Raw genomic sequence first — 54217 nt, 5'->3', positions numbered from 1 at the left:
TGCGTCCGAGAGGATTCCGCGGGTGCACCGTCTTCGACTGCTTCGGCGCGGGCCAACTCGTCTCGCAGGAGCTCTTCGGCGGCACGAGCTGGCGGGAACGCCCCGACACGAGCGCCGAGATGTTCGCCACGTTCTCCGTGGTGCGCCAGCTGCAGGAGATGCGCTGGTACCTCGTCGGAGCCGCCGAGCGGACGACCGCGTCAGACCTGATGGCGCACATCAGCCGGCTCCGTACCGGGATCCAGCGGACGCTCGACGGTGGCACCTCCGAGGTGCTCGCCTGCGACGTCGATTCCCTCCGCGCCGAGGTCCGGCACCTGCTGATCGACGTCAGCGAGGAGGCGCGGGGCGGGTACCTGGCCGACACCGCGCCGGACGACGACCTCCGCTCCTCGGCGGACCTCGCCGGCCGCGACCTGCGCGCTCGTCGACTGTGCGGAGCCGACCTGCGCGGTGCGGTCCTGATCGGCGCAGACCTCCGCGGAGCGGACCTGGCAGGCGTGGACCTGCTCGGTGCCGATCTCCGCGGCGCACGATTCGACGGGGCCGACCTCTCGGACGCCCTGTTCCTCACCCAGATGCAGCTCAACGCGGCCCGAGGTGACGAAGTGGCTCTGCTCCCCACCACCCTCGACCGACCGGGTCACTGGACTGGCCCCTTGCCCGCCTTCCCGACGGATGGGGAGTTGTCCCCGTGGGCCTCGAGCACCCATCCCCGATACCGTCGATGACATGATCCGGAAGAACCGCACCCTCGCACTCGCCGCACTCGTCTCCGCAACCGTCGGGATCGCCCTGACGGGCTGCTCGAGTCCGCAGCAGGCACCCGACGACGCCCTGGCTCTCGGCACGGGCGTGGCGGTCGAGGTCGGGACGGGCGTCGAGATGTCGTTCGCCATCGACGACGTCCGGGAGGGGAAGCTCAGCGACCTCGCCGACATGGGTGTCCAGTCGAGCCCGTCGGATGAGGGGAAGACTCCGTACTTCGTCACCTATTCGGTCACGCTGACGGACGGCGACATCAAGGACGCCGACCGATCCGCCCTCCCGGTGCCGACGACGGACGAGTGGAAGCTCAGCGGCACGGGCAGCTACCAGCCCATCAAGGTCCTGGGCCAGTTCGACTGCACCCCGGACGGCAACGCGACGGCCGGGGTGTCCCCCGACGCCCCGCTCGTCGCCTGCCAAGCCTTCCTCGGCGACGAGGACGCCCTGCCCACGGTCATCGAGGTCAAGGACCTCGGCACCTGGGCGACGAAGGACTGAGCTTCCGCGACTCGAGCTGCACCTGCACCGGCGAACGGTCTTCCACCGTGCGCCGGTGCAGGGTAGTGTCTGCCGTGCGATAAGCGAACAGCCTGTTCCATTATCGAATTCTTGACGATGAAGTGAGGAATCGATGCAGTTCCACCACCACGGCTATGTCTCCGGTGATCCGCGGGTCCTGCCTGCAGCGGGCGTCGGGGTCGATCGACCCGACGAGCTCCCGGACGAGGTCGACGTCCTCATCGTGGGCAGCGGGCCGGCGGGCATGATCGCGGCCGCGCAACTGTCTCGATTCCCCTCCATCATCACGCGTATCGTCGAGCGCCGACCGGGACGCCTCGCGATCGGCCAGGCGGACGGCATCCAGGCGCGCAGCGTCGAGACCTTCGACGCCTTCGGCTTCGCCGAGCGCATCACCGCCGAGGCCTATCGCATCACCGAGATGGCGTTCTGGCAGCCCGACGCCGACGACCCGGGTCGGATCGTCCGCGGCGCCCGACCACTCGATGACACCACCGGCGTCAGCGAGTACCCGCACCTCATCGTGAACCAGGCCCGCGTGCTCGACTACTTCGCCGAGTACATGGCGAACGCCCCGACCCGGATGCGCCCCGACTACGGGTGGGCGTTCCAGCGACTCGAGATCGACGATGCGGAGCACCCCGTCGCGGTCACGCTGCTGGACACGAGCGACGAGTCCTCCGGCGCGACCAGGACCGTCCGCGCGAAGTACGTCATCGGAGCCGACGGCGCCCGGAGTGCCGTCCGCCAGGCGATCGGGTGCACCTTGGCCGGTGACCAGGCGAACCACGCGTGGGGCGTCATGGACGCCCTCGCCGTCACCGATTTCCCCGACATCCGGACGAAGTGCGCCATCCAGTCGGGTTCCGGCGGCAGCATCCTGCTCATCCCCCGCGAGGGCGGGCACCTGTTCCGCATGTACGTCGATCTCGGCGAGGTGCCGTCCGGCGGAAGCGAAGCCGTGCGGTCGACCTCGATCGAGCAGATCATCGACCACGCGAACACCATCCTGAGCCCCTACCGGCTCGACGTGAAACACGTCGCCTGGCACAGCGTCTACGAGGTCGGCCATCGCCTGACGGACCGCTTCGACGACGTCCCGATCGACGAACTCGGCTCGCGCACACCGCGTGTCTTCATCACCGGCGACGCCTGCCACACCCACAGCGCGAAGGCCGGGCAGGGGATGAACGTGTCGATGCAGGACGGCTTCAACCTGGCGTGGAAGCTCGGCCACGTGCTCGAGGGTCGGAGTCCCGAGAGCCTGCTGGCGACGTATTCGGCCGAGCGTCAGGTCGTGGCCCGGGAGCTCATCGAATTCGACCGCGAGTGGTCGAGCCTCATGGCCAAGCGGCCGGAGGAGTTCGCCGACCCCTCCGAGCTCGCCGACTTCTACGTGCGGACGGCGGAGTTCCCGGCCGGCTTCATGACGGAGTACGGCCCGTCGGCGATCGTCGGCGAAGCGACCCACCAGCACCTCGCGAGCGGCTTCCCGATCGGCAAGCGGTTCAAGTCCGCCCTCTCCTCCCGTGTCGCGGACGCGAACCACATCCATCTCGGACACCACGCGACGGCCGACGGACGCTGGCGGATCTACGTCTTCGCGGATGCCGCCTCGCCAGCGTCTGGCCGATCGGCGGAGCTCGCCGTCTGGCTGCAGGACGCACCGGAGTCACCGCTCCGCGCGGTGCCCGACGGCGTGCGGGCCGACGACTGGTTCGACGTGAAGATCGTCTACCAGCAGCGCCACACCGACATCGACCTCGGCACCGTTCCGCAGGTGTTCCTGCCGCGCGTCGGCCCCTTCGACCTCGTCGACTACGAGAAGGTCTACGCCCGCCATCCCGACGTCGACATCTTCGCCGAGCGCGGCGTCGACCGAGCGGGTGCCGTCGTCGTCGTGCGGCCGGACCAGTACGTCGCCCATGTGCTCCCGCTCACGGCCACCGCGGAGCTCGCGGCGTTCTTCGACGGCGTGATGGGACGGCAGACGACGCACTCCTGATCGTCAGGCGAGCGCGGCGTCGATGCCACAGCGCCGGCCGCGACGACGCCGCCGTCACCAGCTGTCGGGCGTCTGCTGGTGGTTCGTCGAGCCCGGCTTGGCGACGCGACCGCGCTGCGACCGACGTCCCCCGGCGTGCCGCGCAGCCGCGTCGCCGTACTGTTCCTGTCGGCGACGGGCGTCGCGTTGCTGCCGAAGATGGTTCAGCACGAGCGCGAGCACGGACAGCACCACGAATGCGACACCGACGACGAGCGCCACGGTCCAGAACTCCATGGCCCAACCCTATGCGCCGGACGCTCCGACGACCTCTGCACCTGTCACATCGGAGCGGAGCAGACGGATCGTCGGTCGCTCCGATCGCGAGGACGACCGCGATACGCGCAGCGCGGTGAGGACCGCCAGCACGGCGAGCGTTGCCGTGGTCATTGACGTGCCGGCCACGAGGAGGAGCACCACAGCAGCCAGCCCGAGGAGGACGGCGACCGTGATCCGGCCGCGCGAGTGCGTAGCCATCGGCGTCGGAACCGCCTCGACGCGGGCGAACACCATCGCGACCAGCGCGGTCAGTGTCAGTGCCGCCCCCAGCCAGAGGGGTCGCCCGAGCCACCACCCGAGGCTGTCCGGCGCGGGGAGGGCGACGCCGGCCGTCAGCGCGAACACGGCGGACGCACCGGCCATGGCGAGGAGCACCGGCATGTGCCAGAGGTAGATCGTCATGGCGCGACGGGTGACGAAGTCGGTGACGAACGCGACCCGGCGATGCGCGCTCAGCCGAGCGAGTCGCTCGCGGACGAGCGACAGCAGTGCCGTGTGGGCGACGCCGACGAGGAGCAGCGCCGCGGTGGGCGGGTTGATGTTCGCGATGAGGTCACTCGAGTAGACGCCGGTCCACCAGGTGACGACGAGGACGACGGCCGCCCCGACACCGGCGAGCGACCGGACACGTCGGCTGAGCGCGCTGATCGAGCCGTCGGCCAGGAAGAACCCGAGTTGCTGGAGCGCGGTCCAGACGAGGACGAGGTTGAGGAACCCGAGCGCGTCGACACCAGTGGCCGCACGCAGGACGTCGACCAGCACGGCCGCAGAGGCGAGCGACGCGATCGACTGGAGCGGTGCGCGCTCGTGGGCGGCGGCGAGCGCAGGCAGCAGTGCCTGGCAGAGCAGGAAGACGCCGAGGAACCAGAGTGGCTGGCCGAACCGGAAGCCGGCCATGGCGACGAGGTCGGCGGGGACACCGGCCAGGGTCAGCATCGCGAGGGCTACTCCCACACAGCCGATGGTGACGACCGCGGGGAGCAACAGGCGATGGAGGCGCGCGGCGATGAACGCCGAGGCCGGTGCACCGTGCGACCGGTGGCGTCGGTACGCGAGCAGGCCGGCGAATCCACCGATGACGAAGAAGAGCGGCATGACCTGCAGAGCCCAACTGAGCGGGGCGATCCAGGCGGTGCCGTCACTCGCGTTCTCGAACACGGGACCGGTGGCGGTCACCGTCACGCCGACCATCATCGCGTGCAGGACGACGACCCCGACGATGCAGCAGGCACGCACGAGGTCGATGCCGCGGTCGCGTTCGCCCCGGGTGCGATCGAGCCCGGTGCGGACCGGTCTGGCGCGATCCGTTCCGGCGTCGATCCGTACTGCGTGGGTGATGGCCATGTCGGTCCTCCTCGGTGGTGTCCGAGGAGGTTACGAACGCGGTACCCGAGGGCACATCACCCGGCGGTGTCGTCGCGCCCCGTACCCAGGGGTGAGGTGTCGACGCGCGGAGTCCGGGTCAGGACGGGGCGACGAGTCCGGTGTCGTAGGCGAAGATCACGGCCTGCACGCGGTCGCGCGCGCCGACCTTGGCGAGCACTTTGCCGACGTGGGTCTTCACGGTCTGCTCCGCGATGAACAGGGTCGCGGCGATCTCGCTGTTCGACCGCCCCTGGCCGATGAGGACGAGCACCTCGCGCTCGCGCTCGGTGAGCTCCGCCAGCCGCGCGGCACCATGCGAGGCACGGGGCTTCTGCGCGGCGAACTGGGCGATCATCCGCCGGGTGACGCTGGGTGCCAGCAGTGCGTCGCCGGCCGCCACCACCCGGACGGCGTGCACAAGGTCCTCGGGCAGCGCGTCCTTGAGGAGGAAGCCGCTCGCCCCGGCCTGCAAGGCGTCGTAGACGTAGTCGTCGATGTCGAAGGTGGTGAGCATGATGATGCGAGGCACCTTCGCCGCCGGGTAGCCCGGGCCGAGGATGCGCTTCGCCGCCTCGATGCCGTCGAGCTCGGGCATGCGGACGTCCATGAGGATGACGTCAGGGTCGAGTCGCGCCGACAGCGTGACCGCTTCGGCACCGTTCGCGGCCTGCCCTGTCACCCGGATCCCGTCGTGGGCGTCGAGGAGCGCGGCGAACCCGGCTCGGACCATGGCCTGGTCGTCGGCGATGAGGACGTCGATGGTCACTGGCGTTCCTTCGTCGAGCTGGATCGGGGGCGGGATGGCATCGAGGTCGGTTCCCCGGTGGGCAGCACGGCCGTCACGAGCCAACCGCCTGCGCCGTCGGGGCCGGCGTCGAGGGTGCCGTCGAGGAGGGCGGCGCGTTCGAGCATGCCGCGGAGGCCGTGTCCGGCGCCGTGCTCCCCCGTACTCTGCGCACGACCGTTGTGGACGCGCAGCTGTACCGCGGTCGTATCGACTCGGACATCGACGACGATGGGCGCGCCCGGCGCGTGTCGGACGGCGTTGCTCATCGCCTCCTGCACGATGCGGAACGCGGCGATCTGCACGGTCGGAGGGACGGGCAGCGCGCCCTCGTCGCCGCGGTCCATCGAGAGGGTGATGTCGGCACCCACGCGGCGCAGGCCGTCGGCGAGTGCCGGAAGGTCGTCCAGGCCCTGTTGCGGCGCGAGTTCCGCGATCTGGTCCTCGGTGCGCAGCACCCCGAGCAGACGCCGCATCTCGACGAGCGAGCCCCGAGCGGTGGCGGCGATGTCGTCGAACTCCGCTGCGGCATCCTCGGCGAGGCCGGGCACGCGGTACTTCGCCGTCGAGGCCTGCACCTGGATCACGGACATGCTGTGCGCGACCACGTCGTGGAGCTCGCGGGCGATCCGGGTGCGCTCCTCGACGAGCACGCGCCGGGACTGCTCAGCGGCAGAGGTCTCGCGCTCACGAGTCAGCTCCTCTCCCAACCGCACCCGCCCGGAGATGAGCAGAGCCACGAGGTACGCCACCCCCGCGACGGAGGACGCGACGATGAGGTCCGCGGCCATGGCGGTCGCGTCGGCGGCGGACGGGACGAGGAGTGCCGCGACGAGCGAGCCCGCGATGCCGACGAGCAGCGGGATGAGTCCCAGCAGCCAGCCGTGGAGGAAGGTGACGACGCCGACGAACACGGCGAAGGCGATGAGCGCGGGCACCGACCACGGCCACGGCCAGACCGGGTCGTGGTCGGGCGAGGCGACCAGCGGGAGCACGAAGGCAGCAGCGGAGAACAGCACGATCGCGACGCGCGGGAGCACGACGGACAGGAGCGGCGCGCCGCAGACCGCGGCTCCGAGGAGGAACGACGCCGGGAGCACGGTGCCGTAGAGGAGGCTCTGGATCGGAACGAGGACGCTCAGCAGGACGACGCCGACGCCCGCGAGGACGAAGCGTCCGACGGTGCGGCGGGAGGTGCCGCGCGCCGTCCGATCCATGAGGGTCATTGTCCCATCAGCGCCAGGGCCGGCGGGTGTTCCTCGGTGTCTGACCCGGCCGGCGTCCCGTCGCTGGCCGCATCGGACCGCTCACGGCGACGACGACGGACGGCTGCGACCCGGTCGACGACCAGACCGAGGACGAGCGCGACGCCCACACCGAGCACGGAGCTGAGGAACGGCTGGTCCTCGAAGAGCTTGCCGGCGACGACGCCGATGATCGCGCTGTAGGCGGCCCAGGTCACTCCCCCGATGACACTGAGCGGCAGGAACCGTCGCCACGGGTATCGGAGGGCACCGGCGGACATGTTGACGACGACGCGGCCGACCGGGATGTACCGCGCCCCGAGGATCAGCGGGGCGCCTCGACGCCCGAGCGTCCGCCCTGCCCGATCGAAAGCCGCCGCGATCCGGGGACGCCGCATCCACGCGAAGCGCGTCGTGCCGACCCCGCGGCCGATGAGGTAGGCGATGTTGTCGCCGATCGCCGCGCCCACGGCCGCGACGGCGCAGAGGAGCAGGAGGTTCGATCCGCCGGTCGAGACCGCGACGGCCGCCGCGGCGACGAGCACCGTCTCGCTCGGGATCGGCGGGAAGAACCCGTCGATGACGGCGGTCGCGAACATCACCACGTACAGCCACGGTGAGGTCACTGCGTTGAGGATGAGCTCGTTGATGACGTCCATGCTCCGACGCTACGAAGCGGACGGCACCGCAGCATCACCCTGGGGTATCGCGGACCCCCTACCCCGGTGGTGTTCTGCGGCGCCGTCAGTGCCGTTCCCCCTCGGTGCCGGTCCTAGTCGACGACGGCCGGGACCGTCGGTTCGGCGTGCCCACGCGGGGCGAGCGCTTCGTGCGTGCTGATCTCGTAGGCGTTCTCGGCGTGGAGGACGACGTCGAGGCCCTGCGCCTCCGTCTCGGCCGGGACACGGATGCGCATCGTCTTGTCGAGCACCTTCGCGAGCACCCAGGTGATGGAGAAGGTGTAGACGAAGACGGCGACGATCGCGAGCGCCTGCTTGCCCAGGAGCAGGAAGCCACCGCCCGCGAGGAGCCCCTCTCCACCGCTCGGCGCGAGCGGCACGGCGAGGACACCGATGAGGAGGCCGCCGACGACACCGCCGACGAAGTGCAGCGCGGTGACGTCGAGGGCGTCGTCGAAGCCGAGGCGGACCTTGAGGCTCACCGCGAAGTAGCAGACGACCGCCGCGGCGGCACCGATCGCGAGGGAGCCGAGCGGGGTGACCGCACCGCAGGATGGCGTGATGGCGACGAGTGCGGCGATCGCGCCCGAGCAGGCACCGAGGGTGGTGGGGTGACCGTCGCGCAGCTTCTCGACGACGAGCCAGACGATGACGCCCGCGCAGGTCGCGGCGACGGTGTTGAACACGGCGACGGCGGCGTTGTTGTCGGCGGCACCGAGGGCGCTGCCGTCGAAGCCGATCCAGCCGACGAAGAGCAGGCCGGCGCCGAGGAGCGTGAGCGGGAGGCTGTGCGCCTTGGGCTGCGACGGGAAGCCGTTCCGCTTACCGAGGACGATGGCGAGGGCGAGGGCGGCGACCCCGGAGTTGACGTGGATCGCGGTGCTGCCGGCGTAGTCGATCGAGCCGATCGTGTTGGCGAGCCACCCGCCCTGCACGCTGCCGTCGGCGGAGTCGAAGGCGAAGACCCAGTGCGCGACCGGGAAGTAGACGAGCGTCGACCAGACACCGGCGAAGACCATCCACGCGCTGAACTTCATCCGACCGGCGGCCGCTCCGGCGACGATCCCGATCGTGAGACCGGCGAACATCAGGTGGAGCGCGGCGAGCGCCAGCGGCGGCAGCGCGCTCCCCTCAGGGGCGACGAGCAACTGACCGAGGCCCGGGTACTCGGTGGGGTCGCCGACGAGCCCGAGGCCGCCGAGGCTGTCGCCGAAGACCATCGAGTAGCCGAACGCGACCCAGAGGATCCCGACGAGACAGAACGACGCGAAGATCATCATCATCATGTTCATGGTGATGCGACGACTGACCATGCCGCCATAGAACATCGCCAGGCCGGGCAGCATGAGCGCCACGGCCACCACCGCCGTCAGGAGCCATGCCGTGTTGCCCGCGATTGCAGCCGTGTCCATCCGGACCTCCAGGGTTCGCGCGGGATCCGAAACGGACGACCGCATTTTCAATAGGTCATCCAATTGTCGTGACGGTCGGTTTCAATGCAGTATCGAATCCGTTTCGTGTTCGTTACGTCGCGTGTCCATAGACTTCCGAACACATTCCGAATACCATGAGTGGATGAGCGCTTCGACCTACCTCCCGACACTCAGCCGCCGTTCTTCCGATCTGAGCAAGCACTCGGCCGAGGTCTTCGCCGAGGCCGACGATCACCCAGTCACGGTGACCCGACGTGACGGCGAGCCACTGGTCCTCATGTCACAGCGTGAGGCCGAAGCCCGCGCGCACCTCCTGGACTTCGCTGCACAGCTCATCACCGTGACCCTCGACGACACCGGCACACTCGCTGAGCGGATGTCCCGGGCGTTCCCCTGGATGCTCGCGCTCTCGAACGCGGACCGGGCTACGTGCGCGCAAGACCTGGTCGACGCAGCCCGCGCGTCGATCGCGACCGATCAGCCGCACCTGGCGATCACTCGGCTGACCTCCTGGAAGGAGACGGCCACGGCCTTGGCTGCGGGCCTCGGCGCGGTCGATCTCGTGTGGCTCGAGACCGACGAGGTCGGGCCGGTGGAGCGCCCCTGACCGTGGCGGCATCCAAGAGAGGAGCGCTGGTTCCGCGCCCGCCGAAGAAGATCCAGTACGAGATACGCTTCGCGACCGCCGAGGCCAGCCGCGGGTGGCAAGACCTCGTCGCCACCATTCGGAACTCCATGGCCGACACCTGGGACTTCCTCACCTCGACACCGTTGGACACCACGCTCACGAATTACCGACTCATGGGCGATCTCGGCGTCATCACCCGAGCTGGGCAGACGCACGAACGCTGGCAACACAAGCCGACCGCGAAGGGGACGGCGCGTATCTGGTACTACGTCGACGGACGCACCGTCTACCTGGAGCAGGTGCACACGAGCCACCCGAACGAGACGAAGTAGCGGCTCACTCCCCGGCGAGGTCGAGGTGGAGCGCAGCCCGCTCGACGTCGGCGAGCGCTGCGCGGTCGACCAACAGGCTGTGGAGGGTGGCGGAGGCGGTGCGCCGCGCGAAGGCCCTGATGCGGTCCGTCTCACTTGCACCCTCGGCGGCCTCGACCGGCGGGTACTGCGCGGCGATGTCGCCGGAGCCGTAGCGGTAGGCCTTCTGCATGCCCTCGTTGGCGTGGAGTGCGGCCGCTGCGGCCCACTCCGGGGTCTCGCTGCCGCCGAGGACGAGGGACCCCTGCTCGACGCCGTCTCGGATGAGTCCGGCGATGAACGTGAACAGCGTGCGGTAGTCGTCCCAGAACGACGCGAGGTCGTCGGGATGCTCCGCCGCGAGCCGCTCGATCTCGTTGTAGTCGAAGGGCGCCTCGCAGATCGCGACACCGTCCTCGTAGAGGACGCGGTAGAGCTTCGCGGGGACGTCGGCCTCGATCGGACCGAGGGCCTCCGCGGCGCCGACCGACTGGCGGTTCGAGGCGGCGGTCGCCCGCAGCACCTCGCGCTTGTTCGCGAACCAGTAGTAGAGCGAGGACTGCTTCATCCCGCACGCCTCGGCCAGCATCGTCATGCTCGTGCGCTCGTACCCGCGCTCCGCGAACAGTCTGGTCGCGACCTGGATGATCTCCTCACGAGGATCCTCGGCGGCGACCCCGCTGGCGCGGGGACGACCGGGCGATGCTCCTGTGCGGCCGGCCATCGATCACCACTCCCTGCTCGCGGACACCTCCGCCAATCCTACGGGCGGGCACAGCGCCTCAGCCCTCGGCCAGCAGCTCCCGCATGGCCGCCTCGATCACGGCCGTCTCGGCCGCACGCACGCCGGGCCGCCCCGCGACATGGCCGAGGTCGGACTCGATGATCCGCACCTCGCTCCGACGCATCACCGCCGACTCCAGGACGTTGTCCTCGACGGTGAAGTAGAGGTCGGTCGACGACGGCATGACGATGCTCCGCGCACGCACTCCCCCGAGTGCCGCGGCCAACCCGCCCTCGACCCCTCGCCCGGGATCCGCCCGCCGCCAGGTGCGCAGCATCGCGAGCAGGTCGTTCGCGTCCCACCGCTCGTGGTCGGCCGCCCAGTCCTCGAGGAGGTCTGCGACGTCGGCGTACCCGAGCTCGCGGTAGGTGCCGTCCCGGAAGAACGCCTGCGAGTAGGCCCACCCCGCATAGACCGTCCCGAATGCGCGGAGTCCGGCCCGCGGCGGTGTCGTGTATCGGCCGCCGTCGAAGGCCGGATCCGCCCGGAGCGCCGCCTCGACGCCCGCCAGGAAGACGGCGTTGTGGGGCGAACACCGCGCGGCACCGGCGACGGGGAGGAACGCGTCGACGAACTCCGGATACCGCACCGCCCACTCGTAGGCCTGCAGCGCGCCCATCGACCAGCCGGCGATCAACCGCCAGCGGCGGACACCGAGGTGGTCGGCGAGCTGCCGTTGCGCACGGACGTCGTCACCGATCGAGACCTCGGGGAACGCGGCACCGCGCACCTCCTCAGCCGCGTTCGACGGCGACGTCGAGACGCCGTTGCCGAACAGGTTCACCGAGACGATGAACCAACGGGCCGGGTCGAGCGCGCGGCCCGGCCCGATCCACGGCTCGTAGCTCGCGTGCGTCCCGGTGTAGTAGCTCGGGAGCAGGACGGCGTTGTCACCGTCGGCGTTCAGCGCGCCCTGCGTCGTGTACGCGAGTCGCGCCTCCGGGAGGTCCGCGCCGGACTCCAGCGCGAACCTCCCGAGGTCGAGGACCTGGTGCATCGGGATCAGAAGAACTTCAGGTAGCGGGCGGTCTCCCAGTCCGACACGTGCGCCTGGTACTCGTTCCACTCCTGGCGCTTGTAGTCGATGAACGCGTCGTACATCGCCTCGCCGAACACGGCACGCGACAGCGAGTCGGTGGCGAACTCGTCGACCGCCTCACCGAGGCTGCGCGGCAGCATGCCGATGCCGAGCTGCGCGACCTGCGCCTCGGTGTAGTCGTACATGTTCTCGGTGTGCGGCGCTCCCGGGTCGAGGTCCTCACGGATGCCCTCGAGGCCCGCGGCGAGGATGAGCGCCGCCCCGAGGTACGGGTTGCAGCTGATGTCCGCAGCCCGGCACTCCACGCGCCCACCCTGGAGCGGCACGCGCAGCATGTTCGTCCGGTTGTTGTTGCCGTAGCTCACGAAGACCGGAGCCCAGGTGGAACCCGACATGCTGCCCTGACGCACGAGCCGCTTGTAACTGTTGACCGTCGGCGCGATGACCGCCGAGAGCGCGGGCGCGTGCTTGAGGACACCGGCGATGAACTTGTAGCCGAGCTCCGAGATGCCGCAACCACGTGGGTCGTCGTCGGTCTCGAACAGGTTCTCGCCGGTCTCGATGTCGGCGAGCGACATGTTGAAGTGCGCACCCGAACCGCTTCGGTCGGCGAAGGGCTTCGGCATGAAGGTCGCGAAGTAACCGTGCTTGCGGACGATCTCGTTGGCCATGAGCCGGAAGAAGACGGCGCGGTCGGCCATGGTGAGGGCGTCGGAGTAGTTGAAGTCGATCTCGAACTGCCCCGGGGCGTCCTCGTGGTCGAACGAGTACACGCCCCAGCCCATCTCGGTCATCGCCTCGACCAGCTCGGTGAGCCAATCGAGGTTGTCGAGCGCCGCGGTCGCCGTGTAGCAGGGCTTCGCGAGGTCGTCGCGGTCGCTGACCTCGGTCACACCCTCGGGGGTGTCCTTGAGGACGAAGAACTCGGTCTCGATCCCGAGGTTGAAGGTGAAGCCCATCTCGGCTGCCGCATCGAGCTGGCGCTTGAGGATGTTGCGCGACGCCGCCTCGAACGGCTCGCCCTTCGTGTAGAGGTCGCTCGCGAAGAAGGCGACGTCCTTCCGCCACGGCAACTGCACGGCGCTGTCGAGGTCGGGACGGGCGGAGAGCTCCTCGTCACTGATCGCCTGCGGGAGGCCGTCGAGCGCAGCCCCCGTGAAGAGCTCCGATCCCCCGGCCATGCGCTCGAGGTGGGACAGCGGGACGAACTTGGTCTTGATGCTGCCGTGCATGTCCACGAAGCTCGCCATCGCGTACTTGACGCCGGCCTCCTGCAGGCGGGCGCGGACGGACTCCACGGTGGTAACGGTCTCGACGACGGTCATGGGATGCTCCTCCGGTTGCGTCGCCACCCTCGCAGCGACTCATTTCGATACTGTATTGAAAGTATGCGCGGGTGGAGTTTCGATGCAGTGTCGAAAGTGTTTCGAGGGTGTGAACGCTGCGCCGAGGTGCGCTGGAACACAGAACCGGCGCCCGCCGCGAGTGCGACGGACGCCGGTTCCGGGCGTCGTGGTTACGGGACGATGACCGCACGCCCGCGGATCGTTCCCGCGTGCAGGTCCTCGTAGGCCTTCGGGGCGTCGTCGAGCGAGTACGGCTGCACCTCGACATCGACCTTGCCCGCCTTCGCGAGCTCGAAGACCTCGATGAGCTCGCTCCGCGAACCCCAGTACGGCACGCGCACGGCGGCGTCGTAGGCGATCGACCCGAAGCCGACGGTCGCCGAACCGCCGCCGATGCCCACGATCGTCACGTCGGCCTCCATGGCGGCGACCGCGGTGGCCGTGGCGATGGTCGGGCCTGCGCCGACGAAGTCGAACACGGCGTCGACCCCGATGCCGCCGGTCAGCTCGCGGATCTTGCCTGCAGCCGATTCGTCGCTGATGAGCGTGACGTCGGCACCGACGTGCTTGGCCAGCTCGAGCTTCTCGTCGCTCACGTCGAGGACGATGACCGTCGCACCGGAGAGCGCCTTGAGCATCTGGATGCCGACGTGACCGAGGCCACCGGATCCGATGACGACGGCGAAGGTGCCGGCACCGAGCTTCGGCAGGCTGCGCTTGATCGCGTGGTACGGCGTGAGGCCCGCGTCGGTGAGCGACACGTTCCTCACGGGGTCGAGGTCGCCGATCGGCACCAGGTGACGCACGTCGTCGACGATCATGTACTCGGCCATCGAGCCCTGGCTGCCGAGCCCGGGAGGACGGATCCCCTCGGCGACGGCGTTCGTGCAGTAGTTCTCCTTGCCCTGCGAACAGTTCAGGCAGTGGCCGCAGCCCCACGGCCCGTAGACGGCGACCGCGTCACCGATCTGCAGGCCCGTCTCGACACCCTCACCGAACGACTCGATGACGCCGGCACCCTCGTGTCCGAGCGTGAGCGGCAGCGGGTACTGCTGCGCGAGGTAGTCCTCCTCGGGGAGGCTCATGACGTAGTCGTCGGAGTGGCAGACACCGGCGGCGGTGACCTTCAGCAGGATCTCACCCGGCCCCGGTGTCGGCTTCTCGATCTCGACAACCTCGGGGGCCGAGCCGATCTTCGTGTACCGCAGTGCCTTCATGGTGAGACATCCTCCTCGAGCGTCGGAACCGCACGCCGCAGTCGCTCACTAAGCGACGTGTGTCAGATAAGTCTGACCGTTCCAGTATGCGCCTCGATCCGTCGGCCGGCACCCCGTTGACAGGCCGGGCCGTCGACACCCGTCAGGACGGTTCCCAGGCCAGGACGACGTCGAGGAGCTCAGCACGCGACAACCCGCTGTCGACCCGGAGGATCGGTTGCGGCAGCGTCGCGAGCCAGGCCTCGTGCGACGCCCGACTCCGGCCGTCGAACGCCGGGTCGTCGTAGCCACTCGCCCAGGCTCGGAACTCCCGCCACGCACGGTCGTCGTGCGATTCACCGGCCCGCCGCTCGATCTCTCGGGCCTCCAGACGCCGCAGCCGTTCCGCCGGGTCGAGGGTCACGAAGACGATCGCGTCGCACTCGGCGACGATCTCATCACCCCAGCCGGGCATGGAGCCCGACAGGACCCACGCCTCGCGTGGCACGAACAGCTCGCGCATGAGCCGCACCCGGTCCGCGTCCGAACGCTTGGTCACGTAGGGCGGGTCCGTCGGGACCCAGAAGTAGTCGTCGGCGTCGGCGTGCGGGACGGACCAGTGGTCGGCGAGCGCCCGCCCGAGCGTCGTCACGCCACTCCCGCTCGCCCCCAGCACGTGCACTCTCGATCGTCGCATCCGTCCATTCTGACGCGTCGGGCGCCGAACAGCTCAGGCGCGGTCGTGGAGGGTCAGCTGGTAGCCGTCCGGGTCGGCGAAGGTGAAGGTGCGACCGAACGGGCCGTCGATCGGCGCCGAGACGATCGTGTGCCCGTCGGCGACGAGGGCGTCGTGGATCTCCTGGACGTCCGTGGCGTGCAGCCAGATCGCCGCGCCGATCCCAGGCTGGGGCGCGGAGGCGAGATCGGTTCCGGGGACGATGTCGCGCAGGGCGAAGGCGGTCGGCGTCGTCTCGAAGACGACCGCGTGCGGCGGGCCGGCCTGCGAGCGGACGAGGCCGAGGTACTGCTCGTAGAAGGCCTGCGAGGCGTCGAGGTCGGTGACCTGAAGGGAGATGAAGTCCGGTCCGGTGACGGGCATGATGTGCATCCAATCGTATTGTGTCAGTTATCTGACACGCATCACTCTATGTCAGAATACTGACATGGGTCAAGATCGGATCGAACTGGACACGTCGCTCGGCTACCTCCTGAAGGAGGCGGCGAGCGCGCTCCGCTCGGCGATGGAGGCGGTCTTGCGGCCACTCGGCATGACGATCACGCACTACTCCTGCCTCGAACTCCTCGCCCAGCGACCTGGGCTGTCGAACTCCGAGCTCGCCCGCGGGGCCTTCGTGACCCGCCAGTCGATGAACGTCCTCTTGCAGGCCCTCGAGCGCGACGGCTTCGTCAGCCGCCCCGAACAGGCCCCCGTCGGCAAGGCGCTACCGACGCGACTCACCCCGCTCGGCCGCGAGCAGCTCGCGCAGGCGTCCGCCGCCGTGCGATCGGTCGAAGTCCGGATGCTGGGTGGCATGACCCCCGATCAGCAGCGGGAGGCGCTCGTCGTCCTGCGCAGCATGATCCGATCACTTCGCGATGACGAGGACTGAGGAGCCGATCAGTCGGTGACGGGAAGCGTCTCGACGAAGGCCTGGATCCGGTCCGCCACAGCGACCGGCACCTGCCAGGCCGTGAAGTGCGCCCCGCGATCCAGTTCCGTCCAGCTCCGGATGTCGCTGTACGCCCGCGCCGCGTAGGAGCGCGGGAGTCCGCGTTCGCCCGTCTGCACGGCGACGGTCACGGGCACCTCGATCAGCGGGAGTTCGGGCTGCTTCGGGTGGTCGCGATACGGCCGGAACGATGATCCGATGCTCTGCGTGAACCAGTACAGCGAGACCGTGGTCAGCAGCTCGTCGTCGGTCCACCAGGTGCCGTCACCCGCCCACGCGAGGAGCTTCTCCGCGATCCATGCGGCGAGGCCCACCGGTGAGTCGTTCAGGGCCGTCGCGAGGATCTCGGGCCTGGTGGCCTGCACCCGGGCGTAGGCGAGACCACGAGCCCACTCCTGGTCGTGTCGATCGAGCCAGTCCTGCTCCTCGGCGGTGAGGTCGCGGGCTCGGGACGCAGACGGGAAGGCGGCGTGCGTCGCGAACTGGCCGATGACCGATTCGGGATACAGCGCCGCGAGCCAGTCGCTCGTCGTCGAACCGACGTCCTCGCCGTAGGTGAGGTAGCTCACGTGCCCCAACACCTCGGTCATGAGCGCGTGCATCAGTTCGGCGACCACCGGACCGGTGAACGGCCGGTCCGAGAGCGGCTCCGAGAACCCGTACCCGGGCAGGGAGGGGACGACGACCTCGAAGCCGAGTGTCCGGCCGCCTCCGAGGTCGACCGTGCGTCCTGCGAGTTCCCTCGCCAGCGGCAGCATCTCGACGAAGGAGTACGGCCAACCGTGGAACGCGATCACCGGGACCGTCACCGTGACACCGCCCGGTGCCGGTAGCCGCGCGACATGCAGCCGCTGCCCGTCGACCTCCACCTCGAACTGCGGCACATCCTGAAGCTCGCGCTCGATGCGCCGCCAGTCGAAGCCGTCCTGCCAGCGGGCGACGAGTGCCCGCAACCGGTCGAGCGAGAGGGCGCTCTCCTCGCCGGCGTCACCGATCGCGGCGGGGAGGCGAACCGCGTCGAGTCGCCGCCGCAGGTCTTCGAGGTCGGCATCGGGCACCTGGATCCGGAACGAACGCATGCGCTCGACGCTAGAGCAGACGTCCGACAGGAAGGGACCATGCGCAGCGCAGGCGATTGATCAGCATGCCTTGATAGAATTTAGCTGTAGCTAACGATAGGGGGAGTCGGTGAGTACGCTGATTCGGGACACGATGAGCGCTGCGGGGACGAGCGGGGCCGAACTGGCTCGGCGCCTGCACGTCACCCCTGGGGCGATCTCACAGCTCCTGAAGTCCGAGGAGGACGCGACGATCAAGCTCGCATCGCTCGAGCGGGCACTGCGCGCACTGGGCAAGGACATCGTCATCGATGCGGTCGACTCGTCATCACCCGCCGCTCGGTTCTCGCCCGCCGGCGTCTCGAAGGCCATGAGCGACGCACTCATCGAGGGAGATCGCACGTTCGCCCTCCGTCTGCTGACGCAAGCGGTGCAGAAGGTCACGGTCGAGCCCGGCCTTGCGGCTGACCCGCTGTTCGGCAGGCCTCCACAGGAACTCCCGGACACCGGGTGGGACACCCTGTTCAGAGCCCATTACGGTCGAGCACTGCCTGATGCGCTCACATCACGATGGCCCGAGCCGACGCCGCTGCCCGAGCCATGGTTCGTCTCCCAGTTCGACAGCCTGCGGGAGCGTGCGCGCACCCGCTCGCCGGAGCACTTGCGGCGCCTCAACATCTTCATCGACGAACAGAGCCTGAGCCGCGCGTGAGCCATGAACAGCAGTTGGATCCAGGTTTCATCCGCCAGCTGATGGGGGAGCTCGAGGGCGCTTTGACCGAGCGGGAGGTGAACGGACGTATGTACGTGGTCGGAGGGGCGGCACTGGCTTTGCAGTACCCGGACGATCACGACATACGTGTGACGACCGATGTCGACGCGGTCTTCTGGCCGGACACTGAAGTACGGGAAGAAGCAGCGAGGCTGGCGGAGCGTCATTCGCTTTCGCCGACATGGTTGAACTCGAATGCGAGGCCGTTCATCCCCGACGGCCGAGGAGACGTCAGAGCACACGCTGAAGGCTTCGTCGTCGCTCTTGCAGATCCGAAGGTGCTCGTCGCGATGAAGCTCATGACCGCGGCAACGCGTGCGGCAGGCAGATCGACGCCGCCAGACCGGACCTCCTAACGAATCGGAAGAAGCAGATCGCCGTCAGGCGCCGGGTCCGTCGCCAAGCGGGCGTGCAGCTCGACATCGAAACGATCGGCGCCGTAGGCGAGCTTCTGCCGTTCGATGCCCTCAGGGAGGAAGCCGGCCCGTGTCGCGACCCCGCAGGACGCAGGGTTGTTCACCCGATGACCCAGTTCCAAGCGGAACAGCCCCTCGCGGAATGCGTGATCGGCGACCGTCCTGACCGCTCGCGTCGCGAGACCGCCGCCGCGCGCACTCGTGATCAGCCAGGAGGACAGCCACCCGGTGCCGTGTCGCCGAATTGCGGAGGCAGGTCGACGGCAGCAGCCACACCGCCGGGAGTCGACGCGGATCCACTGATGACACCGCCCGGCCTGGCGCGTACCATCGTCCGTACCGGGACTTCCCTCCCCGGTCGTGGCCCAGACCCCGCCGCCGCTCGAGCCGGCACCCGAATGTCTGGATCGCCGCGGCGGGGCTGGGTCGACGCACCGGGAGCGGGATGGCCATCTTGCGAACGGATGGGCCCTTCCGACGACACAGACCAGGCCCAGCACGTACCATGATGCGTTCCGGGCTCCCTCGCCCGGGTGTGGCCCAGACCCCGCCGCCGCTTGAGCCGGCACTCGGGTGCCTGGACCGCGGCGGCGGGGCTGGGACTGCGCATCGGTGACCGCCCCCAGGCCGCACCGGCCGGCCGGGGTCAGCCGCGGTAGTGGGCCGCCAGGCGCTCGAGACCCTCATCGATCGAGACCGCCGGCGTCCAGTGCAAGGCCGCGCGGGTCTGTCGCTGGTCGAACCAGTGCGCGGTCGACAGCTGCTCCGCGAGGAAGCGCGTCATCGGCGGCTCATCGGCGCCGGGGCGGATGCTCCACAGGCGCTCGACGAGCCCACCGGCAGCTCGGGCGACGCCGGCGGGGACACTGAAGGCGGGCGGCTTCACGCCGGCGGCACGGCAAATGCCCGCGAGCAGCTCGCCGACCGGACGCGGCTCCCCGTTCGTCACCACGAACGCCCGACCGTGTGCCGTCTCCGCGTGTTCGAGTGCCGCGGCGATGGCCGACGCCGCGTTCGCGACGTACGTGCTGTCGATGAGGGCGGTGCCGTCGTCGAGCAGGGGCAGGCGGCCGCGGCGCGCGCGATCCACGATGCGCTCGACGAGCTGCGGGTCACCCGGACCCCAGACGAGGTGCGGCCGCACGACGACGACCGCGAAGCCGCGGCGGTCCCGCGCGAGGGCGAGCAGCTCGCCCTGCGCCTTCGTGCGCGCGTACTCACCGCGAGCCGCGCCCGGATCGGCCGGTTCCGCACCCACACCCACGAGCGCCGAGCCACCGTGCGCGACGGACGGCGAGGAGATGTGGACGAACCGCGAGACACCCGCGGTCTCGGCCGCGTCGAGGACGACCTCGGCCCCGGCGACGTTGACGCGCTCGAACTCCGCCGGATCACCTGCCAACGAGACCTTCGCGGCCAGATGCACGACCGCGTCGACGCCGTCCATCGCCGACTCGACGACGGCTGCGTCGGTGATGGATCCGCGCACCTCCTCGACGTCGGTGAGTGCCGACGGTCCACGCTGCAGCACCCGGACGCGATGTCCGCCACGGAGCAGCTCGAGGGCGACCTCGCGGCCGAGCATGCCGCTCGCACCGGTGACGAGGACGGTCACGGGTTGCTCAGCCGTTCACCGGCCAGGATGCCTTCCGCCCACACCGACAGGCGCGTGCGGTCGATCTTGGAGTTGTGGCGGATGTCCGTCGGCAGCTCAGGTACGACGAACACCGCGACGAGCGGCTGCGTCGAAGCGTCCCGCACCTGCGCGGCGAGCTCCGCATCAGCGAGCCGGACCCGCTTCGTGCCCGTGGTCGTCTCGACGATCGCGACGCACTGACGGAGACCCTCGGGACCGACGCCCACGACGGCGGCGCGGCGGACGAGCGGCACCGTCTCGATCGCCTGCTCCGGTCCGACCGGGGCGATCGGTCCGTCCTGGGTCGCGATCACGTGCGGCAGACGGCCCTCGATCCAGAGGCGGCCATCGGCGTCGAGATGCCCGACGTCGCCGGTGCGGTGCCAGCGTCCGTCCTCGGCGACGTCGCGGACGGCGGCCCGGTCGGTCAGCCAGAGCCGGTCGTACTGCGACTTGAGGTGCTCGGCCGAGATGATGACCTCGCCGAGGCGGTCCGCGTCCTGCGTCGGCGCACCGGTGGCGCGTCCGGCCTCGTCGAGCGGGCTGATGCGCACGTCGACCCCGCCGATGGGAGTCCCGACGCACACCCCCGTGTGCTCGGTGTCCTCGTCGGGCAGCGTGTCGAGGGTGATGTCAGAGACGAGCAGACACTCGGTCATGCCGTACACCGCGTGTGCGGACGCGTTGGGCAGGACACCCACGAGTGCCGTGAGGAGCTGGCGGCTGACGGGTGCGCCCGTCGAGAGCACGGTCCTGACACCCTGGAGCGCCTGTCGGTCCCCTGCGTCGAGCGCATCGGCGGTCGCGACCACGTTCAGGATGGCGGCCGGCGAGAGGAAGACGATGTCGGCGTCCGTCTCGGCCACGGCGGCAGCGACCGCTCGAGCGGTGAGTGTCCGGGGCGCCGAGATGTCCATCTCCGGCGTCGAGGAACGGGCTCCGAGCGCCGGGCCGAGCAGCGCGAACGGCGCGAACCCGGTGACGAGCCCCGAGTCGGCGGTGATCGAGAAGTGCTCCGAGAGGACGTCGCGCAACGACGACAGCTGAGCATGGGTGTACTTCACGCCCTTCGCCGGGCCGGTCGATCCCGAGGTGTAGAGGATCGCCGCGAGGTCGGTCGGGCCGGGTTCGCCGGGCAGCTCAGGCGTTGCACGGGCGTCGAGCAGGTCCTTGAGGCTGTGCGAGACGCCGAGGGCCGTCGCGGTCGCGCCGGGGAGGCGGGCCGCGGAGATCTTCACACCCGGCCAGCCGAGCGCACGAGCGGCGGCGAGGCCCTTGGTCTCGCCGATGACGTAGGCGGGCCACGCGCCTCGGACCGCACGGTGGAGGCCCTTGACGCCGAGACCGGCGTCGGCGACGACCACGACCGCGCCGATGCGCAGGCAGGCGTAGATCACGGCGGTGAGCGTTGCGCCGGGCGTGACGAGCAGGGACACGCGGTCGCCGCGCCGGACGCCGATGCGGTGCAAGCCGGCGGCCAATCGCGTCACGCGGTCGTCGAGCTGCTTCCAGCTGACGCGACGGGCCGCACCCGAACCGCGCTGTTCGACGATCGCATCGCTGTCGTCGGTGCGTCGCTCCTCCAACCGCCGCCAGAGCGGTTCGACGTCGGGCTGCTCGGTCGCAGCGGCAGCGGACTCCACAGGCGTCGCTTCGACCGGCGCGCCCTGCGGCAGCCGGTCGTCGAGCCAGGCGAGCAACGACTCGGCGACCGGGGCGTCCTCGATGACGAGGTGACCCGCGCCGGCGAAACGGTGGACCTCGGCGTGCGGGAGGCGGTCGGCGAGGTCGTCGAGGTAGCGGTCGCTGAAGATCGGGTCTCGCGGACCCCACAGCATGAGCGCAGGGACGCGGAGCTGGGCGACGTCGTCGGCGAGGCGCTCGAGGCGCGGGAAGCTGACATGCTCCGGGGTCGCCGGGATGTCGGCGACGAACGCACCGATGCCGCGGCGTCGCGCAGGAGCGGAGTAGGGGCTGCGGTACGCGTCGCGGACGTCGCGATCGAGCGGCGGGGACGCGAGCGACAGCGTCGTGTCGAGGAAGGCGGTCGTCTGCACCGAACCTGCGCCGAGCATGCCGCGAGCGCCGGCGAGCCGCAGTGGCGCGGGGATCGGGGTGCCCTCCGGGTGGTGCACGGCCGTGTTGAGCAGCATCGACCCGACGAGGAGCTCAGGATGCTCGGTGGCCCAGCCGAGGGAGATGACGCCGCCCCAGTCGTGGCCGAGGGTGACGACGGGACCGGTGAGGCCGAGCGCGTCGGAGAAGGCTGCGAGGTCGGCGATCCGCTGTTCGAGGGTGCGGGTGACCTCGGTCCGCTCGGACCAGCCCATCTCGAGCTGGTCGACGGCGACGACGCGCCAGGCGGTCCCGCCGGCGTCGGCCTGCTCGACGGACCGGGTGATGAGCGAGCGCCAGAGGTACGACCAGGTCGGGTTGCCGTGGACGGCGAGGACGGTGCCGACCGGCTCGACACCGGCTTCGCTGAGCGCCTCGGCGGTGTCGAGGTAGTGCCAGTTCCTCGTCACGCCGTCGTCCGCCAGCCGACCGGGGACGTCGATGCGGCGCGAGTACCGCGCGGGGAGGCCGGGCAGACCGGCGGCGCGCACACCCATGGTCCGCAGGCCGACGTTCGCGGCGACCGTACCCGCTACCACGCGAGTTCCATGAGGCCGGTGTTCAACCCCGAGCCGACGCCCATGAGGAGGACGCGGTCGCCCTTGTTCAGGGTCGACTGCTGGTCGGCGAGGGTGATCGGGATGGAGGCCGGTCCGACGTTGCCGAGGTAGGGATAGGTGACCGGTACGCGACTGCGGTCGAGCGAGGCGGCCTTCACCATGGAGTCCGTGTGGATGGACGACACCTGGTGGGTGATGTAGCGGTCCATCTTCGACCACCGCCACGAGTCGCCGGCGGCTTCCTTCCACGCGGAGACGACGAGGTCGAGCCCGCCCTTGAGGAGTGCTCGGGCATCGGTGAACATGCCGTCGACGCTGCCGACGCAGAGGTGGTTGAACTCCGTCGCCGCGCGGGTGACGCCGCCGAGGATGCGGTGCCCCTCGGGGTGGCGGTCGGCCGGCCCGATGACGGCGGCGGCGGCCCCGGAGCCGAGGGTGAGCGAGGCGAACTCGCTCATGAAGTCGTCGCGGTCGATGGTGCTGCCACTGAGGCGCTCGATGGTGTTGGCGTGCACCTCGCTCGCGTCCTCGCCGTTGACGATGAGTGCGTACTCGATCTGGCCGGACTCGATCATCGCGGCCGCCATGGTCATGCCGGTCACGAAGCCGAGACAGGCGTTGGCGATGTCGAAGTTGATGGCCGAGCTCGGCAGGCCGAGGCCGTCGTGGATGCGGACGGCGACGGAGGGCTCGAGGTGCTGCCGCGTCACCGAGGTGTTGATCATGAGCCCGATCTGCGAGGGCGAGATGCCGGCCTCGGCGAGCGCACGGCGACCGGCCGACACCGTGGCGTCGTCCGAGTTCTCGCCGGGCCCCCAGTGGCGTCGCTCGACGACACCGGCGACGCGTCGCAGGATGCCCTTCGGGAGGCGGGCGCGTTTCATCGCACCCGCGAGACCTTCTTCGATCTCGACCGAGGTCACCACTGCGGACGGCAGCGTGCTCGCCACCGACAACATGGCCACATTGTCGAATCGGGTAGTTGCGTTTCCGGTCACGATTCCTCCGTGCCTCTGACCAGGCAGTCTTGACCGCCAGCGTCTGACGGTACTCCTCTACCCTGAACGTGGACGAATCGTGTCCCCGTTGTTGACAGCGGGTGCCCAGCCCGACAGCGAGACTCGGGCCCGCCGGAGCACCGGTGCAGGCGGGAGCCGCGATCCTGCAATCGGCACTGCCACGCGCGCAGGTCACCGCAGTAGCCTGTGGGGATGACCACCCGCCGCACCCTCGACCAGTCCTCCAAGCTGAAAAGCGTCCTCTATGAGATCCGGGGGAAGGCCCTCGTCGAGGCCGTGCGTCTCGAGGCCGACGGGCACCGCATCCTCAAGCTCAACACCGGCAACCCCGCCATCTTCGACTTCGAGGCTCCGCACCAGATCGTCCGCGACATGATCGCCGCGCTCCCCCACTCGCACGGGTACAGCGACAGCCGCGGCATCCTCTCCGCGCGCCAGGCCGTCTCCTACCGCTACGAGGAGATGGAGGGGTTCCCCCGCGTCGACCCGGAGTGGGTGTTCCTCGGCAACGGCGTCTCCGAGCTCATCACGATGACGATGCAGGCCCTGCTCGACGACGGCGACGAGGTCCTCATCCCCGCGCCCGACTACCCGCTGTGGACCGCGATGACGAGCCTCGCGGGTGGCACCCCGGTGCACTACCGCTGCGACGAAGAGGCGGACTGGGCACCGGACATCGAGGACATCCGCTCCAAGATCACGCCGAACACCAAAGCGATCGTCGTCATCAACCCGAACAACCCCACGGGTGCGGTGTACTCCCGCGAGGTGCTGGAGCAAATCGCCGGAGTCGCACGCGAGCACGGGCTGCTGCTGCTCGCCGACGAGATCTACGATCGCATCCTGTACGACGACGCCGTCCACATCCCGATGGCGACCGTCGCCCCCGACCTCCTCTGCCTCACGTTCAACGGCCTGTCGAAGACCTACCGGGTCGCCGGCTACCGGTCCGGCTGGCTCGTCATCACGGGGCCGCGCGACCACGCGCGCGGCTTCCTCGAGGGCATCACCCTCCTGGCGTCCACGCGTCTGTGCCCCAACGTGCCGGCGCAGCACGCCGTACAGGCGGCGCTCTCCGGCGTGCAGTCGATCGACGCCCTCATCGCACCGAGTGGTCGCCTGCTCGAGCAGCGCGACGCCACCTGGGCCGGCCTCAACTCGATCCCGGGCGTCTCCTGCACGAAGCCGATGGGTGCGCTCTACGCCTTCCCGCGCCTCGACCCGGAGGTCCACGAGATCCACGACGACGAGCTGCTCGTCCACGATCTCCTCGTGGCGGAGCACATCCTGCTCGTCCAGGGCACGGGCTTCAACTGGCCGGACCCCGACCACCTGCGGGTCGTCACCCTGCCGGAGGAGCGCGTCCTCACCGACGCGATCGAGCGGCTCGGCAACTTCCTGTCGTCCTACAAGCAGTAGGCGCAGCGGGCACGCACTCGGCGTCCGGCCTGCTACACCCCCAGGTACCGGCCCGGCCGGTGGTTCAGCGCGAGGATGAGGTTCAGCAGGACCGCGCCGAGCGCCGACACGAGCACGTTGAGCGGCGGCACGGCCACGAGTGACACGAGCACCACCACGGTGTCGACGGCCATGAGCACGTAGCCCGCGCGGACACCGAACCGGTCCTGAAGGATGAGCGCGACGATGTTGAACCCGCCGAGACTGGCTCGGTGTCGGAACAGGATGAGGATGCCGACGCCGCAGAGCACGTTGCCGACCACGGCCGCGTAGAACGGGTCGATGTGCCCGACCGGCAGGAACAGCGGGTGCACCCCGGACAGGACGGACACGAGCACGATCGCGCCGCCGCTCCGCAGCGTGAACACCCAGCCCTTGCCGCGGATCGCGAGCAGGAAGAACGGCAGGTTGATCGCGATGAACAGCACCGGGAACGGCACGGGTGCGAGGTAGCTGACGAGGAGCGACAGGCCGGCCGTCCCGCCGGTCACGGCCGAACCGGCCTTCAGGATGAAGAGGCCGAACGACACGACCGTGACGCCGACGAGCAGCCCGAGGATGTCCTCGACCACCCCGTGTCGAACCGGAGACGGTGCCGGGGCAGGCGTGGAGGGAGCCTGCTGCGCGCTCGACATCGCGGCGCTCGGCTGCTGGGTGCTCATTCCGCCAACGATGCGTCAGCTCATCGTGTTGCGCAACACGAGTAGAGTGCAGTGGTCATCGTGCTCGATTCCCAGACCGAGAGTGAGCAACATGCCTCATCCTGCGACCATCGACCATCTCGACGCGCGCATCCTGACCGCGCTCGACGACGACCCGTCCATGACGGCGCTCGCCCTTGCACGCTCCCTCGGCGTCGCGAGGAACACCGTCCACGCCCGCCTGCGCCGACTCGAGACGAGCGGCGCACTGGCCGCTCCGAGTCGCCGGGTGCGACTGTCGGCGCTGGGCTACCCCCTCACCGCGTTCATCGAGATCTCCATCCGGCAGGACCTCGCGACGGAGGCCTACGCGGCCCTCGAGTCGGTCCCGGAGATCGTCGAGGTGCACGCGACCACCGGAGACGCCGACCTCTTCGCGAAGGTCGTCGCGCACGACACGGAGGACCTGCACCGCATCGCCGGCGTGCTGCTCGCGGCTCCGGGTGTGGTCCGGACGAACACGAAGGTCTCGCTCATCGAGGTCATCCCCTACCGAGCGTCGACCCTCCTCGATCGCCTCGCCGTGGGGCCGTCAGCACGCTGAAGCCGTCAGCGCGCTGAACGGGCACGCACCACGGCGGCCGTGCCCGCGGCGATCGCGACGACCGTGCCGTAGCCGAGGACCGTGGCGTGGAGCCCGATGGCCGAGGCGAGGAGACCCGCGATGACGGCCGGGACCCCGAAGGACAGGTAGGCGACGATGTACAGCGCGGCGAACAGCTCCGCGCGTTCGTCGGCCGGCGCGAGCGGGACGAGTGAGGCGATCGTGCCCATGAACGCCGTGCCGAACCCGGTTCCGGCGATCACGACGGCGACCACCGCGATCGGGAGCGACCCGAGGATCAGGGCGACGAGCAGGAGCACGGTCCCGGCGGACAGTGCGGAGGCGCCGTAGACGGCCGCGACGACGGGTCGGCGACGGTGCAGCACCGCGGCGGCGACGGCCCCCGCGGCCGGCAGCAGCCCGATGAGCAGTGCCCCGCCGAGCTGGCCGTCCACGCCGAGCTCCGTGTGCATGATGCTCGGCCCGAGGGAGAGGAACAGGCCGCCGGTCGCCCACCCGCCGAGGACGATCGGGATGCTCACGACGAACAACCGTCGGGCGTCGACGGGGACGGCTGCGCGAGGTCGGATGGCACGGGCCCATCCGGGAGCGCGGGCGGAGGTCTCCGGCACGATCCAGATGGACACCGCGATGAGCAGGTAGGCGACCGCCAGCGGCAGGAACGTCCAGCTCGACGGATCGGCGACCGTCTGCAGGAGGACGCCCGCGAGGATCGTGCCGGAAGCGAGACCGATCATCGGCGCGATGGCGTTCAGGAGGGTCGCCGCCCGTGGTCGCTCGGGCGGGGCCAGATCGATGATGGTCGCCGACAGTGTGGAGAGTAGCGCCCCACTGGCGAGGCCTTGGAGCACGCGGGCGAGGTACAGCAGCGCTCCGGAGTCGACGTGCCAGAGGAGCAGCATGCTCGCGGCGAGCACGACGAACCCTGCGGTGATCACCGGGCGGCGTCCGAGATGGTCCGAGACCGAACCGATCGTGAGGAGTGCGACCAGCAGGGCGAGCGCGTAGGCCGAGAAGGCGATGGTGACGCCGATCGGGCCGATGCCGAGCCGCTCCTGGAGCTCCGGGTAGAACGGTGACGGAGCGCTGGCGCCGGCGAGCATGAGCGTGCTGCCGAGCCCCGCGAGGACGAAGCCGAAGCGACGGCGAGGCAGCACGGGCGCGCCGGCAGCCGCGGAGGGCACGGGTCGGGTCGGGGGTGACGGGGTCGTCGTCTGCACGGGCGGGCATCCTTTGGTTCCAAAAATGTCGAACGATTGGACGATACGCGCTTTCCGCTGATTGTTCAACTATTATCGAACCATGCCTGCACCCGCCGATCTCACCCACCCCGACCGCGAGGCGATCGAGCTGCCGGCCGTGCTCTTCGCGCTCAGCGATCCCGACCGGCTCGAGATGGTGCGGCAGCTGCGGGACGGCCCGATGGACGCTGCGAACTGCACCGCCCTCGACCCCACGATCCCGAAGTCGACGAAGTCCCACCTCATGAAGGTGCTCCGCGAGGCCGGCGTCATCCGGAACGAGCCGAACGGTCGCCACCGCACACTCACCCTGCGGCGCGACGACCTCGACACCCGGTTCCCGGGCCTCCTCGACGCCGTCCTCGACGCCGACTGACCGGCACTCCCACCCCTCGGGTTCGCAGCCCGTGGACGGGAACTGCCAGAATTGGCGGCGCGGTGATCCACCGCACACACGGGACAGGGGGCTGGGGAACATGGGAACGCTGCGATACGGGAACGAAGCACTCGAACTCGAGGACCGGACCCTCGCCCACGTGCAGATGGTCGTCGTCTCCAAGCTCCGCAAGGGTGAGGCGTTCCTCCTCTCGTGGACCATCGACCCCGCACACGGCTCGGGCCGCTACGCGATCTGGATCGAGACCGGCGTCCCCATCGTCTTCCGGTTCACCGGTTCCCGCCCGGTCTCGCTCAACCGCGCCTGGTTGCAGGCCATGCTCGACCGCACCTACACGCCGGCGGGGCTCGAACTCATGCCGGAGACCGACTACCCGGAGCTGGCCGCCGACAACTGAGGCGCGGCAACCGGAACGACCGCGAGTAGCACAAGCGATCCGACCGTTCAAGCATCGGCCGTCCGACACGTGCTCGATTACCATCGGATCATCGAAGGTCGGGGACTTCTGAGAGTCGGCTCGAGCGGTGCCTGGAGGGCCCGCAGCGCGCGGTCGAAATCGTCGAAGACATTCGGAGGCGGGTCACACGGATCAGACCGTGCGGCCCGCCTCGCTGTTTCACATGAGGCCAGGTGGAGCCGGCCGAGTGGCCTGCCGGCTCATCGACGGCTCGGCGCCACCGTTCAGTGCTGCGGCTGCCCCTCGGGCTCGGTGCGATCGATCGAGTCGACGGCCTCGCGCATGCGGTCGAGGAAGTCGACGATGCCGGCCGCCATCTCGGGGTCGATCCCGGTGGTGGCCTCCATCATGCGGTGGTGCATGTGACTGAGCGTCTTGCGGACCTCGGCGTCGGCGAAGTCGGTGGTCGAGACCGTGACGCGACGGCGGTCGGTCTCACTCGGCTGCCGGACGACGTGACCCGCCGCTTCCAGGCGGTCGAGCATGACCGTGACCGACGAGGTCTTGATGCCGAGGTAGGCACCCAGATCGGTCGGACTGACCAACCGGTGCTCCTGCTTGGCCCGCAACATGAAGCGCAGGGCCAGCAGATCGTTCTCGCCCATGTGCATCTCGTCGCGCGTGCGACGACGCATGGCGGCCTCCGCCGCGCGGTACAGGCGCATGGCTTCGAGGATGTGGCGGCCACGCTCGTGCTCGTCCTGCTCGTACCAGTAATGCTGCGCTTCAACGGCTTGGGCGGTCATGAAGTTCAACAGTAGTGGTTCTCGTAACGAGTTTGTCTAGCGGAGTCCGAATCGCAATGTCAAGTGGGGTACATGCAGACGCATGAATCACTAGATTCTCTAACAACACGACAGTTGAGCAAGGAGTAGTCATGAGCACGGTGCTGGAGCGAGGCACGACGACCACGGTCGCCTGGGCTGAGCCGGACGCGACCCTCTGGGTCGCCTCGATCGACGGCGAGTACGCCGGCATGGTCGAGTTCCGGGACGGCCGTTTCGTCGCCGCCTCGAGCACCGGTAAGGACCTCGGGGTCTTCGTCTCCCTGCTCCGTGCCAAGGAGGCGGTGGAGAACGGCCCGGCGAGGACGCTCCAGTTTCCGTACGTCGCCACGGTCGCCGCGTCCGCGATCGTGTCCGCGACCGCCGTCGCCCTCACCGCGTTCGCCGTCCTCTAGCCACACCGTGAAGCGCTCGCTCGAGGTCCTCTCGGACGGCATCCTCGCCGAGCGCGCGGCCGACGGAGACGTCACCGCCTTCGAAGTCCTCGTCTTCCGGCACGGTTCCCTCATGCGCGCCTACGCCGTCCGCGTGCTGGGCAACCAGTCGGAGGCGGAGGACGTCGTACAGGACGTCCTCATCCAGGCTTGGGGTCAGCTGGACCGGCTGAACGACCCGAACGCGGTGAAGTCCTGGCTGATGCGCATGGTCTCGAACCGGGCGATCGACCGCATCAGGCGCCGCCGCGAGCACAGCGAGATCGAGGATTGGAATGCACCCGCCCCGTCCCATCAATCCCCGGAACGGGTCGTCGAGGTGCGCATGCAGATGAGCGCACTCGCTTCGGTCCTGGACCGACTCCCCGCCATGCAGCGTGAGTGCTGGATGCTGAAGGAGACGGGCGGGCTGTCGTACGTCGAGATCGCCGAATCGCTCGGGGTCCCGGCGTCGACGGTGCGCGGGCAGCTCGCGCGGGCCAGACAGACCGTCCTGCGGGAGATGGAGGTGTGGCGATGAACGACGACGACCACGAGTCCATGCTCGACGGTCTGGCAGGTGCCGACCTCGACGGGCACACCATCGACGAGCTCTCCGACTACCTCGACAGCGGCCGCGAGCCCCTCGACCCCGACATCGAAGCCTCCCCCGGCTGCCAACTCGCCCTCGACGCCCTCCTCCGGCTGCGCACCCAGACCTGGGCGCTGCTCAAGTCGGAGGCCGCGACGCACTCCGAGCAGGACCGCTCCTGGATGCACGCGGTGCTCCAGAACATCTCGCTCGAGGCGCACGCCGGTCGGGACATCCCGCTCAGGCATCCGGACCCCGAGGTGCACCTGCGCATCACGGAAGGTTCGGTCCGCACCCTGATCCGCGGGGTGGGTGACAGCGTCGGCGGGGTCATCGTCGGTCGCGTCCGCCTCGACGGCGATGTGACGACCCTGGACGCGCCCGTCACGGTGGCGATCACCGCCTCGGCCGCGTTCGGCAACAACCTCGAACGACTGTCGCAGCTCATCCGGGATCGCGTCGTCGCGGAACTCTCCACGCACACCGAACTCAACGTGGTCGCCGTCGACGTCACGATCATCGACATCCACACGCAGCGCGTCGCCCGGCCGGAGGACTCCTGATGGACACCGATGCCGCACTCTCGCAGCAGCTCACCGCCGTCGTCGCAGCGACACCGGGGGTCACCACGGTCTACGCGACCGGGTCGCCGATCCGTGTGGTCCTGCGGACCGTCGCCGATGCGGTCGGTCCTGACGACGAGGAACCCGCGAAGGTGGCCGTCGGTCGCGAAGCAGACGGTGCGCTGACGATCGGCGTGACCATCGGCGTGACCGACGGCGCTCCGGTGCCGGCGACCCTCCGCCTCGTCGGCGATGCGATCCGCGGGGTGCTCGCGACGTCGAGGGAGGGGACACCGATCCATGAGATCGACGTCCGCGCCTGCCGGATCGAGGACACAGCACCGCTGGGAACGCCGTTCACCGGCTCGGCGACCACGCTGTAGACCCCGTCAGACGGGCGCCGGCTCCTGCTGCGCCGTGGGTGCCGTGCCGGTCGTCCGCGCACGGTGGCGACGTTCGATCGCCTGGCCGACATAGCTCGCCACGATGATCAGCGCCGCACCGAGCACACCGAGCGGGCCGATCACCTCCCCCGCGATGAGCACGCCGACGAGGAGCGCCCAGACGGGTTCCGTCCCCATGAGGATGCTCGCGCGCGAGGCCGAGGTCCGCCGCACCGCCCACAGCTGGACGACGAAGGCGAACACTGAGCACAGGAGGCCGAGGAACAGCACGTCCAGCCATCCGCGCACGTCGAGCCGGGTGACGGCCGCGGCGAGCCCGTCACCGGCGATGAGGCTGAACGCGCCGGCGCACACGAGCATCTGGACGAAGACCACGCCGAGCGTGCTGTCGGTGCGGCCTCGGGTCAGGTGCGCGCTCGACGTCACGTGCACCGCGCGGACGACGGCGGCGGCGATCACGAGCGCGTCACCCGCGGTGGGTGCGCGGAGGCCGCCGTCCGACACGAGCAGCGCGACACCGACCACGGCTGCGACCGCGGCGACGAAGTAGGACCTCGGGAGCCAGGACCGCGAGGCGACACCGTCGAGCACCGGCGTCATGACGAGCGCGAGGCTGATGAGCAGCCCGGCGTTCGTCGCCGAGGTCAGGTGTACGCCCCACGTCTCGAGGCCGATGATCGCGGCCTGCGAGCAGCCGAGTGCCGCCGCGATCAGCAGGCCCCGTCCGCGCGGCAGGCGCTCCCGCCGCACGAGGCAGATGAGCCCGATGGCGATCACCGCCGCCAGGAAGCGCAGGGCGACCGCGGCCGGCACACCGGTGACGGCCGCGAGGTCCTTCGCCGCGAGGAAGCTGGCGCCCCAGACCGCTGCGACCCCGACGAGCAACACGTCGACGATGAGTTCGGAGGGTGCGCGGCGAGCCATGCCGCTACTCTCCAGGAGACGGACACGACAGAACAACGGCCAGTGTCTGGATCGACGATGAAGGAATCACTTATGGATCCTGCCCGCCTCCGGCTCCTCCGCGAACTCGGCGACCGCGGGAGCGTCGCTGCGGTCGCCGCGGCCATGCACGTCAGCGCCTCGGCCGTGTCGCAACAGCTCGCCGCGCTGCAGGCCACCATGCCGGTGCCCCTCACCGAGAAGCACGGGCGTCGACTCGTCCTCACCGAGGCCGGCGAAGCCCTCGCCATCGCCGCCGCGCGCGTGGAGGAGGCACTCGCCGAGGCCAGGGACGCCGTGGACTCCTTCCTCCAGCACGAGCAGCGCCCCGTGAGCGTCTCCGCGTTCCACAGCGCTGGGCTGGCGTTCTTCGGACCGCTGCTCGCGGGCGGTCCCGTCCCCGGAGTCGATGCGACCGGTCCGGTTCCGCGGCTCCTCCTCGCCGACGCCGACGTCGCGCAGGACCGCTTCGCCGGTCTCACCGCCGACTACGACCTCGTCATCGCCCACCGCCTCCCGCACGAGCCGGCGTGGCCGCTCGACCGCCTCGTCGTGACGCCGCTGCTCGTCGAGCCCCTGGACATCGCGATGCACGAGACGCATCCGCTGGCCGCACAATCGGAGGTACGGCCGGAAGATCTGCGGGACGAACGCTGGATCTCGACGCACGAAGGGTTCCCGCTCGCCGGCGTCCTCCACCATTTGGGCGCTCTGAGCGGACGGGCGCCGCGGATCGACCACCGCATCAACGAGTTCTCGGTCGCCGCCCAGGTGGTCCGCACCGGAGCTGCGATCGCCGTCATGCCGCGCACCACGGCGGCGCCGTTGGCCGTCGACGGCATGATCCTCCGACCGGTCGCCGGCGCGGTCCTCGCCCGGCACGTCGACGTCCTGGCCAGACCGGAGGCGATGGCGCGGTCCGCGGTCCGGTCGGTGCTCGCCAGTCTCCAGCGCGTGGCCGCCGACGCGGCACGCTGAGCTCGTATCAGCCCTCCGACGAGACGTCCACCCCCAGTCGCCCGACGCCAGGGAGGCGCAGGGTGGACGGACAACGACGAAGGAGCATCCATGCGCGCACTCACGTACCAGGGTCGCCGGTCGGTGTCGGTCGAGACCGTCCCGGACCCCGCGATCACCGCCCCCACCGATGCGATCATCCGTGTCACCTCGGCGGCCATCTGCGGCTCCGACCTCCACCTCTACGAACTGTTCGGCCCGTTCCTCGACCGCGGTGACGTCCTCGGCCACGAGACGATGGGTGTCGTCGAGGCCGTCGGCTCCGAGGTCACCCGCGTCGCGGTCGGCGACCGGGTCGTCATCCCCTTCACCATCGCGTGCGGCGAGTGCTTCATGTGTCGCAACGGGCTGCAGTCGCAGTGCGAGACGACCCAGGTGAAGGAGCACGGCAGCGGCGCCTCCCTGTACGGCTACACGAAGCTCTACGGCCAGGTGCCGGGCGGACAGGCCGAGTTCCTGCAGGTCCGGCTCGCCGACGCGAACTGCATCGTCGTCGGTCGCGACCTGCCCGACGAGTCCTACCTCTACCTGAGTGACATCCTCCCGACCGCCTGGCAGGGCGTCGAATACGCCGGGGTGCCGGACGGCGGCTCGATCACCGTGCTCGGCCTGGGCCCGGTCGGCCAGCTCGCGGCTCGCATCGCCAAGCACCGCGGTCTCGAGGTCTTCGCCGTGGACCCGGTGCCGGAGCGCCGTGCCCTCGCCGAGCGCCACGGCATCCGTGCCCTCGACCTCTCGGACGACCTGGTCGCGGAGCTCCGCGACGCCACCGGTGGACGCGGCCCGGACGGGGTCGTCGACGCCGTCGGCATGGAGGCCCATGGGTCACCGATCGCGGCTGCGGCACAGACGGCCGTCGGCGTGCTGCCCGACGCGCTCGCGCGACCGGCCATGGAGCACGCCGGCATCGACCGGCTCGCCGCCCTGCACACCGCGCTCGAGCTCGTCCGCCGTGGCGGCGTCGTGTCCCTGAGCGGCGTCTACGCCGGTGAGGCGGACATCATGCCGATGAAGTCGATGTTCGACAAGCAGGTGTCGCTCCGGATGGGTCAGTGCAACGTCGCCCGCTGGATCCCGACGCTGCTCCCCCTCGTCGAGGACAGCACCGACCCGCTCGGCGTGCTCGACCTCGCGACCCACCGCGTGTCGCTCGCCGAGGCTCCGGCGATGTACGAGACCTTCCAGAAGAAGGAGGACGGCTGCATCAAGGTCGTCCTGAAGCCGTCGGCGTAACCGCCCACTGACACGAAACGACCCGCGCCGATCATTCGGCGCGGGTCGTTTCGTGTCAGGCGGTCAGCAGTGCGTCAGAGCCCGGTCACCAGTCCGTCGGACCGGCGCTCCCCGCCTCGTACTCCTCGAGCGGCGTCTCGCCGGCGGCCCAGGCGGTGACGACCGGGGTGACGATGCGCCAGCACTGCTCGGCGATGTCGCCGCGCACCGACAGCAGCGTGTTCTCCTGCAGGAGGCCGGCGAGCACCTGCGCGTAGGCGCTCAGGGTCGCGGCACCAGGGTCCGCCTCGAGCTCGACCCGGCGCAGGCCGTCGACGTCATCGGCCCCGGTCACGATGAGGTCGAGGTGCACCGCACCGCCCTTGAGTGACATCCGGAGGACGGTGTCGGCGTGTCCGTCGGGAGCGTCGAGCCCCGTCGGCGCGGCCGAGCGGCGGAAGTGGACGGCGACCTCGCGGCGCGGGTCGCCGATCCCCTTGCCGGAGCGCAGGACGAACGGCACCCCCTGCCAGCGCGGGGTGTCGACCTGGAGCAGGAGCTGTGCGAGCGTCTCCGTCTCCCGGGAGGCGTCGACGTCGGGCTCGTCCACATAGGAGGGGAAGAGCCGGTCGCCGACCCGACCCTCGGTGTACCGGGCGCGACGGGCGGTCGACGGGTCGTCCTTCCACAGCCGGACGGCTCCGAGGACCTCGGCGATGCGGTCGTGGACGTCGGTCGGCGTCACCGCGTCCGGCCGCTCCATCGCGGTGAGCGCGAGGACCATCAGCAGGTGGCTCTGCAGCATGTCGCGGAGCGCGCCGGTCTGGTCGTAGAACGCCGCACGACCCTCGAGCCCCAGCTCCTCGTCGTAGAGGATCTCCACCTTCTCGATCTGTTCCGCGTTCCAGCCCGCCTCGAGGAGTCGGTTGCCGAAGCGGAGGCCGAGCATCCCGAGGACGGTCGCGTTGCCGAGGAAGTGGTCGATGCGCCACAGACGCTCCTCCGGCACGACGTCGGCGAGCGCCGCGTTGAGCGCCTGGGCGTCGGCGAGGTCGTCGCCGAAGGGCTTCTCGATGGCGATGAGGAGGTCGTCGGGCAGGTCGATCTGCGCGAGCGCCTCGGCGACCTTGCGCCCGGCGGACGGCGGGAGCGCGATGTAGAGGATCGGTGAGCCGGTGCAGGCGTCGAGCAGTGCACGCAGTTCGTCGGGGTCGGAGGCGTCGGTCGGGATGAACTCCGTCGTCGACACCAGCGCGTCGACGGTCCGGGCCCCGATCCCGGCGTCCTCGAGGCTGGCGCGGACGGTCGCACGCCACTCCTCGTTCGGCTGCGGCGTGCGGGCGGCACCGATGATCTGTAGCGAGATGTCGCGTGCGGCGTCGACGACCTCGCCGAGGCCGGGGATCAGGAGCCGCTTGGCCAGGTCGCCGTTGGCACCGAGGATCGCGATGGTGCGCTTCGTCGGTTCCAGCGACTCCGCGTCCGGGATGCCGGGTACGGTGTCGGGATCGGGCTGGGTGGTGGTGTCGGACTGGTCGCTCATGGTTCCATCCTGACCGAGCGCCGGATGATCGTCGTGGGGTTGCGCACGCCCGCACCCGGGTCACTGAGCCCCACTCGGTCACCGAGCCCCACTCGGTCACCGAGCCCCACTCGGTCACCGAGCCCCACTCGGTCACTGAGCTTGTCGAAGTGCAGGGACCGGAACGCCGCCCGCGCTACGCCGAGTCGCGGACCACGAGTTCCGTCGGGAGCGTGATCGCCGCGGGACGCTCGCCCTCGATGACCTGCAGGAGGAGGCGCACCATCTCGGCGCTGATCCGCTCGAACGGCTGACGCATCGTCGTGAGGGCCGGGTCGGTGCCGACCGCGATGCTCGAGTCGTCGAAGCCGCCGACGGCGACGTCCTCCGGCACGCGTCGGCCGGCGGTTCGCAGAGCGTCGATGGCGCCGGCGGCCATGCGGTCGTTGGCCACGAAGACGGCGTCGATCGTCGGGTCGGCCTCGAGTAGCTCGCGCATCGCCGCCTCACCACTCGCGCGGCCGTAGTCGCCGTGCCGGACGAGCCGGGCGTCGTACGCCTCGCCGAGTTCGAGCCGGTAGCCCTCGAGCCGTGTGACGCCGCCCGGGGTGTCCTCGGGTCCGGCGATCGTCGCGATCCGCGTCCGGCCGAGCCCACGCAGGTGCGCGACCATCTCTCGGGCGCCCTCGAGGTCGTCCGCGGCCACGTACCCGAGGCGCTTCTGGAACCCGAGCGGGATGCCGCACGCGATGGCCGGGACCTTCGAGTCCACGATGTCGCTGATGAGCCGCTGTCCGCTGTGCGCCGAGACGAGCAGCACGCCGTCGACGTGACCCGCCTCGATGTAGGCGAGAGCCCGCTCCTGCTCGGCAGCACTGCCCGCCATGATGAGCACGAGCGACAGCTGCCGTTCGGCGAGCGCCTGCGCGGCCCCCGTCAGCAGCATCGAGAAGTTCGGGTCCTCGAAAAGCAGCTGGTGGTCCTCGGTGAGGAGGAACGCGACCGATCCGGTGCGGTTCGTCGCGAGGCTCCGCGCGTGCGGGTTCACGCGGTAGCCGGTCTTCCGGATCGCCGCGTCCACCGCCGCCTTCGCGTCCTGGCTGACCCAACGCCCGCCGTTCAGCACCCGCGACACCGTGCCGCGGGAGACACCGGCGGCCTCCGCGACGTCGTCGATCGTCGGGCGCCGACGGGACGGGACGGTGGTCATCCCGTCAGCCTAGTGCTGAGGCTTCGCGCACGACGGCGGCACGTTCCGCTGCCACCGCGCGGGCCACGGCGGCTCATGCCTTCACGGCACCGGCCGCGAGGTCCACCCGCCAGAAGCGCTGCAGGATGAGGAAGATCAGGATGAGCGGCACGATGGCGAGCAGGGCACCCGTGATCACGAGGGTGTACAGCGCGGGGGCGGAGGCACCCTGGTTGAGCAGCCCGTTGAGGCCGACGGTGATCGGGAACAGCGAGTCGTCGCCGAGCATGATGTACGGCAGCATGAAGTTGTTCCAGATGGCGACGAACTGGAACAGGAAGATCGTCACGAGTCCGGGCAGCATCATCGGCATCGCGATGCGTCCGAAGATGCGGAACTCGCCCGCGCCCTCCGTCCTGGCCGCCTCGATGACGTCGGTCGGCACCGCTGCGGCCGCGTAGATGCGGGCGAGGTAGATGCCGTACGGGCTGATGATCTGCGGCAGGAGCACACCCCAGAAGGTGTTCGTCAGCCCGACGTTCGCGAGCAGGAAGTACTGCGGGATCGCGAGGATGACCCCCGGCACGAGCACGCCCATGAGCAGGATGCTGAAGACGGTGCGCTTGCCCGGGAAGTCGAACTTGGCGAGCACGTAGCCCGAGATCGCGGAGACCCAGGTGGAGGCGATGGCGCCGATGCCCGCGTAGAGCGCGGTGTTCACCATCCAGCGCCAGAAGAGTCCGTCGCGGTACTGGGTCAGCTCGACGATGTTGTCGAACAGATGGGTGCTCGGCACGAGGGTGAAGGTGGAGAACAGTTCGCCGCTGCTCTTCGTGGATGCCATGAGCACCCAGAAGACGGGGAAGAGGCAGTAGATCGCGCCGAGGATGAGGATGCCCGTCGAGATGCCGCTGGGCCGGTCGGAGCGCATGGTCGTGCTGCCGGCGCGTTCGCGGCGTCGCGCACCGGCGGGTCGGTCGAGTCGAAGCGTGGTCATGGTGTCAGTCCTCCTGACCGAAGGCTCGCTTCTGCACGACCCGGAGGAAGAGGAAGGAGACGATGAAGGTGGCGACGGCGATGATGATCGAGGTCGCGGCGGCCGAGTAGATGTCGTCACGGGTGAACGCGTCGCGGTAGACGAGCATGAGCGGCGACCAGCTCGTGGAGAGGCTGTTCGTGAGTGGCCGCAACGTCGTCGGCTCGGCGAACACCTGCAGGGTGGCGACCATCGAGAACAGGGCCGTCATGACGAGCGCTGGGGCGACGATCGGGATCTTGATCCGCAGTGCGATCTGGATCTCGCTCGCGCCGTCGATGCGGGCGGCCTCGTAGATCTCACTCGGCACGGCCTTCAGCGAGGTGTAGATGACGATCATGTTGAAGCCGACGCCACCCCAGAGGGCGATGTTCGCGATGCCGAAGATGATGGTCCCCGAGGACAGGATCTCCGGGGCGTCCCAGCCGAGGCTGTCGAAGATCGCGTAGAAGGGGCTCACGGCCGGGAGGTAGAGGAAGCCCCAGAGCAGCGAGCTGATCACCGCGGGCACCGCGTACGGCAGGAAGATCGAGATGCGCGAGAACGAGACCGCCCGGGTGCGACGGGAGTCGAGCAGCAGCGCGAAGAGCAGGGCGAGTCCGAGCATGCACGGGATGAGGATGAGGCCGTACAGCAGCACGCGTCCGACACTCGCCGCGAACTCCGGGTCGTTGAATGCGCCGAGGTAGTTCTCGAAGCCCGCGAAGGCGGTCGTACGAGCACCGGAGCCGAGGCCGAGCCCCGTGACCTGCTTCTTCTGGAAGCTCAGGAACAGCGTGTAGACGATGGGCGCCGCCATGAACACGAGGAACAGGATGATGCCGGGGGCGAGCATCGCGTACGGGATGAGCACCCGACTCTTCAGGTTCTTGCGCGATCGGGCCGGCGGACGCGAGCCCGTCGGCGGATCCTGGGTGGGCCGGATCGTGTCCAGCGCGGATGGTGCAGCCATGCCGATTCCTTGGGTCGAGGGCGGGAGCGGGGCCGGCTCGATGAGCCGGCCCCGTGGGACTACTTGACCGAGAAGCCGCTCTTCTTCAGGTCGTCGATGGTGATGGACTGCATCGCGGCGACGGCGTCGGAGAACGCCTGCGCGGTCTTCGCTTCGGCCGCCTTCGCGAACTCGTCGTTGTAGGCGCTGAAGGCGACGTTGACGTTCGGGCCGTAGGTGAACGGCGCGACGGTCTCGGAGGCCTTCGACGCGATGTCGTAGAAGTCGCTCTGCTGGCTGAAGAACTCGGGCGACGTCTTCAGGGCGTCGGCGGCGACCTTCGTCGCGGCCGGGTAGACCCCGGACACGTCGGCGAGCGCGGCGACGGCCTTCGGGTCGGTGTTCAACCAGGTGGCGAACTCGACGGCGGCTTCGGCGTGCTTCGACTGCGTGGTCACCGCGGTGGACGACCCACCCCAGTTGCCGTTGGAGGGCTTCGAGGCGTCCCACTGCGGCAGCTCGGCCGCGGTCCACTTGCCGGCCGTGTCGGGGGCGTTGCCGCCGAGGACGCCGGGTGCCCAGACGGAGGAGATCCAACCGACCTGCGAACCGTCGTTCAGCCCGGCGTTCCACTCGGGCGTGTACATCGGCTTGTTGTCGATCGCGCCCTCCTCGACGAGTCCGCCCCAGTACGAGGCGACCTGCTCGGTCGGGCCGGCGTCGATGTCGACTCCCCAGCTGTCGCCGTCGATCGACCACCACGAAGCACCCGCCTGCTGCGCGAGTCCGGCGAACCAGCCCGCGTCGTTCGCGGAGAAGGTGCCGAGGTACTTCGTCGGGTCGGCCTGGTGGACGGCCCGGGCGACCTGTGCGTACTCGTCCCACGTCGTCGGCACGCTGAGGCCGAGGCTGTCGAGGATGTCGGTGCGGTAGTAGGCCATCATGGGGCCGGAGTCCTGCGGGACGGCGTAGACCGCATCGCCACCGAGCGTGACCGAGTTCCACACGCCGTCGGAGAAGTCGTCCTTGAGATCGGCTGCGCCCTGCTTCGAGATGTCGGCGAGCGCGTCGGACGCCACGAGCGTCGGGATCTTCTGGTACTCGGCCTGGATGAGGTCGGGAGCGCCACTGCCGGCCTTGATGGCCGTGAGCAGCTTGGTGATGGCGGGGTCGCCGCCGTCCTGCTTCTGCACGACCACCTGGATGTCGGGGTGGTCCTCGTTCCACAGCTCCACGACCTGCTCGAGGTTGGGCGCCCAGGCCCAGTAGGTGAGTTTGACGGGGCCGGACTCCGTGCCGCCCGAGGATGCCGAGCATCCGGAGAGCAGTAGGGCCGTCGTGGCGACCGTGGCGATGCCGATGTGGCGAAGCGTGCTGCGCATTCGTCCTCCTTGTCGAAAGCTGGGGCGCTCTGGTGCGGGGCAGCGACGCTTCGATGGAGAACGTCGTTGTACCTGTGAGCGGTTACAGTTATTCACAACCGTTTAACGTTGTCAACATCGAAAATCCTGCGAAACCTGTCGCCCGAGTCTGTGATAGAACTGGGAGCGCACACAGCCAGGCGATCGAATGGATCCGCTCTCGGCCCACTGAGTCACAGGAGACGCAGCATGACCATCGAGCTCGACCCGCTCACCGCACGGGCCACCTGGATCCCCGGCACCACCGGCCTCCGCTACGGCGGCGACTACAACCCCGAGCAATGGCCACGGGAGACCTGGCTCGAGGACATCGCCCTCATGCAGGCGGCCGGTGTCGACCTCGTGAGCGTCGGGATCTTCTCCTGGGCGGTCCTCGAACCGCGCGAGGGCGAATACGACTTCAGCTTCCTCGACGACATCATCGGTCTGCTGCACGAGGCCGGCATCTCGGTCGACCTCGCGACGCCGACGACGGTGCCACCGGCCTGGTTCTGGAAGCGCCACCCCGAGGCTCACCCGGTCACCCGCGAGGGACTGCGACTCGGCCACGGCTCACGCGGCATCGCGAGCCCCAGCTCCCCCGCCTACCGTCGCGCTGCAGCCGCGATCACCGAGCAGCTCGCCGCCCGCTACGGATCGCACCCGGCCGTCGTCCTCTGGCACGTGCACAACGAGTACGGCGCACCGATCAGCGAGGACTACTCCGACGGCTCGGTGCTCGCCTTCCGGGCGTGGTTGCAGCGGCGTTACGGCTCACTCGAGGCACTCAACGCCGCCTGGGGCACCCGCTTCTGGGGCCAGGACTACGGCGAGTGGGACGAGATCGACGCACCGCGCGTCTCGGCCTCCGTCGTCAACCAGACGCAGCGACTCGACTTCGCCCGCTACACCTCGGACATCCTGCTCGAGTGCTACGTCGCCGAGCGCGACATCATCAAGCGGTACGCACCGGAGACCCCGGTGACGACGAACTTCATGGCCACGAACTGTCGCTCGATCGACTACTGGGCGTGGAGCCGTGAGGTCGACATCGTCGCCAACGACTACTACCTCGTCGCGGAGCGGGAGGACAACCACATCCTGCTCGCGCTCGACTCGGACCTCACCCGCTCGCTCGCCGGCGGCGACCCGTGGATCCTCATGGAGCACTCCACCTCGGCGGTGAACTGGCAGCCGCGCAACATCGCGAAGCGCGCAGGCGAACTCGCCCGCAACAGCGCCAGCCACCTGGCCCGCGGGGCCGACGCGATCCTCTACTTCCAGTTCCGCGCCTCGCGGTACGGCGCGGAGAAGTTCCACTCGGCGATGCTCCCCCATGCCGGCACGGAGAGTCGCATCTGGCGTGAGGTCATGGCACTCGGTCACGACCTCGGCAAACTGGACGAGCTGGTGGGCTCCCGGGTGCGCAGCGAGGTCGCGATCCTCTGGGACGTGCAGTCGTTCTGGGCCCAGGACCTCGAGTGGCGCCCGTCGGTCGAGCTCGACCATCGCGAGCGCGTCGAGGCCTATTACGCCGCCCTCTGGCGGGCTGGCGTCACCGTCGACTTCGTGCACCCGCACGACGACCTGAGCGGCTACCGCCTCGTCCTCGCCCCGTCGTTGTACCTGGCGGACCGCGAGACCTCCGCCGCCCTCACCGCGTACGTCGAGGGCGGCGGCGCCTTCGTCGTGTCGTACTTCTCGGGCGTCGTCGACGAGCACGACGCCGTCTGGGAGGGTGGCGCACCGGGAGCGTTCCGTCGGGTGCTGGGCCTCTCGGTCCCGGAGTTCCTGCCGTTGCACGAGGGAGAGACCGTCCAGCTGGACGACGGACGGACCGGCTCGAGCTGGAGCGACGACATCGTGCTCGAGGGAGCCGAGGCCGCGTCGGGCTACGTCACCGGCCCCGCCGCCGGTCAGCCCGCGGTGACCCGCAACCGGTTCGGCGCCGGCACCGCCTGGTACGTCTCCACGAAGCTCGACGAGGCCGGACTGTCGGAGCTGCTGTCCGAAGCCTTGGAGCAGGCAGCCGTCGACGCGCCGCCGGTACCGCCGCTCGGGCTGGAGATCGTGACCCGCTGGGGCGAGGAGGCGTCGTTCACGATCGCGATCAACCATGGCGACGAGGATGCACAGCTCACGACGACCGGTGCGGTCGAGCTCCTGACGGGCGAGCCGGTGGTCTCGGGTGCGGTGGTCATCCCGGCGGGTGCGTTCCGCGTGATCCGGACCCCGCTCGGCGGCTGAGCGAGGAGCGGGCTCAGGCGCCCGTCGACAGGCTCGGGGACCGCGTTCCCGTTCACCAAGCACACCCGTCGACAAGCTCAGGGACCGGGGTCCCGGTCACTGAGCCACACACCCGGTCACTGAGCTTGTCGAAGGGCGACCCCGCTCCACATCCCGACCGCTCGTCGAATCCGTTTGGGCCTCGTCACTGACCATCTCGAATGTCAGTGGCCCGTGGTGGACTGGAGTGATGACCGAGACCTCCACCACCCTCCCGCTGCGCGCGGTGGACGTCTTCGAAGAGCGCCTCGCGGAATTGTCCGACGAGTTCGCCGGCATCGCGCGCGAGCGTGCAGCACTCGACGCGCGGGAGGCTCGTCTCCTCGCGAGGTCGGCAGCCCTGGCCGACGCCATGGCGGACAGCCTCGTGTCGCACGACGAGACGCCCGCACAGCGGAAGGCGCTCATCCGTCGTTCCACCTGTGCGACGCTCGCCATGGCGACGCGTGCCTCCGAGCAGACCCTGCATCGAGCCACCGGCGATGCCGAACGGCTCGTCGCCGATGCCCCGGATGTCCTTCGCGCGCTGGAGGACGGTCGCATCTCGAGCCGGCACGCGCGGACCATCACCGATCAGCTCCAAGACATCCCGGTGCACGGGCGAGCCGCGTTCCTCGAAACGGTCCTCTCCATCGCGGAGCAGTCCACCGTCGCACGACTGCAGCACCAGGCCCGCACCCTCCGCGAGCGACTGCACCCGGAGTCCATCACCGTGCGGGCGGCCAGGTCGGAGGCCGACCGTCGGGTGGAGATCGAGCCTGCAGCAGACGGCATGGCGTGGGTTCATCTGTTCACCACGGCGCCCGTCGCCGTCGCGATCGGAGAACACCTCGACGCGCTCCTCGGTGCCGCCCACCTGACGGACGACGACCGCACGTGTCAGCAGCTGCGCGCCGACGCGCTCGGCTCGCTCTGCATCAGCGGTACCACCTCGGCCGACCAGACCGACCCCGAGGGCCGGCGCTCACCGATCGCCCGGCCGGTGGAGGTGCTCGACGACATCCAGCCCACGGTGAACCTCACCGTGCCCGTGCTCAGCCTCCTGGGGCTGAGCGAGGCCCCGGCGACCCTCGACGGCTACGGCCCGATCGACCCCGAGACCGCGGCGCGGCTCGCGGTCAACGCCCCCTCGATGACGAGGGTGCTCACCCACCCGGAGACGAGTGCGGTCGTCTCGGTCGGGCGGCAGCAGTACCGCGCGCCCGCGGATCTGCAGCGAGCGGTCCGCCTCCGCGACGTCACCTGTCGCGCGCCGGGTTGCGGGAGACGGGCTCGGGCCTGCGATCTCGACCACTCCGTCGCCTGGGCCGACGGCGGCACCACGAGCGTCGGCAATCTGGCGTGCGTCTGCCGACATCACCACCGACTGAAGCATCTGCCCGGGTGGTCGCTCGACCATCGACCCGAAGGCGTCCTCGAGTGGACCACACCCGACGGCAGGCGACACCGCACGGAACCGGACGCGGTCCCGCCGTTCTGAGTGCCGGCCGCCGAGCCGACCCCGGTCACTGAGCTTGTCGAAGTGCCCCGAACACACCTCCACGCCCAGAACACGCCACACCGTGGGCCCTTCGACAGGCTCAGGGAACGGGTGTCTCGGTCACTGAGCTTGTCGAAGTGCCCCCGAACACTCGTCCACGCCTAGAACACGCATCCCCGCGGGTCACCGAGCCTGTCGAGGTGCCGCGCGCCTACTTGTCGTTCTCGGCGAGCCAGGCGTAGGACTCGGCGACGCCGCCGAAGATCTCCTTGCTGTAGCCGTCGAACTCCACGACGCGGGTCGCGTGCGGTGCGGCGGCGAGGATCGCCGGGATGTCGACCTGGCCCTGACCCGCGGGCTGCTGGTTCGCGAACGCCTGGGCGAGCGCGTCGGGCACGACGAGCGCGCTCTCGCTACTCGGCAGTGCGGTGGCGATGTCACCGGAGATGATGCCGTCCTTGATGTGCAGGAACTGCACGCGGTCCCCGAGCGAACGGAGGAACGCCGGGGTGTCCGCTCCGCCGACCGTCGACCAGAAGGTGTCGATCTCGAGGACGACCTCGGGCGACAGCTGCTCGACGAAGAGCTCGAAGATCGGGCGCCCGTCGACGTGGGTCGAGAACTCCCAGTTGTGGTTGTGGTAGCCGAACTTCAGGCCGGACGCCGCCGCCTGGACGGCGAGCTCGTTGACGCGCTCGGCGAGACGTGCCGCGTCGTCGGCGGTCTGCCAGCGGTCGGTGGGGATGAACGGGTCGATGACCGTCCCGACCCCGAGCCGCGACGCCGCATCGAACGCGACCGCCGGGTCGGCGGCGTCGATGACGGGCGCGTGGCCGGACGGGGCCGTGACGCCGGCGGCGGCGAAGGCGGTCTCGAACTCGGCCGCACGCTCGACGAACGCATAAGGTTCGACCTTCGTGAAACCGATCTCGGCGATGCGGGCGACGGCGCCCTGCAGGTCCTCGGCGATGGCGTCGCGGACGGTGTACAGCTGCACGGACGGTGCGCTCATGGGTACTCCTTCGTAGCTTCGGGCGGGCACCGACGGGCGCTTCCCCACCTGTCTCACACGGCACGGAACCGCTTCTGTCGACTCGTCGACAAAAGTACCCGAGGTGAGTCTACCGACTGAGACTGGACGCGCGGGTGGCCGGGCACTCATAGTCTGGAGATTCGACCGACCATCAGCGAGGGGGCACCATGGCAGACCTGGACCGGACGAGGCGGAGATCACCACGCCGTGCGATCGTCATCATCGGTGTCCTGGTCCTGGTCGCCGTCGTCGTCTATGCGCTGACCCTGAACCCGAACGTGTTCACCCTGCTCGTCGTCTGCATCGTCATCGTGGTCGCGATCGAGGCGCTGACGAGCAGACCCCACCGGCCGTAGTCCGACTCGGGCCGGGACCGCTACTTCTCGGAGCGCTTGAGCGACTTCTTGACCGCACGCTCGGCGAGGACGGTCACGTAATCCTGGACCGGACGCTCAGCGAGCGCGCTGACCTCTTCGCGCACGAGCTCACCGATCCGAGCGGAATCGACCCCCGAGTACTTCTCGCTCAACTTCGCGGTGAGCTGACGGATGATCTCTTCGTGGTCGATCTCAGTTGCCATGGACCCAGTATCGACCCACAGTTGTTGCCTGGGCTGTGAACTTCGACCTCCGTCCGCCGCTGTTCTCCGGCCGGACACCTGATCGCCGCGCTCCGTTCACCCTCCCCGTCGGGCACCCGCCGAGGATATTCTGACCGCGATGTCGATCTCCGAGTTCGCCGTTCGACGTCAGAGTGAGGCGGGCGATCGGCGCCCCCGACGACAGGAGAAGACGATGTCGAGATACATGCTCATCATGCGCAACAGTGAGTCCGTCGAGAAACTCGAGGACATGGACTTCGAAGCGGTCATCAACGCGATGGGCGCCTACAACGAGTCGATGATCGACGCCGGCGTGATGGTCGGCGGTGACGGCCTCACCGATGCCGCGCAGGGTGCCGTCGTCGAGTTCACGACCGAGGCGCCGATCGTCACCGACGGCCCCTACGGCGAACTCCACGAGCTCTTCAACGGGTTCTGGACCATCGAGGTCGCCACGCGCGAGGAGGCCATCGAATGGGCGAGCCGCGCTCCGCTCGGCCCCGGCAACAAGATCGAGGTGCGCCGCGTGACCGACGAGACGGACTTCGCCGACCACGCCGACAACGAGTACCTCCAGAAGGAGAAGGAGTGGCGGGCGCAGGAAGGTGTGGCGAAGCCGTCGGTCGACCCGGCCTGAGCACGACCGGCGCGAGACGGACATGACCGGCGCCGGCAGGACCGGCACCGGCGCGGAGGACGACGACGAGGAGGCGCGCTCGGACCTCCTGACCGCCGCGCACCTCGCAGCGAACGACCGCGAGCGTGAGGTCCTGCTGCGGAAGGTCGCCGCACTACCGCAGTGAACCGCGTCTCCTGCGACCTCAGCGTCCGGACGACACCTGTGAGGGGCGATCGAAGCGCTGCCCCTCGGGCTTCGACGGCAGCAGCATGAGGACGAGGACGATGATGCTCCCGACCGACGGCACGAGGGTGAGGAAGTAGTAGGGGCCGGGGAACCCTGCATCGTGCAGGCGCCGCCAGGCGATCGCCAGACTCGGCACGATGAGCGCCACCCAGGCGACGAGCAGCAGCACGACGCCGGCGATGAGCAGGACGCGCACGCCGAACCCCATGGGCCCAGGGTCCGCGAAGTCGTATCCGCTCCCCGACAGGTCTCGCTCCTCTGCAGCGGCCGCTGCCGCGGAGACAGCGGTCATGATCGCGCCGACGGTGATCAGCAGCGTCGGGACGAGCATCAGGAGCGTCGTCAGCAGCGAACTCCACCAGTACTCACTGAGCGATGCACGACCCGAGAAGTTCGCGTACTGCTTGAAGAACCGCTTGGTCGCCTGACGGAACGTCGCCCCGTAGAGCGGCAGCGTCAGGTCGTCCGGCGAGCTGGCGCCCCGGGGCGGGGGCGCGACCCACTGCGGCTGGCCGTGCGGCGCCTGGCCGTGCGGCGCCTGGCCGTACGGCGCCTGGCCGTACGGCGCCTGGCCGTAGGGTGCCTGGCCATACGGCGGCTGGCCAGAAGGGACCTGAGGGTTCGGAGGATACGTCATGGCTGCTTCCGGATCGCTGGTCGACGAGACACCAGTATGACGCGCTCCGCCCTCACGCCCGGGCGATCGGGATCCAGACACGCATCGTGGACGGCCCGCGCTCGGCCCAGGAATGGTACGGCGCGATGCTCGCGGTGAACGTCTCGTCGGCTCCCGTCGCGACGAAGGCGTCGCCGTACGGCCAGGCGGTGTCGGCGAGACTCCGGGTGCGCAGCTCGATCGACAGCCGACCGTCCGCGTCCTCGACGGGGACGACACCCTCCCCCACCTCGATGCGGGCGATCGTCTCGTCACCGCCCGGGAGGTCCACCGACTCGACGCAGTAGACCTCGGGTCCGCGCTCGATCGCAACGCTGCCACGGATGGCGTCCACGCGAGGATCCGGCAGGGTGACCCGCGGACGGACGCTGAACGTGAGCTCCACCACGTCACCGGGGACGAAGGACCGCTCGACGTCGGCGTAGCCAGGGGTGACGGCACGATCCACGGAGGCACCGTCGAGGTGTCGGACGGTCACCACCGCGTCATCAGCCCACGACGGCACGCGCAGCGAGACGGTCACCGGTCCGTTCGGCGCCTCCACGATGCGCACGGCGACGACGCCGGACCGCGGGTAGTCCGTCGCGAGTTCCGCACGGAAGCGCCCGCCGTGCTCGCCGCCGATGACCATGTCGATCGTCGCCGACGCGAACTGGTGGATCTGCACGCCGTGGTCGTCGCTCGTGGCGACGAACGCCGCCAGGCTCGCGAGCGTCCGGGCCACATTCGGTGGACAGCACGACACGTCGAACCACGGCGCACGCTCGGAGGACGACGCCCGCGGCGACACCTCGTCGTCTGGGCTCGACTCCCCCGGCGTGCGCTGGTGCAGGGTGTTGGCGTAGAAGAACGCGGTGCCGGCGGCCGACGGCGAGGTCGCGACGACGTTGTACAGGACGCGCTCGATGTGGTCGGCGTAGCGGACGTCGCGGTCTTCGAGCAGCAGCCGCCAGCTGAACATGATCGACGCGATACCGGCACAGGTCTCGGAGTAGGCGCGGTCGGACGGCAGCTCGAAGTCCTCGCCGAACGCCTCGTCCTGGTGGTGCGATCCTTGACCGCCGGTCAGGTAGGTGCGGCGGGCGATCGTCCGGTCCCACTGGCGGCGGAGCGCGTCGAGCAGGCCGTCGTCGCCGTGCTCCACCGCGATGTCGGTGGCCCCGGCGGCGAGGTAGTTCGCGCGGACCGCATGGCCCCGCAACGCCTCCGCCTCGCGGATCGGCACGTCGTCCTGGAAGTACGCGCGGCCCCACTCGATGTCCTGGAGCACGCCGGTGCCGCGACGCTCGACGAACAGCGACGCGAGTTCGAGGTAGCGCGGCTCGCCCGTCACCCGTGACAGCTCTGCGAGCCCCACCTCGACCTCGGCGTGCCCGCACACGGACTGGATGCCGTCGATGCCGAAGACCTCGCAGATGAGGTCCGCAGCCCGCGTCGCGATCCCGAGGAGCCCGTCGTCGGAGCCCGGGCTCGTCCGCTCCCGGGCGACGGCCGCCTGGAAGAGGTGGCCGAGGCAGTACAGCTCGTGCCCCCACTCGAGATCCGACCAGCGCTCACCCTGACCCGGGCGACCGAAGCGGGTGTTCAAGTAGCCGTCGGCCTCCTGCGCGGCGGCGACCCGGTCGACGATCGCGCGGAACCGCGACTCGAGCGCTTCGTCACCGCCGAGCCGTCCGAGCTCCCACGCGACGGCCTCGAGGTACTTGTAGACCTCGGAGTCGGCGAACTCGCGTCCGCGGCGCCCCTCCGGAAGGGTCCCGGCGGCGGCGAGGTCGAAGTTGCGGAGCCACCCCTCCCGCTCGAGCCAGTGCTCGACGTGCGGCAGCGTCGCCGTGCCGTTGACCTGCTGGCGGTCGGCCCAGAAGCCGTCGGTGATGCGCACCTCGTCGAGGCCGAGCGGCGTGAGCGCGCCGGTGGTGGGGACGACCGGGGCTGCGGCGGTCACCGACGTCGTTGGCGTCGTGGGCGTGGTGCTGGTGGTGGTGCTCATGGTTACCCCTTGAAGGCGCCGGACATGAAGCCGCGCACGTAGTGACGTTGGAGGATGAGGAAGAGGAGGATGCACGGCAGCGCGAGGACCACGACGCCGGCTTCGGTCGCGCCGTAGTCGACGACGCCCTGGACCTGGCCGCGCAGGTTCGAGACCGCGAGCGGCAGGGTCATCTTCGCCGAGTCGTTGATGAGGATGAGTGGCGCCATGAAGTCGTTCCACGCCGCGAGGAACGCGAACAGGCCGACCGTGATCAGCCCCGGCTTCACGGCCGGCACGAGGACCTTCCACAGCACGCTCCAGGACGTGCAGCCGTCGACCATCGCGGCCTCGTCGAGCTCCTTCGGGATCGACTCGAACGCGATCCGCATCATGAAGGTCGAGAACGGCAGCTGGAACATGGTGAGCACGAGCGCCACGCCGACGAGCGAGTTGGAGAGCCCGACCAGGTTGAGCAGCACGTAGAGCGGGATGAGCAGCGTCGCGTACGGGACCATCAGGATCGCGATGGTGGCGAGGAACAGGGCGTTCTTGCCGCGGAACTGGAACCTCGCGAACGCGTACCCGCCGAACAGCGAGATGACGAGCGTGAGGATCACGGTCAGCAACGAGACGAACACCGAGTTGCCGATGTACTGCAGGATGCCGTCCTGGTACCCGGCGAGGGTGATGTAGTTGCCGAGCCCCCACCCCTCGGTCTGGTTCGTACCGGCGAGCGGCGACACCGAACGGACGGCCGTCCAGACGAGCGGGTAGAGGAAGATCACGGCGAGCGCCGCGGTGAAGATCCAGAACGGCATCCGGATGGCGATACCGAAGACGTTCGTCGGCTTCCCGTCGCGTCCGCGGCCGCGCGTGCGCCCGTGACCACGGACGTCGGGCATCGTCGAGGTGACGGTGGCCGGTTCCTTTCGGGTGATGGTCATGCTCAGTCCTCGACCTTCTTGCTGAACGCGCGGATCTGCACGATGTTGATGACGATGAGCGCGGCGAGCACGATGACCGACAGCGCGCCCGCGACGCCGAGGTTGTTCGGGCCCTGGAACGCCACGTTGTAGATGAGCTGCACGATGGTGATCGTGCTGTTGTCGGGACCGCCCTTGGTGAGGATGTAGAACTGCTCGAACGCGAGGAGTGAGCCGGTGACGCACATCACCGTCGTGAGGGCGAGGGTCGGCTTCAGCAGCGGGACGGTGATGTCGCGGAAGGTCTGCCAGCGCGACGCGCCGTCGATTCGTGCCGCCTCGTAGACCTCCTCCGGGATGCCCTGCAGGCCCACGAGCATGAGCAGCATGTAGAACCCGGCGAAGCGCCAGACGATGAGGAACACCGTCGACCAGAGCGCCGCGTCCGGGGTCCCGAGGAAGGTGAAGCCCATGGCCTTCGTGAGGTCGGCGAACGGGCCCGCGATCGGCGAGTACAGCACGTAGAAGAGGAGTGACGCCGAGGCGAGGCCGAGGGCGCTCGGGATGAGGAACGCGGTGCGGAGGAAGCCCTTCCACCGGCTGGACTCCTGCACGAGGAGCGCGAGGCCGAGTCCGAGTCCGATGAGCAGGACCGTCGCGATGGCCGTGTATTTCAGCGTGAAGACCACCGAGTCGAGGAAGAACCGGTTGTCGATCGCCTTGGGGAAGTTCTCGGGGAGGTTCCACCCCTGGTTGCCACCGAGGAGTGGCCAGTCGGAGGCTGCCATCTGGAACACGAGTCCCAGCGGGACGAGGAACAGGAGGATGACGAACACGGCCGTGGGGAGCGCGAACAACCAGCCGGTGCGGGCGTGCACGGCGCGACGCTTCCTGGCACCGACCGAGTCCGTCGGGCCTCGTCTGGCGAGGGTGGTACTCATGGGTGGACCTTTCGAGACGAGTGGGTGCCGGTGCGCCGTCGCGGTGCGGATGCGGCGGCGCACCGGCGGATCGGACTACTGCGAGAGCACGTCCGTGATCGCGTCGTTGTCGGCGTCGACCGTGTCGGAGCCCTCGAGGACCGCGTTCCGCACGAGCGTCAGCCACGGGCTGGTCGGCGAGTTGAAGGCCTCCTGGAAGTTCAGCGAGTACGGGGTGTCGCCCTTCGAGGCGACCTCGTTGATCGTGACGAGGCGCGGGTCCTTGCTCGAGTACTCGTTCTCGGCGAGGTCGGAGCGGGAGACGACGTCGTTGTCCTTCGCGAGGACACCGACCTGCGCGTCCTCGGACATCAGCCAGCTGAGGAAGTTCCACGACTGTGCGGCCTTCTTGCTGTCCTTCGAGACGCCGATCCCGTCGCCACCGACGAAGGTCGAGTCGCCGCCCTTCGGGCCCGGGATGCCGGACACGCCCACGTCGAACGGGGTGGAGGAGAGCAGCGTCGCCGGGTACGGCATGACGCCGACCTTGCCCTCGGTGAAGCCGGCGGTCCAGGTGGGTCCGGCCTCGTCCTTCGAGGACGGGAGCACGGCGCCCGACTTCCAGAGGTCGGCCCACGTGCTGTAGACCTCCTTGGCGCCGTCCTCGGCGAGGAGCGACTCGGTGCCCTCCTCGTTCATGACCTGCTCGCCGTCGGCCCACACACTGGGGAACCAGGTGAAGACGAGGCAACCGCCGCAGTTGAGGCCGGTCGCGGTGCCGTAGGTGTCGGGCTTGTCGAGGGCTTGGACGGCCTTCGCGTCCTCGGCGAACTCGGCCAGTGTGGTCGGGCCCTGCTCGGGGTCGAGCCCGGCTTCCTTGTAGAGCTCCTTGTTCCAGAACAGCATCGAGAGGTCGAGGACGAACGGGAGGACGTGCTCCTTGCCGTCGGAAGTGCCGGCGGCGAGGTGGCCCTGATTGATCTCGTCCTTGAAGTCGAGCCCGTCGATGTTCGCGGTGAGGTCCTGGAACAGGCCCTGCTCGACCCAGTTCGGGACGTACACGATGTCGGCGGCGAACAGGTCGGGGAGGCTGTCGGAGCCGGCCGCCGCACCGACCTTCGCGACGTAGTCGTCGTTCGGGACCACGGTGAGCTTCACCTGGTTCTCGTGCGAGGCGTTGTAGGCCTCGACGAGGAGCTTCGCCTGCTTCTCGAGTGGGGCGCGGGTCCAGAGCGTGAGCTCGGATCCATCGTCGACGCCCTCGGGCCCGGCGCTGGCGAGTGGGGAACTGCCACCGCCCCCGGAGGAACAGGCGGCGAGGCCGACGAGGAGGGCGCTGGCGGCCAACACCCCTCCGACCCGCTGCATCCGTCTGGTGTGCGTGCTGCGCATGGTGACTCCTCTGACTCATCGTTGAGCGGACCGGTCGGGCCCGGCGGTACATGGGAGGTTTTCGAAACTATCGAAACGCCTTTCGGTAAAGCTAGCCTGGGATCGGTGTAGCGTCAAGAGCGAAGTCCGGTAACGTTTCGGAAACGAAGAGGGGGAGCAATGCCAGACAGTGATGTCGGTGCTTCGGTGACCGGTACCCCCGGCCGAGCGGCGACCTTGGGCGACGTCGCCCGGATCGCAGGCGTCTCGATGGCCACCGCTTCAAAGGCCATCAACGGACGGAGCGAGGTCGCCCCGAAGACCCGGCAGCGGGTGCTCGACGCCGCCAAGGAGGTCGCCTTCACCCCCAACGAACTCGCCCGGAGCCTGATCAACGGGCGCACCGGCACCGTCGGCCTCCTGACGAGCGACCTCGAGGGCCGCTTCGTCATCCCCATCCTCATGGGCGCCGAGGACGCGTTCGGTGCCGGGCAGGTCAACGTGTTCCTCTGCGACGCCCGCGGGGACGCCATCCGCGAGCAGCATCATCTCAACGCACTCCTCACCCGACGGGTCGACGGCATCATCGTCGTGGGCCGCACGACGGATCCACGCCCCTCGCTCGGCCACAAACTGCCCGTCCCGGTCGTCTACGCCTACGCGCCGTCCGACGACCCGACCGACGTGTCGATCACCCCCGACAACCGCGACGGCGGGCGCCTGGCCGTCGAGCACCTCATCGCGTGCGGCCGTTCCCGCATCGCGATGATCACGGGCGAACCGCAGTACGCGGCGGCCAGGGACCGCGTGACGGGCGTGCAGAACGCCCTCGCCGCGGCGGGTCTGGACCTCGTCGGCACGCCGATGTTCTCGGAGTGGACCGAGCATTGGGGTCGCGATGCGGCGGCGATGCTGCTGGCACAGCACCCGGAGATCGACGGCATCGTCGCCGGTTCCGACCAGATCGCCCGCGGCGTCCTCGACACCGTCCGCGACCTCGGGCGCGACGTCCCGAGCGACGTCGCCGTCGTCAGCTTCGACAACTGGGAGATCCTGGCCACCAACTCGCGGCCGGAGCTGTCGTCGATCGACGCGAACCTGCAACAGCTCGGCCGACTCGCCGCCACCCGCATCTTCGAGGCGATCGAGGGCACGGACGTCGCGCAGGGTGTCGAGTATCTGCCGGGCCGCCTCGTCCTCCGCGGTTCCACGATCCCGAGGCGCTGAGGTCCGGCCTGACGCCGATACTCGCCGCGCGGGTGATGCGACAGCCGTCGGACATCGCTACGGTCGAGCCATGGACAGCTCAACCGTCATCATGATCGTGGTCCTCGCCGTCGTCGCGGTCATCGTCGTCACGATCACCGTGCAGGCCAGACGACGTGCCGGCGGGTCGAAGCATCGCGGGGGTACGACTTCGGACTCCGGAATGCCGTTCATCGTCGATGGCGACAGCCACCACGGCGGCGGTCACCACGGCGGTGGCCACCACGGCGGCTCCGACTCCGGCGGTTGGGACGGCGGCGGTGGTGGCGACTCCGGCGGCGGAGGAGACGGGGG

The 54217-nt window shown here is 69.5% G+C and carries 58 protein-coding genes (1 of these 58 cut by a window edge); 25 read left to right on the top strand and 33 right to left on the bottom strand.

What is annotated here, in order from left to right:
- The 3 genes from A4X17_RS11630 to A4X17_RS11620 form a co-directional block, all read left to right on the top strand.
- Positions 1-731, top strand: partial view of a pentapeptide repeat-containing protein gene (locus tag A4X17_RS11630; RefSeq protein ID WP_064295833.1) — the 3' portion only. It extends 193 nt beyond the left edge of the window; 731 of the gene's 924 nt are visible here — the last part of the coding sequence; its start codon lies off the left edge, out of view; its stop codon occupies positions 729-731.
- Position 732: 1 nt separating this feature from the next.
- The gene (locus A4X17_RS11625) at positions 733-1266 is read left to right on the top strand and encodes a hypothetical protein (protein WP_064295832.1); all 534 of its coding nucleotides are present in this window, start codon (positions 733-735) and stop codon (positions 1264-1266) included.
- A 133-nt stretch (positions 1267-1399) separates the two neighbouring features.
- Entirely contained in the window at positions 1400-3292 is a 1893-nt protein-coding gene (locus tag A4X17_RS11620; RefSeq protein ID WP_064295831.1) for an FAD-binding monooxygenase, read from the top strand.
- A 54-nt stretch (positions 3293-3346) separates the two neighbouring features.
- On the opposite strand, the gene A4X17_RS11615 is transcribed toward A4X17_RS11620, so the two are convergent.
- The 6 genes from A4X17_RS11615 to A4X17_RS11590 all read right to left on the bottom strand — a co-directional run bounded on the left by A4X17_RS11615 (position 3347) and on the right by A4X17_RS11590 (position 9095).
- On the bottom strand, positions 3347-3568 hold the full coding sequence (locus A4X17_RS11615; RefSeq protein WP_064295830.1) for a hypothetical protein: 222 nt from the start codon (positions 3566-3568) through the stop codon (positions 3347-3349).
- Between the two features lie 9 nt (positions 3569-3577).
- Complete coding sequence (locus A4X17_RS11610; protein WP_082916120.1) at positions 3578-4954, bottom strand: acyltransferase; 1377 nt, start codon at positions 4952-4954, stop codon at positions 3578-3580.
- A 118-nt stretch (positions 4955-5072) separates the two neighbouring features.
- Positions 5073-5741, bottom strand: a complete 669-nt coding sequence (locus tag A4X17_RS11605; RefSeq protein WP_064295829.1) for a response regulator transcription factor — start codon at positions 5739-5741, stop codon at positions 5073-5075.
- Positions 5738-6976 (bottom strand): sensor histidine kinase, encoded by a 1239-nt coding sequence (locus A4X17_RS11600; RefSeq protein ID WP_231884369.1) that lies wholly within the window; start codon positions 6974-6976, stop codon positions 5738-5740. Before A4X17_RS11600 ends, A4X17_RS11605 begins: the two co-directional genes overlap by 4 nt.
- A gap of 5 nt (positions 6977-6981) precedes the next feature.
- Positions 6982-7662 carry a DedA family protein gene (locus tag A4X17_RS11595; protein ID WP_064295827.1) on the bottom strand — a complete coding sequence of 227 codons (681 nt, stop codon included), beginning with the start codon at positions 7660-7662 and terminating at the stop codon, positions 6982-6984.
- Positions 7663-7775: 113 nt separating this feature from the next.
- Positions 7776-9095, bottom strand: a complete 1320-nt coding sequence (locus A4X17_RS11590; RefSeq protein WP_064295826.1) for an ammonium transporter — start codon at positions 9093-9095, stop codon at positions 7776-7778.
- A 163-nt stretch (positions 9096-9258) separates the two neighbouring features.
- Between A4X17_RS11590 and A4X17_RS11585 the strand changes: the two genes are divergently transcribed.
- Together A4X17_RS11585 and A4X17_RS11580 are read left to right on the top strand one after the other, a co-directional pair.
- Positions 9259-9723 (top strand): type II toxin-antitoxin system Phd/YefM family antitoxin, encoded by a 465-nt coding sequence (locus A4X17_RS11585; RefSeq protein WP_064295825.1) that lies wholly within the window; start codon positions 9259-9261, stop codon positions 9721-9723.
- 2 nt (positions 9724-9725) lie between these two features.
- Positions 9726-10076, top strand: coding sequence for a hypothetical protein (locus A4X17_RS11580; RefSeq protein WP_064295824.1), 351 nt, complete (start codon positions 9726-9728; stop codon positions 10074-10076).
- A 4-nt stretch (positions 10077-10080) separates the two neighbouring features.
- Here the strand turns inward: A4X17_RS11580 and A4X17_RS11575 are convergent, their stop codons facing one another.
- The 6 genes from A4X17_RS11575 to A4X17_RS11550 all read right to left on the bottom strand — a co-directional run bounded on the left by A4X17_RS11575 (position 10081) and on the right by A4X17_RS11550 (position 15558).
- Positions 10081-10818, bottom strand: a complete 738-nt coding sequence (locus tag A4X17_RS11575; RefSeq protein WP_064295823.1) for a TetR/AcrR family transcriptional regulator — start codon at positions 10816-10818, stop codon at positions 10081-10083.
- Between the two features lie 58 nt (positions 10819-10876).
- A complete protein-coding gene (locus tag A4X17_RS11570; protein ID WP_064295822.1) occupies positions 10877-11875 on the bottom strand; it encodes an alpha/beta fold hydrolase in 999 nt (332 codons plus the stop codon).
- Between the two features lie 5 nt (positions 11876-11880).
- Complete coding sequence (gene glnT / locus A4X17_RS11565) at positions 11881-13242, bottom strand: type III glutamate--ammonia ligase (RefSeq protein ID WP_064295821.1); 1362 nt, start codon at positions 13240-13242, stop codon at positions 11881-11883.
- Between the two features lie 191 nt (positions 13243-13433).
- Positions 13434-14480 (bottom strand): NAD(P)-dependent alcohol dehydrogenase, encoded by a 1047-nt coding sequence (locus tag A4X17_RS11560; protein WP_064295820.1) that lies wholly within the window; start codon positions 14478-14480, stop codon positions 13434-13436.
- A 142-nt stretch (positions 14481-14622) separates the two neighbouring features.
- On the bottom strand, positions 14623-15156 hold the full coding sequence (locus A4X17_RS11555) for an AAA family ATPase (protein ID WP_064295819.1): 534 nt from the start codon (positions 15154-15156) through the stop codon (positions 14623-14625).
- 33 nt (positions 15157-15189) lie between these two features.
- The gene (locus A4X17_RS11550; protein ID WP_064295988.1) at positions 15190-15558 is read right to left on the bottom strand and encodes a VOC family protein; all 369 of its coding nucleotides are present in this window, start codon (positions 15556-15558) and stop codon (positions 15190-15192) included.
- Positions 15559-15622: 64 nt separating this feature from the next.
- On the opposite strand from A4X17_RS11550, the gene A4X17_RS11545 reads away from it, so the two are divergent.
- Positions 15623-16069 (top strand): MarR family winged helix-turn-helix transcriptional regulator, encoded by a 447-nt coding sequence (locus A4X17_RS11545; protein ID WP_064295818.1) that lies wholly within the window; start codon positions 15623-15625, stop codon positions 16067-16069.
- An 8-nt stretch (positions 16070-16077) separates the two neighbouring features.
- Here the strand turns inward: A4X17_RS11545 and A4X17_RS11540 are convergent, their stop codons facing one another.
- Positions 16078-17208 carry an epoxide hydrolase family protein gene (locus A4X17_RS11540; protein ID WP_064295817.1) on the bottom strand — a complete coding sequence of 377 codons (1131 nt, stop codon included), beginning with the start codon at positions 17206-17208 and terminating at the stop codon, positions 16078-16080.
- A gap of 109 nt (positions 17209-17317) precedes the next feature.
- Between A4X17_RS11540 and A4X17_RS11535 the strand changes: the two genes are divergently transcribed.
- Positions 17318-17899 carry a helix-turn-helix transcriptional regulator gene (locus A4X17_RS11535; protein WP_139205423.1) on the top strand — a complete coding sequence of 194 codons (582 nt, stop codon included), beginning with the start codon at positions 17318-17320 and terminating at the stop codon, positions 17897-17899.
- Entirely contained in the window at positions 17896-18315 is a 420-nt protein-coding gene (locus tag A4X17_RS11530) for a hypothetical protein (RefSeq protein WP_064295815.1), read from the top strand. Before A4X17_RS11535 ends, A4X17_RS11530 begins: the two co-directional genes overlap by 4 nt.
- On the opposite strand, the gene A4X17_RS19825 is transcribed toward A4X17_RS11530, so the two are convergent.
- The 4 genes from A4X17_RS19825 to A4X17_RS11510 form a co-directional block, all read right to left on the bottom strand.
- A complete protein-coding gene (locus tag A4X17_RS19825) occupies positions 18312-18875 on the bottom strand; it encodes a GNAT family N-acetyltransferase (protein ID WP_369808459.1) in 564 nt (187 codons plus the stop codon). The two genes, A4X17_RS11530 and A4X17_RS19825, sit on opposite strands and share 4 nt — an antisense overlap.
- Before the next feature lie 146 nt (positions 18876-19021).
- Positions 19022-19990 (bottom strand): NAD(P)-dependent oxidoreductase, encoded by a 969-nt coding sequence (locus A4X17_RS11520; RefSeq protein ID WP_064295814.1) that lies wholly within the window; start codon positions 19988-19990, stop codon positions 19022-19024.
- A complete protein-coding gene (locus A4X17_RS11515; protein ID WP_369808458.1) occupies positions 19987-22665 on the bottom strand; it encodes an alpha/beta fold hydrolase in 2679 nt (892 codons plus the stop codon). The genes A4X17_RS11520 and A4X17_RS11515 overlap by 4 nt, the downstream gene beginning before the upstream one ends.
- Positions 22659-23645 (bottom strand): 3-oxoacyl-ACP synthase III, encoded by a 987-nt coding sequence (locus A4X17_RS11510; RefSeq protein WP_064295813.1) that lies wholly within the window; start codon positions 23643-23645, stop codon positions 22659-22661. The genes A4X17_RS11515 and A4X17_RS11510 overlap by 7 nt, the downstream gene beginning before the upstream one ends.
- Positions 23646-23897: 252 nt before the next feature.
- On the opposite strand from A4X17_RS11510, the gene A4X17_RS11505 reads away from it, so the two are divergent.
- Positions 23898-25124, top strand: coding sequence for a pyridoxal phosphate-dependent aminotransferase (locus A4X17_RS11505; RefSeq protein ID WP_064295812.1), 1227 nt, complete (start codon positions 23898-23900; stop codon positions 25122-25124).
- Between the two features lie 32 nt (positions 25125-25156).
- Here A4X17_RS11505 and A4X17_RS11500 read toward each other — a convergent pair whose 3' ends face one another.
- Positions 25157-25825 (bottom strand): YitT family protein, encoded by a 669-nt coding sequence (locus A4X17_RS11500; protein WP_231884368.1) that lies wholly within the window; start codon positions 25823-25825, stop codon positions 25157-25159.
- Positions 25826-25916: 91 nt separating this feature from the next.
- Here A4X17_RS11500 and A4X17_RS11495 point away from each other — a divergent pair, with 91 nt between their 5' ends.
- Entirely contained in the window at positions 25917-26408 is a 492-nt protein-coding gene (locus A4X17_RS11495) for an Lrp/AsnC family transcriptional regulator (RefSeq protein ID WP_064295811.1), read from the top strand.
- Positions 26409-26413: 5 nt separating this feature from the next.
- Here A4X17_RS11495 and A4X17_RS11490 read toward each other — a convergent pair whose 3' ends face one another.
- On the bottom strand, positions 26414-27649 hold the full coding sequence (locus tag A4X17_RS11490; RefSeq protein ID WP_064295810.1) for an MFS transporter: 1236 nt from the start codon (positions 27647-27649) through the stop codon (positions 26414-26416).
- Between the two features lie 82 nt (positions 27650-27731).
- Here A4X17_RS11490 and A4X17_RS11485 point away from each other — a divergent pair, with 82 nt between their 5' ends.
- Both A4X17_RS11485 and A4X17_RS11480 read left to right on the top strand, forming a co-directional pair.
- A complete protein-coding gene (locus A4X17_RS11485) occupies positions 27732-28046 on the top strand; it encodes a helix-turn-helix transcriptional regulator (RefSeq protein ID WP_064295809.1) in 315 nt (104 codons plus the stop codon).
- A gap of 100 nt (positions 28047-28146) precedes the next feature.
- On the top strand, positions 28147-28464 hold the full coding sequence (locus A4X17_RS11480) for a hypothetical protein (protein WP_064295808.1): 318 nt from the start codon (positions 28147-28149) through the stop codon (positions 28462-28464).
- A 284-nt stretch (positions 28465-28748) separates the two neighbouring features.
- On the opposite strand, the gene A4X17_RS11475 is transcribed toward A4X17_RS11480, so the two are convergent.
- A complete protein-coding gene (locus tag A4X17_RS11475) occupies positions 28749-29270 on the bottom strand; it encodes a MarR family winged helix-turn-helix transcriptional regulator (protein WP_064295985.1) in 522 nt (173 codons plus the stop codon).
- A gap of 131 nt (positions 29271-29401) precedes the next feature.
- Here A4X17_RS11475 and A4X17_RS11470 point away from each other — a divergent pair, with 131 nt between their 5' ends.
- Genes A4X17_RS11470 through A4X17_RS11455 form a run of 4 tightly spaced genes read left to right on the top strand, consistent with a single transcriptional unit; the run spans position 29402 to position 31260 of the window.
- Positions 29402-29704 carry a hypothetical protein gene (locus A4X17_RS11470; RefSeq protein WP_064295807.1) on the top strand — a complete coding sequence of 101 codons (303 nt, stop codon included), beginning with the start codon at positions 29402-29404 and terminating at the stop codon, positions 29702-29704.
- 7 nt (positions 29705-29711) lie between these two features.
- A complete protein-coding gene (locus A4X17_RS11465; RefSeq protein ID WP_064295806.1) occupies positions 29712-30263 on the top strand; it encodes an RNA polymerase sigma factor in 552 nt (183 codons plus the stop codon).
- Positions 30260-30877, top strand: a complete 618-nt coding sequence (locus A4X17_RS11460; protein ID WP_157583466.1) for an Asp23/Gls24 family envelope stress response protein — start codon at positions 30260-30262, stop codon at positions 30875-30877. The genes A4X17_RS11465 and A4X17_RS11460 overlap by 4 nt, the downstream gene beginning before the upstream one ends.
- The gene (locus A4X17_RS11455) at positions 30877-31260 is read left to right on the top strand and encodes a hypothetical protein (protein ID WP_064295805.1); all 384 of its coding nucleotides are present in this window, start codon (positions 30877-30879) and stop codon (positions 31258-31260) included. Before A4X17_RS11460 ends, A4X17_RS11455 begins: the two co-directional genes overlap by 1 nt.
- A 6-nt stretch (positions 31261-31266) precedes the next feature.
- Here the strand turns inward: A4X17_RS11455 and A4X17_RS11450 are convergent, their stop codons facing one another.
- Positions 31267-32205 (bottom strand): DMT family transporter, encoded by a 939-nt coding sequence (locus A4X17_RS11450; RefSeq protein WP_064295804.1) that lies wholly within the window; start codon positions 32203-32205, stop codon positions 31267-31269.
- A 72-nt stretch (positions 32206-32277) separates the two neighbouring features.
- Here A4X17_RS11450 and A4X17_RS11445 point away from each other — a divergent pair, with 72 nt between their 5' ends.
- Both A4X17_RS11445 and A4X17_RS11440 read left to right on the top strand, forming a co-directional pair.
- The gene (locus tag A4X17_RS11445) at positions 32278-33201 is read left to right on the top strand and encodes a LysR family transcriptional regulator (protein WP_064295803.1); all 924 of its coding nucleotides are present in this window, start codon (positions 32278-32280) and stop codon (positions 33199-33201) included.
- A gap of 90 nt (positions 33202-33291) precedes the next feature.
- Positions 33292-34473, top strand: coding sequence for an alcohol dehydrogenase catalytic domain-containing protein (locus tag A4X17_RS11440; protein ID WP_064295802.1), 1182 nt, complete (start codon positions 33292-33294; stop codon positions 34471-34473).
- A gap of 85 nt (positions 34474-34558) precedes the next feature.
- Here A4X17_RS11440 and A4X17_RS11435 read toward each other — a convergent pair whose 3' ends face one another.
- The 5 genes from A4X17_RS11435 to A4X17_RS11415 form a co-directional block, all read right to left on the bottom strand.
- Positions 34559-35995 (bottom strand): glucose-6-phosphate dehydrogenase, encoded by a 1437-nt coding sequence (locus A4X17_RS11435; RefSeq protein WP_079000708.1) that lies wholly within the window; start codon positions 35993-35995, stop codon positions 34559-34561.
- A gap of 175 nt (positions 35996-36170) precedes the next feature.
- Entirely contained in the window at positions 36171-37184 is a 1014-nt protein-coding gene (locus A4X17_RS11430; RefSeq protein WP_064295801.1) for a LacI family DNA-binding transcriptional regulator, read from the bottom strand.
- 73 nt (positions 37185-37257) lie between these two features.
- On the bottom strand, positions 37258-38160 hold the full coding sequence (locus tag A4X17_RS11425; RefSeq protein ID WP_079000706.1) for a carbohydrate ABC transporter permease: 903 nt from the start codon (positions 38158-38160) through the stop codon (positions 37258-37260).
- A gap of 4 nt (positions 38161-38164) precedes the next feature.
- Complete coding sequence (locus A4X17_RS11420) at positions 38165-39151, bottom strand: carbohydrate ABC transporter permease (RefSeq protein WP_079000704.1); 987 nt, start codon at positions 39149-39151, stop codon at positions 38165-38167.
- A gap of 59 nt (positions 39152-39210) precedes the next feature.
- On the bottom strand, positions 39211-40512 hold the full coding sequence (locus A4X17_RS11415) for an ABC transporter substrate-binding protein (RefSeq protein ID WP_064295800.1): 1302 nt from the start codon (positions 40510-40512) through the stop codon (positions 39211-39213).
- A gap of 228 nt (positions 40513-40740) precedes the next feature.
- Here A4X17_RS11415 and A4X17_RS11410 point away from each other — a divergent pair, with 228 nt between their 5' ends.
- Both A4X17_RS11410 and A4X17_RS11405 read left to right on the top strand, forming a co-directional pair.
- Positions 40741-42777, top strand: coding sequence for a beta-galactosidase (locus A4X17_RS11410; RefSeq protein ID WP_064295799.1), 2037 nt, complete (start codon positions 40741-40743; stop codon positions 42775-42777).
- A gap of 229 nt (positions 42778-43006) precedes the next feature.
- Entirely contained in the window at positions 43007-44296 is a 1290-nt protein-coding gene (locus A4X17_RS11405; protein WP_064295798.1) for an HNH endonuclease signature motif containing protein, read from the top strand.
- A 211-nt stretch (positions 44297-44507) separates the two neighbouring features.
- Here the strand turns inward: A4X17_RS11405 and A4X17_RS11400 are convergent, their stop codons facing one another.
- Positions 44508-45308, bottom strand: coding sequence for a sugar phosphate isomerase/epimerase (locus A4X17_RS11400; RefSeq protein WP_064295797.1), 801 nt, complete (start codon positions 45306-45308; stop codon positions 44508-44510).
- Between the two features lie 188 nt (positions 45309-45496).
- On the opposite strand from A4X17_RS11400, the gene A4X17_RS11395 reads away from it, so the two are divergent.
- Positions 45497-45685: a hypothetical protein gene (locus tag A4X17_RS11395; protein WP_064295796.1), complete on the top strand. Its 189-nt coding sequence runs from the start codon at positions 45497-45499 to the stop codon at positions 45683-45685.
- Between the two features lie 20 nt (positions 45686-45705).
- Here the strand turns inward: A4X17_RS11395 and A4X17_RS11390 are convergent, their stop codons facing one another.
- Positions 45706-45909 carry a three-helix bundle dimerization domain-containing protein gene (locus A4X17_RS11390; RefSeq protein ID WP_064295795.1) on the bottom strand — a complete coding sequence of 68 codons (204 nt, stop codon included), beginning with the start codon at positions 45907-45909 and terminating at the stop codon, positions 45706-45708.
- A gap of 214 nt (positions 45910-46123) precedes the next feature.
- On the opposite strand from A4X17_RS11390, the gene A4X17_RS11385 reads away from it, so the two are divergent.
- Complete coding sequence (locus A4X17_RS11385) at positions 46124-46567, top strand: YciI family protein (RefSeq protein ID WP_064295980.1); 444 nt, start codon at positions 46124-46126, stop codon at positions 46565-46567.
- Positions 46568-46589: 22 nt separating this feature from the next.
- Positions 46590-46733, top strand: coding sequence for a hypothetical protein (locus tag A4X17_RS19265; RefSeq protein ID WP_153303341.1), 144 nt, complete (start codon positions 46590-46592; stop codon positions 46731-46733).
- A gap of 18 nt (positions 46734-46751) precedes the next feature.
- On the opposite strand, the gene A4X17_RS11380 is transcribed toward A4X17_RS19265, so the two are convergent.
- The 5 genes from A4X17_RS11380 to A4X17_RS11360 form a co-directional block, all read right to left on the bottom strand.
- The gene (locus A4X17_RS11380) at positions 46752-47432 is read right to left on the bottom strand and encodes a DUF805 domain-containing protein (protein WP_082916118.1); all 681 of its coding nucleotides are present in this window, start codon (positions 47430-47432) and stop codon (positions 46752-46754) included.
- A gap of 52 nt (positions 47433-47484) precedes the next feature.
- Positions 47485-49461 (bottom strand): glycoside hydrolase family 127 protein, encoded by a 1977-nt coding sequence (locus A4X17_RS11375; protein WP_064295794.1) that lies wholly within the window; start codon positions 49459-49461, stop codon positions 47485-47487.
- A gap of 2 nt (positions 49462-49463) precedes the next feature.
- Positions 49464-50387 (bottom strand): carbohydrate ABC transporter permease, encoded by a 924-nt coding sequence (locus tag A4X17_RS11370; protein ID WP_369808457.1) that lies wholly within the window; start codon positions 50385-50387, stop codon positions 49464-49466.
- Between the two features lie 2 nt (positions 50388-50389).
- Positions 50390-51307: a carbohydrate ABC transporter permease gene (locus A4X17_RS11365; protein ID WP_064295793.1), complete on the bottom strand. Its 918-nt coding sequence runs from the start codon at positions 51305-51307 to the stop codon at positions 50390-50392.
- Between the two features lie 75 nt (positions 51308-51382).
- Entirely contained in the window at positions 51383-52678 is a 1296-nt protein-coding gene (locus tag A4X17_RS11360; protein WP_064295792.1) for a sugar ABC transporter substrate-binding protein, read from the bottom strand.
- Positions 52679-52837: 159 nt separating this feature from the next.
- Between A4X17_RS11360 and A4X17_RS11355 the strand changes: the two genes are divergently transcribed.
- The gene (locus A4X17_RS11355) at positions 52838-53884 is read left to right on the top strand and encodes a LacI family DNA-binding transcriptional regulator (protein WP_064295791.1); all 1047 of its coding nucleotides are present in this window, start codon (positions 52838-52840) and stop codon (positions 53882-53884) included.
- A gap of 70 nt (positions 53885-53954) precedes the next feature.
- Positions 53955-54217, top strand: a 263-nt coding sequence (locus A4X17_RS19765) for a hypothetical protein (protein ID WP_064295790.1), incomplete at its 3' end; no start/stop codon positions are given.

The sequence above is a fragment of the Plantibacter sp. H53 genome (assembly GCF_001650455.1).
Taxonomy (GTDB): Bacteria; Actinomycetota; Actinomycetes; order Actinomycetales; family Microbacteriaceae; genus Plantibacter; species Plantibacter flavus_A.
The sequence above is the reverse complement of the archived record's forward strand: the minus strand, read 5'-3'. Positions and strand labels throughout refer to the sequence as shown.

What these genes read in the sequence shown, in the direction of transcription:
- A4X17_RS11625 (WP_064295832.1), top strand. Translation starts at nt 733, where the DNA reads ATGATCCGGAAGAACCGCACCCTCGCACTCGCCGCACTCGTCTCCGCA.
- A4X17_RS11620 (WP_064295831.1), top strand. Translation starts at nt 1,400, where the DNA reads ATGCAGTTCCACCACCACGGCTATGTCTCCGGTGATCCGCGGGTCCTG.
- A4X17_RS11615 (WP_064295830.1), bottom strand. Translation starts at nt 3,568, where the DNA reads ATGGAGTTCTGGACCGTGGCGCTCGTCGTCGGTGTCGCATTCGTGGTG.
- A4X17_RS11610 (WP_082916120.1), bottom strand. Translation starts at nt 4,954, where the DNA reads ATGGCCATCACCCACGCAGTACGGATCGACGCCGGAACGGATCGCGCC.
- A4X17_RS11600 (WP_231884369.1), bottom strand. Translation starts at nt 6,976, where the DNA reads ATGGATCGGACGGCGCGCGGCACCTCCCGCCGCACCGTCGGACGCTTC.
- A4X17_RS11595 (WP_064295827.1), bottom strand. Translation starts at nt 7,662, where the DNA reads ATGGACGTCATCAACGAGCTCATCCTCAACGCAGTGACCTCACCGTGG.
- A4X17_RS11590 (WP_064295826.1), bottom strand. Translation starts at nt 9,095, where the DNA reads ATGGACACGGCTGCAATCGCGGGCAACACGGCATGGCTCCTGACGGCG.
- A4X17_RS11585 (WP_064295825.1), top strand. Translation starts at nt 9,259, where the DNA reads ATGAGCGCTTCGACCTACCTCCCGACACTCAGCCGCCGTTCTTCCGAT.
- A4X17_RS11575 (WP_064295823.1), bottom strand. Translation starts at nt 10,818, where the DNA reads ATGGCCGGCCGCACAGGAGCATCGCCCGGTCGTCCCCGCGCCAGCGGG.
- A4X17_RS11570 (WP_064295822.1), bottom strand. Translation starts at nt 11,875, where the DNA reads ATGCACCAGGTCCTCGACCTCGGGAGGTTCGCGCTGGAGTCCGGCGCG.
- glnT (WP_064295821.1), bottom strand. Translation starts at nt 13,242, where the DNA reads ATGACCGTCGTCGAGACCGTTACCACCGTGGAGTCCGTCCGCGCCCGC.
- A4X17_RS11560 (WP_064295820.1), bottom strand. Translation starts at nt 14,480, where the DNA reads ATGAAGGCACTGCGGTACACGAAGATCGGCTCGGCCCCCGAGGTTGTC.
- A4X17_RS11555 (WP_064295819.1), bottom strand. Translation starts at nt 15,156, where the DNA reads ATGCGACGATCGAGAGTGCACGTGCTGGGGGCGAGCGGGAGTGGCGTG.
- A4X17_RS11550 (WP_064295988.1), bottom strand. Translation starts at nt 15,558, where the DNA reads ATGCCCGTCACCGGACCGGACTTCATCTCCCTTCAGGTCACCGACCTC.
- A4X17_RS11545 (WP_064295818.1), top strand. Translation starts at nt 15,623, where the DNA reads ATGGGTCAAGATCGGATCGAACTGGACACGTCGCTCGGCTACCTCCTG.
- A4X17_RS11540 (WP_064295817.1), bottom strand. Translation starts at nt 17,208, where the DNA reads ATGCGTTCGTTCCGGATCCAGGTGCCCGATGCCGACCTCGAAGACCTG.
- A4X17_RS11510 (WP_064295813.1), bottom strand. Translation starts at nt 23,645, where the DNA reads ATGTTGTCGGTGGCGAGCACGCTGCCGTCCGCAGTGGTGACCTCGGTC.
- A4X17_RS11505 (WP_064295812.1), top strand. Translation starts at nt 23,898, where the DNA reads ATGACCACCCGCCGCACCCTCGACCAGTCCTCCAAGCTGAAAAGCGTC.
- A4X17_RS11500 (WP_231884368.1), bottom strand. Translation starts at nt 25,825, where the DNA reads ATGAGCACCCAGCAGCCGAGCGCCGCGATGTCGAGCGCGCAGCAGGCT.
- A4X17_RS11495 (WP_064295811.1), top strand. Translation starts at nt 25,917, where the DNA reads ATGCCTCATCCTGCGACCATCGACCATCTCGACGCGCGCATCCTGACC.
- A4X17_RS11485 (WP_064295809.1), top strand. Translation starts at nt 27,732, where the DNA reads ATGCCTGCACCCGCCGATCTCACCCACCCCGACCGCGAGGCGATCGAG.
- A4X17_RS11480 (WP_064295808.1), top strand. Translation starts at nt 28,147, where the DNA reads ATGGGAACGCTGCGATACGGGAACGAAGCACTCGAACTCGAGGACCGG.
- A4X17_RS11475 (WP_064295985.1), bottom strand. Translation starts at nt 29,270, where the DNA reads ATGACCGCCCAAGCCGTTGAAGCGCAGCATTACTGGTACGAGCAGGAC.
- A4X17_RS11470 (WP_064295807.1), top strand. Translation starts at nt 29,402, where the DNA reads ATGAGCACGGTGCTGGAGCGAGGCACGACGACCACGGTCGCCTGGGCT.
- A4X17_RS11460 (WP_157583466.1), top strand. Translation starts at nt 30,260, where the DNA reads ATGAACGACGACGACCACGAGTCCATGCTCGACGGTCTGGCAGGTGCC.
- A4X17_RS11455 (WP_064295805.1), top strand. Translation starts at nt 30,877, where the DNA reads ATGGACACCGATGCCGCACTCTCGCAGCAGCTCACCGCCGTCGTCGCA.
- A4X17_RS11450 (WP_064295804.1), bottom strand. Translation starts at nt 32,205, where the DNA reads ATGGCTCGCCGCGCACCCTCCGAACTCATCGTCGACGTGTTGCTCGTC.
- A4X17_RS11445 (WP_064295803.1), top strand. Translation starts at nt 32,278, where the DNA reads ATGGATCCTGCCCGCCTCCGGCTCCTCCGCGAACTCGGCGACCGCGGG.
- A4X17_RS11440 (WP_064295802.1), top strand. Translation starts at nt 33,292, where the DNA reads ATGCGCGCACTCACGTACCAGGGTCGCCGGTCGGTGTCGGTCGAGACC.
- A4X17_RS11435 (WP_079000708.1), bottom strand. Translation starts at nt 35,995, where the DNA reads ATGAGCGACCAGTCCGACACCACCACCCAGCCCGATCCCGACACCGTA.
- A4X17_RS11430 (WP_064295801.1), bottom strand. Translation starts at nt 37,184, where the DNA reads ATGACCACCGTCCCGTCCCGTCGGCGCCCGACGATCGACGACGTCGCG.
- A4X17_RS11425 (WP_079000706.1), bottom strand. Translation starts at nt 38,160, where the DNA reads ATGACCACGCTTCGACTCGACCGACCCGCCGGTGCGCGACGCCGCGAA.
- A4X17_RS11420 (WP_079000704.1), bottom strand. Translation starts at nt 39,151, where the DNA reads ATGGCTGCACCATCCGCGCTGGACACGATCCGGCCCACCCAGGATCCG.
- A4X17_RS11415 (WP_064295800.1), bottom strand. Translation starts at nt 40,512, where the DNA reads ATGCGCAGCACGCTTCGCCACATCGGCATCGCCACGGTCGCCACGACG.
- A4X17_RS11410 (WP_064295799.1), top strand. Translation starts at nt 40,741, where the DNA reads ATGACCATCGAGCTCGACCCGCTCACCGCACGGGCCACCTGGATCCCC.
- A4X17_RS11405 (WP_064295798.1), top strand. Translation starts at nt 43,007, where the DNA reads ATGACCGAGACCTCCACCACCCTCCCGCTGCGCGCGGTGGACGTCTTC.
- A4X17_RS11400 (WP_064295797.1), bottom strand. Translation starts at nt 45,308, where the DNA reads ATGAGCGCACCGTCCGTGCAGCTGTACACCGTCCGCGACGCCATCGCC.
- A4X17_RS11395 (WP_064295796.1), top strand. Translation starts at nt 45,497, where the DNA reads ATGGCAGACCTGGACCGGACGAGGCGGAGATCACCACGCCGTGCGATC.
- A4X17_RS11390 (WP_064295795.1), bottom strand. Translation starts at nt 45,909, where the DNA reads ATGGCAACTGAGATCGACCACGAAGAGATCATCCGTCAGCTCACCGCG.
- A4X17_RS11385 (WP_064295980.1), top strand. Translation starts at nt 46,124, where the DNA reads ATGTCGAGATACATGCTCATCATGCGCAACAGTGAGTCCGTCGAGAAA.
- A4X17_RS19265 (WP_153303341.1), top strand. Translation starts at nt 46,590, where the DNA reads ATGACCGGCGCCGGCAGGACCGGCACCGGCGCGGAGGACGACGACGAG.
- A4X17_RS11380 (WP_082916118.1), bottom strand. Translation starts at nt 47,432, where the DNA reads ATGACGTATCCTCCGAACCCTCAGGTCCCTTCTGGCCAGCCGCCGTAT.
- A4X17_RS11375 (WP_064295794.1), bottom strand. Translation starts at nt 49,461, where the DNA reads ATGAGCACCACCACCAGCACCACGCCCACGACGCCAACGACGTCGGTG.
- A4X17_RS11370 (WP_369808457.1), bottom strand. Translation starts at nt 50,387, where the DNA reads ATGACCATCACCCGAAAGGAACCGGCCACCGTCACCTCGACGATGCCC.
- A4X17_RS11365 (WP_064295793.1), bottom strand. Translation starts at nt 51,307, where the DNA reads ATGAGTACCACCCTCGCCAGACGAGGCCCGACGGACTCGGTCGGTGCC.
- A4X17_RS11360 (WP_064295792.1), bottom strand. Translation starts at nt 52,678, where the DNA reads ATGCGCAGCACGCACACCAGACGGATGCAGCGGGTCGGAGGGGTGTTG.
- A4X17_RS11355 (WP_064295791.1), top strand. Translation starts at nt 52,838, where the DNA reads ATGCCAGACAGTGATGTCGGTGCTTCGGTGACCGGTACCCCCGGCCGA.